The organism is Agromyces sp. CF514 (genome assembly GCF_900113185.1).
Taxonomy (GTDB): domain Bacteria; phylum Actinomycetota; class Actinomycetes; order Actinomycetales; family Microbacteriaceae; genus Agromyces.
In genome coordinates this window covers 399047-456717 of sequence record NZ_FOZD01000001.1, presented here as the reverse complement: position 1 = coordinate 456717, position 57671 = coordinate 399047, and the positions used below count along the sequence as shown (strand labels likewise).

General features: G+C 71.9%; 50 protein-coding genes (2 of these 50 running past the window's edge). 18 read left to right on the top strand and 32 right to left on the bottom strand.

Features of this window, described 5'->3' with window-relative positions; genetic code table 11:
* Together BM342_RS02035 and BM342_RS02030 are read right to left on the bottom strand one after the other, a co-directional pair.
* Positions 1–738, bottom strand: partial view of a carbon-nitrogen hydrolase family protein gene (locus tag BM342_RS02035; RefSeq protein ID WP_092963861.1) — the 5' portion only. 138 nt of this gene lie to the left of the window's left edge; 738 of the gene's 876 nt are visible here — the first part of the coding sequence; it begins with the start codon at positions 736–738; its stop codon lies beyond the left edge, outside the window.
* Positions 739–740: 2 nt separating this feature from the next.
* Positions 741–2321 (bottom strand): APC family permease, encoded by a 1581-nt coding sequence (locus BM342_RS02030; RefSeq protein WP_092963860.1) that lies wholly within the window; start codon positions 2319–2321, stop codon positions 741–743.
* A 156-nt stretch (positions 2322–2477) separates the two neighbouring features.
* Between BM342_RS02030 and BM342_RS02025 the strand changes: the two genes are divergently transcribed.
* Positions 2478–3074 (top strand): TetR/AcrR family transcriptional regulator, encoded by a 597-nt coding sequence (locus BM342_RS02025; RefSeq protein ID WP_177232018.1) that lies wholly within the window; start codon positions 2478–2480, stop codon positions 3072–3074.
* A 64-nt stretch (positions 3075–3138) separates the two neighbouring features.
* Here BM342_RS02025 and BM342_RS02020 read toward each other — a convergent pair whose 3' ends face one another.
* Together BM342_RS02020 and BM342_RS02015 are read right to left on the bottom strand one after the other, a co-directional pair.
* A complete protein-coding gene (locus BM342_RS02020) occupies positions 3139–4311 on the bottom strand; it encodes a WxL protein peptidoglycan domain-containing protein (protein ID WP_092963858.1) in 1173 nt (390 codons plus the stop codon).
* A gap of 124 nt (positions 4312–4435) precedes the next feature.
* On the bottom strand, positions 4436–6835 hold the full coding sequence (locus tag BM342_RS02015) for an adenylyl cyclase (RefSeq protein WP_177232017.1): 2400 nt from the start codon (positions 6833–6835) through the stop codon (positions 4436–4438).
* Positions 6836–7023: 188 nt separating this feature from the next.
* Here BM342_RS02015 and BM342_RS02010 point away from each other — a divergent pair, with 188 nt between their 5' ends.
* Positions 7024–8793, top strand: coding sequence for a phytoene desaturase family protein (locus BM342_RS02010; RefSeq protein ID WP_092963857.1), 1770 nt, complete (start codon positions 7024–7026; stop codon positions 8791–8793).
* A 25-nt stretch (positions 8794–8818) separates the two neighbouring features.
* Here the strand turns inward: BM342_RS02010 and BM342_RS02005 are convergent, their stop codons facing one another.
* Positions 8819–9178 carry a DoxX family protein gene (locus tag BM342_RS02005; RefSeq protein WP_092963856.1) on the bottom strand — a complete coding sequence of 120 codons (360 nt, stop codon included), beginning with the start codon at positions 9176–9178 and terminating at the stop codon, positions 8819–8821.
* A gap of 159 nt (positions 9179–9337) precedes the next feature.
* Between BM342_RS02005 and BM342_RS02000 the strand changes: the two genes are divergently transcribed.
* Positions 9338–9790 carry a winged helix-turn-helix transcriptional regulator gene (locus BM342_RS02000; protein WP_092963855.1) on the top strand — a complete coding sequence of 151 codons (453 nt, stop codon included), beginning with the start codon at positions 9338–9340 and terminating at the stop codon, positions 9788–9790.
* Between the two features lie 17 nt (positions 9791–9807).
* On the opposite strand, the gene BM342_RS01995 is transcribed toward BM342_RS02000, so the two are convergent.
* The 3 genes from BM342_RS01995 to BM342_RS01985 all read right to left on the bottom strand — a co-directional run bounded on the left by BM342_RS01995 (position 9808) and on the right by BM342_RS01985 (position 11636).
* Positions 9808–10461, bottom strand: a complete 654-nt coding sequence (locus tag BM342_RS01995; protein ID WP_092963854.1) for an NAD(P)-dependent oxidoreductase — start codon at positions 10459–10461, stop codon at positions 9808–9810.
* A gap of 72 nt (positions 10462–10533) precedes the next feature.
* Positions 10534–11151, bottom strand: a complete 618-nt coding sequence (locus BM342_RS01990; RefSeq protein ID WP_177232016.1) for a TetR/AcrR family transcriptional regulator — start codon at positions 11149–11151, stop codon at positions 10534–10536.
* 122 nt (positions 11152–11273) lie between these two features.
* The gene (locus BM342_RS01985) at positions 11274–11636 is read right to left on the bottom strand and encodes a hypothetical protein (protein WP_092963852.1); all 363 of its coding nucleotides are present in this window, start codon (positions 11634–11636) and stop codon (positions 11274–11276) included.
* A gap of 70 nt (positions 11637–11706) precedes the next feature.
* Between BM342_RS01985 and BM342_RS01980 the strand changes: the two genes are divergently transcribed.
* On the top strand, positions 11707–12330 hold the full coding sequence (locus BM342_RS01980) for an SRPBCC domain-containing protein (protein ID WP_092963851.1): 624 nt from the start codon (positions 11707–11709) through the stop codon (positions 12328–12330).
* Between the two features lie 59 nt (positions 12331–12389).
* Positions 12390–13484: an AI-2E family transporter gene (locus BM342_RS01975; protein WP_092963850.1), complete on the top strand. Its 1095-nt coding sequence runs from the start codon at positions 12390–12392 to the stop codon at positions 13482–13484.
* A gap of 30 nt (positions 13485–13514) precedes the next feature.
* Here the strand turns inward: BM342_RS01975 and BM342_RS01970 are convergent, their stop codons facing one another.
* The 4 genes from BM342_RS01970 to BM342_RS01955 form a co-directional block, all read right to left on the bottom strand.
* A complete protein-coding gene (locus BM342_RS01970) occupies positions 13515–14078 on the bottom strand; it encodes an acyl-CoA thioesterase (RefSeq protein WP_092963849.1) in 564 nt (187 codons plus the stop codon).
* Between the two features lie 122 nt (positions 14079–14200).
* The gene (locus BM342_RS01965) at positions 14201–15346 is read right to left on the bottom strand and encodes a bifunctional 2-methylcitrate synthase/citrate synthase (RefSeq protein ID WP_092963848.1); all 1146 of its coding nucleotides are present in this window, start codon (positions 15344–15346) and stop codon (positions 14201–14203) included.
* An 81-nt stretch (positions 15347–15427) separates the two neighbouring features.
* The gene (locus tag BM342_RS01960; protein ID WP_092963847.1) at positions 15428–16966 is read right to left on the bottom strand and encodes an MmgE/PrpD family protein; all 1539 of its coding nucleotides are present in this window, start codon (positions 16964–16966) and stop codon (positions 15428–15430) included.
* Between the two features lie 54 nt (positions 16967–17020).
* A complete protein-coding gene (locus BM342_RS01955) occupies positions 17021–18112 on the bottom strand; it encodes an enoyl-CoA hydratase/isomerase family protein (RefSeq protein ID WP_092963846.1) in 1092 nt (363 codons plus the stop codon).
* Positions 18113–18195: 83 nt separating this feature from the next.
* Here BM342_RS01955 and BM342_RS01950 point away from each other — a divergent pair, with 83 nt between their 5' ends.
* Together BM342_RS01950 and BM342_RS01945 are read left to right on the top strand one after the other, a co-directional pair.
* The gene (locus BM342_RS01950; protein ID WP_092963845.1) at positions 18196–18834 is read left to right on the top strand and encodes a LysE family translocator; all 639 of its coding nucleotides are present in this window, start codon (positions 18196–18198) and stop codon (positions 18832–18834) included.
* A gap of 46 nt (positions 18835–18880) precedes the next feature.
* Positions 18881–19786, top strand: coding sequence for an oxygen-dependent tRNA uridine(34) hydroxylase TrhO (locus BM342_RS01945; protein WP_092963844.1), 906 nt, complete (start codon positions 18881–18883; stop codon positions 19784–19786).
* Between the two features lie 45 nt (positions 19787–19831).
* On the opposite strand, the gene BM342_RS01940 is transcribed toward BM342_RS01945, so the two are convergent.
* Together BM342_RS01940 and BM342_RS01935 are read right to left on the bottom strand one after the other, a co-directional pair.
* Complete coding sequence (locus tag BM342_RS01940; RefSeq protein WP_092963843.1) at positions 19832–20932, bottom strand: serine hydrolase domain-containing protein; 1101 nt, start codon at positions 20930–20932, stop codon at positions 19832–19834.
* Positions 20933–20941: 9 nt separating this feature from the next.
* Positions 20942–21520 (bottom strand): TetR/AcrR family transcriptional regulator, encoded by a 579-nt coding sequence (locus BM342_RS01935; protein ID WP_092963842.1) that lies wholly within the window; start codon positions 21518–21520, stop codon positions 20942–20944.
* Positions 21521–21639: 119 nt separating this feature from the next.
* Here BM342_RS01935 and BM342_RS01930 point away from each other — a divergent pair, with 119 nt between their 5' ends.
* Entirely contained in the window at positions 21640–22977 is a 1338-nt protein-coding gene (locus BM342_RS01930) for an FAD-dependent monooxygenase (RefSeq protein WP_092963841.1), read from the top strand.
* Between the two features lie 155 nt (positions 22978–23132).
* Here the strand turns inward: BM342_RS01930 and BM342_RS01925 are convergent, their stop codons facing one another.
* From BM342_RS01925 to BM342_RS01915, 3 genes are all read right to left on the bottom strand, one after another.
* Positions 23133–24650 carry an aminobutyraldehyde dehydrogenase gene (locus BM342_RS01925; protein WP_092963840.1) on the bottom strand — a complete coding sequence of 506 codons (1518 nt, stop codon included), beginning with the start codon at positions 24648–24650 and terminating at the stop codon, positions 23133–23135.
* A gap of 136 nt (positions 24651–24786) precedes the next feature.
* On the bottom strand, positions 24787–26235 hold the full coding sequence (locus BM342_RS01920; protein WP_092963839.1) for an NAD(P)/FAD-dependent oxidoreductase: 1449 nt from the start codon (positions 26233–26235) through the stop codon (positions 24787–24789).
* On the bottom strand, positions 26232–27575 hold the full coding sequence (locus BM342_RS01915; protein WP_092963838.1) for a glycosyltransferase: 1344 nt from the start codon (positions 27573–27575) through the stop codon (positions 26232–26234). Before BM342_RS01915 ends, BM342_RS01920 begins: the two co-directional genes overlap by 4 nt.
* Positions 27576–27708: 133 nt before the next feature.
* Between BM342_RS01915 and BM342_RS01910 the strand changes: the two genes are divergently transcribed.
* A complete protein-coding gene (locus tag BM342_RS01910; protein ID WP_092963837.1) occupies positions 27709–28320 on the top strand; it encodes a TetR/AcrR family transcriptional regulator in 612 nt (203 codons plus the stop codon).
* Here BM342_RS01910 and BM342_RS01905 read toward each other — a convergent pair.
* Genes BM342_RS01905 through BM342_RS01890 form a run of 4 tightly spaced genes read right to left on the bottom strand, consistent with a single transcriptional unit; the run spans position 28299 to position 32358 of the window.
* Positions 28299–29480: an ABC transporter ATP-binding protein gene (locus BM342_RS01905; protein WP_092963836.1), complete on the bottom strand. Its 1182-nt coding sequence runs from the start codon at positions 29478–29480 to the stop codon at positions 28299–28301. The two genes, BM342_RS01910 and BM342_RS01905, sit on opposite strands and share 22 nt — an antisense overlap.
* Positions 29477–30349: an ABC transporter permease gene (locus BM342_RS01900; RefSeq protein ID WP_218154880.1), complete on the bottom strand. Its 873-nt coding sequence runs from the start codon at positions 30347–30349 to the stop codon at positions 29477–29479. The genes BM342_RS01905 and BM342_RS01900 overlap by 4 nt, the downstream gene beginning before the upstream one ends.
* Entirely contained in the window at positions 30342–31244 is a 903-nt protein-coding gene (locus BM342_RS01895; protein WP_218154879.1) for an ABC transporter permease, read from the bottom strand. Before BM342_RS01895 ends, BM342_RS01900 begins: the two co-directional genes overlap by 8 nt.
* A gap of 19 nt (positions 31245–31263) precedes the next feature.
* Positions 31264–32358, bottom strand: a complete 1095-nt coding sequence (locus BM342_RS01890; protein WP_092963835.1) for a polyamine ABC transporter substrate-binding protein — start codon at positions 32356–32358, stop codon at positions 31264–31266.
* Between the two features lie 116 nt (positions 32359–32474).
* On the opposite strand from BM342_RS01890, the gene BM342_RS01885 reads away from it, so the two are divergent.
* Both BM342_RS01885 and BM342_RS01880 read left to right on the top strand, forming a co-directional pair.
* Positions 32475–33662, top strand: a complete 1188-nt coding sequence (locus tag BM342_RS01885; RefSeq protein WP_092963834.1) for a hypothetical protein — start codon at positions 32475–32477, stop codon at positions 33660–33662.
* The gene (locus tag BM342_RS01880) at positions 33626–34612 is read left to right on the top strand and encodes an SIS domain-containing protein (protein WP_092963833.1); all 987 of its coding nucleotides are present in this window, start codon (positions 33626–33628) and stop codon (positions 34610–34612) included. Before BM342_RS01885 ends, BM342_RS01880 begins: the two co-directional genes overlap by 37 nt.
* On the opposite strand, the gene BM342_RS01875 is transcribed toward BM342_RS01880, so the two are convergent.
* The 3 genes from BM342_RS01875 to BM342_RS01865 are packed head-to-tail and all read right to left on the bottom strand — an operon-like array spanning position 34609 to position 37190.
* Positions 34609–35736, bottom strand: a complete 1128-nt coding sequence (locus BM342_RS01875) for a serine hydrolase domain-containing protein (RefSeq protein ID WP_092963832.1) — start codon at positions 35734–35736, stop codon at positions 34609–34611. The two genes, BM342_RS01880 and BM342_RS01875, sit on opposite strands and share 4 nt — an antisense overlap.
* A gap of 9 nt (positions 35737–35745) precedes the next feature.
* Entirely contained in the window at positions 35746–36297 is a 552-nt protein-coding gene (locus BM342_RS01870; RefSeq protein WP_092963831.1) for a hypothetical protein, read from the bottom strand.
* The gene (locus BM342_RS01865) at positions 36294–37190 is read right to left on the bottom strand and encodes an LssY C-terminal domain-containing protein (RefSeq protein ID WP_092963830.1); all 897 of its coding nucleotides are present in this window, start codon (positions 37188–37190) and stop codon (positions 36294–36296) included. The genes BM342_RS01870 and BM342_RS01865 overlap by 4 nt, the downstream gene beginning before the upstream one ends.
* 38 nt (positions 37191–37228) lie before the next feature.
* On the opposite strand from BM342_RS01865, the gene BM342_RS01860 reads away from it, so the two are divergent.
* The 7 genes from BM342_RS01860 (at position 37229) to BM342_RS01830 (ending at position 43021) form a co-directional block, all read left to right on the top strand.
* On the top strand, positions 37229–38485 hold the full coding sequence (locus tag BM342_RS01860; protein ID WP_092963829.1) for a cysteine desulfurase-like protein: 1257 nt from the start codon (positions 37229–37231) through the stop codon (positions 38483–38485).
* Between the two features lie 74 nt (positions 38486–38559).
* A complete protein-coding gene (locus BM342_RS01855; RefSeq protein ID WP_092963828.1) occupies positions 38560–39336 on the top strand; it encodes an isocitrate lyase/PEP mutase family protein in 777 nt (258 codons plus the stop codon).
* A 195-nt stretch (positions 39337–39531) separates the two neighbouring features.
* Entirely contained in the window at positions 39532–40575 is a 1044-nt protein-coding gene (locus tag BM342_RS01850; protein WP_092963827.1) for an ATP-binding cassette domain-containing protein, read from the top strand.
* A gap of 5 nt (positions 40576–40580) precedes the next feature.
* Entirely contained in the window at positions 40581–41396 is an 816-nt protein-coding gene (locus BM342_RS01845; protein ID WP_255368462.1) for an ABC transporter permease, read from the top strand.
* Positions 41397–41398: 2 nt separating this feature from the next.
* Entirely contained in the window at positions 41399–42421 is a 1023-nt protein-coding gene (locus BM342_RS01840) for a DNA glycosylase AlkZ-like family protein (protein ID WP_177232015.1), read from the top strand.
* Positions 42418–42591, top strand: a complete 174-nt coding sequence (locus tag BM342_RS19740) for a hypothetical protein (protein WP_177232014.1) — start codon at positions 42418–42420, stop codon at positions 42589–42591. The genes BM342_RS01840 and BM342_RS19740 overlap by 4 nt, the downstream gene beginning before the upstream one ends.
* A gap of 49 nt (positions 42592–42640) precedes the next feature.
* The gene (locus BM342_RS01830) at positions 42641–43021 is read left to right on the top strand and encodes a DUF1304 domain-containing protein (RefSeq protein WP_092963823.1); all 381 of its coding nucleotides are present in this window, start codon (positions 42641–42643) and stop codon (positions 43019–43021) included.
* Between the two features lie 118 nt (positions 43022–43139).
* Here BM342_RS01830 and BM342_RS01825 read toward each other — a convergent pair whose 3' ends face one another.
* The 8 genes from BM342_RS01825 to BM342_RS01790 form a co-directional block, all read right to left on the bottom strand.
* Positions 43140–43763, bottom strand: coding sequence for a hypothetical protein (locus tag BM342_RS01825; RefSeq protein WP_092963822.1), 624 nt, complete (start codon positions 43761–43763; stop codon positions 43140–43142).
* Positions 43760–44593: a PP2C family protein-serine/threonine phosphatase gene (locus BM342_RS01820; RefSeq protein WP_092963821.1), complete on the bottom strand. Its 834-nt coding sequence runs from the start codon at positions 44591–44593 to the stop codon at positions 43760–43762. Before BM342_RS01820 ends, BM342_RS01825 begins: the two co-directional genes overlap by 4 nt.
* A complete protein-coding gene (locus tag BM342_RS01815) occupies positions 44590–46077 on the bottom strand; it encodes a DUF5684 domain-containing protein (RefSeq protein WP_143109729.1) in 1488 nt (495 codons plus the stop codon). The genes BM342_RS01820 and BM342_RS01815 overlap by 4 nt, the downstream gene beginning before the upstream one ends.
* Entirely contained in the window at positions 46074–48617 is a 2544-nt protein-coding gene (locus BM342_RS01810; RefSeq protein ID WP_092963819.1) for a transglutaminase domain-containing protein, read from the bottom strand. Before BM342_RS01810 ends, BM342_RS01815 begins: the two co-directional genes overlap by 4 nt.
* Positions 48614–50014, bottom strand: a complete 1401-nt coding sequence (locus BM342_RS01805) for a DUF58 domain-containing protein (protein ID WP_255368461.1) — start codon at positions 50012–50014, stop codon at positions 48614–48616. Before BM342_RS01805 ends, BM342_RS01810 begins: the two co-directional genes overlap by 4 nt.
* Complete coding sequence (locus BM342_RS01800) at positions 50011–50976, bottom strand: AAA family ATPase (protein ID WP_092963818.1); 966 nt, start codon at positions 50974–50976, stop codon at positions 50011–50013. The genes BM342_RS01805 and BM342_RS01800 overlap by 4 nt, the downstream gene beginning before the upstream one ends.
* 67 nt (positions 50977–51043) lie before the next feature.
* On the bottom strand, positions 51044–57022 hold the full coding sequence (locus BM342_RS01795) for an Ig-like domain-containing protein (RefSeq protein WP_092963817.1): 5979 nt from the start codon (positions 57020–57022) through the stop codon (positions 51044–51046).
* Positions 57019–57671, bottom strand: partial view of a serine/threonine-protein kinase gene (locus tag BM342_RS01790; protein ID WP_092963816.1) — the 3' portion only. 493 nt of this gene lie beyond the right edge of the window; the window shows 653 of its 1146 coding nt (coding positions 494–1146); the start codon falls outside the window, past its right edge; it ends in the stop codon at positions 57019–57021. The genes BM342_RS01795 and BM342_RS01790 overlap by 4 nt, the downstream gene beginning before the upstream one ends.

The following is a 57671-nucleotide window of genomic DNA, read 5'->3' as shown; positions in this document are numbered from 1 at the left end:
GACCCGGTCGAGGTCGAGCACGGCGAACAGCACCTCCTCGCCGTCGGACGCGTGCTGGAGGATCGTGCCCTCCGGGTCGACCAGCACGCTCTCGCCGACGCCCGACGGAGCCGAGCCGTTGAGGTTGACCACGAAGACCTGGTTCGCGAAGGCGTTCGCCCTCGCCATGACCACCTCCATCTCGCGGTCGCGCGTGGTGGTCAGCGTGGGCTGGATGATCACCTCGGCGCCGAGCCAGGCGAGCTGGCGGGCGACCTCGGGAAAGCTCCCGTCGAAGCAGATCGCGAGTCCGACGCGTCCGACCCCCGGGATCTCGAAGGTCGTGAAGTCGCGCCCCGGGGTGAGCTCCTCGTACGGACGCCACGGGAACAGCTTGCGATAGCGCGCGACCACCTCGCCCTCAGGCGAGATCGCGACGGCCGTGTTGTACAGGCGCTCGTCGTCGCCGCGCTCGACGAGCGAGCCCGGCACGAGCCACACGCCGAGTTCGCGCGCGAGCGAGCCGAGTCGATCGGTCAGGGGCCCGGGGATCGTGGTGGCGGCCCGCTCGTCGAACCCGGGGTCGTCGGCCAGCAGCGGTCCGGGCGCGGCGAGGAGCAGTTCGGGCACGACGACGAGATCGACGTGGGGGCGGAGCTCGACGACCTTGCGCACCTGGGCTTCGAACCGCGCCCAGGTGGCGGCGAGGTCGAAGGCGACGGGCGAGGTCTGGATGGCGGCGATGGACAGGGTTCGCATGGTCAGTGCACCTCTCGGTCGTTCTGCACCGTGGCGGATGCAGCGGCGGGCGGGCTCTCGACAGGGTCGGCGATCACGAAGTCGTCGTCCGCGACGGTGCCGACGGGGATCGTCCGGCGGCCGAAGAAGTCGGGGAACACCGGTCGGACGGCGATGGTCACGACGACGCCGAGCGCCAGGGCGCCGACGCCGATCCAGAACACCGTGCCGACGCCGAGAACCGACTCACCCACGTACTCCGGCCGCGCCATGTCGAGCGCACTCGCGCCGAACGCGACGATCATGAGCAGCGCGCCGAGCGCGGGAAGGATGCCTGCGACGACGAGCTGCTTCGGGTTGCGGCGCAGCTGGGGCGCGAAGTAGACGACGGCCGCGAGCGCGGTGACCGCGTAGTAGGCCGCCACCATGAGTCCGATCGCGAGGATCGCGAGGCCGATGAAGTCGGCCGAGATCAGGGTCAGCAGCACGATCGTGGCCGCACTGATGCCCGCCCACCACCAGGTCGCCGCGTTCGGCGTGCGGTGCTCGGGGTGCACGCGCGTGATCGCCGCCGGGAGCGCCCGGTAGGTCGCCATGCTCAGCCACGACCGCGGGGTACTGACCGCGACCGTGAACAGGGCGGCGAGCGCGGAGAGCCCGATCGCGACGGTGATGACGCGCCCGAACACCTCGCCCGTTGCCTGCGGCCCGAGCACCGAGAGCACGTCGTCGATTGTTCCGTCGGCGGTGATGAGGTCGACGCCGCCGTAGCCGAGGGCCGCGACCGAGGCGCTGCAGTAGAGCACGAGCAGGATGACGGTCGAGATGACGACGGCGCGGCCGGGCGTCTTCGAGCGGTCCGTGGTCTCCTCGTTGACGGAGATGAGCGCGTCCCAGCCCCAGTAGATGAACAGGCAGAGGATGACGCCTGCGACGAGTCCGGCCGGATCGTCGAGCGAGAACGGGTTGAACCAGTCGAGGTTCGGCGCTTCGCCCGTCGAGGGCGTGGTGCCGGCGGCCACCGCCGCGAACGCCCCGATGCAGAACCCGCCGATCGCGACGATCTGCAGGGCGATGAGCGCGTACTGCACCCACGCGGCGAGTTCGATGCCGCGCACGGCCACTGCGGCGCTGAGGGCGATGAACCCGACGGCGATCGAGACCACGGCGACCGGGTTCTCGGCGACGGACTCGAGGCCGACCGCGGCGAGGAGGTAGACCGTGGCCACCTGGGCGAGGGCGGCGGTCGCGATGAACGTGGCGACCTGCGGCACCCAACCTCCGAAGAACCAGCCGGCGACGGGGCCGAGGGCTCGGGAGATCCAGACGAAGACGCCGCCGCAGTCGGGCATGGCGCGGTTCAGGTCGCGGAAGGCGAACGCCGTGAAGAGGATCGGCACGAAGCCGAGCAGGAACGCAGAGGGCGTGTGCACGCCGACCGCTCCGACCACGTAGCCGAGTGTGACCGCGAGGCTGTATGCAGGCGCGACGGCGGCGAGGCCGAGGGCGACGATGCGGCCGAGGCCGAGCGCGTTCGGGCGGAGGCCCTTGTCTGGAGCATCGGCGGCCGCCATGCGGGCGGTCTCTGCCGGGGTCTGGATCATCGGTCTCCTTCGACGCGAGTCATTGTTTGAATGGCGTTCATTATTTGAATGGCATTCAAACTCAATGCTCCCGGACTGTCAAGAGTTTTCTGCACGGCATTCAGATTTCGGTGCAGCGAGCTCGCCCGGCGCGGTCCGCTGCGGCAGAATGGGCGGATGCCACGTCCCAATCGCCGCGCCGAGCGCAGGCTCGCGATCCTCGAGGCGGCGCGCGACGTCGCCGTTCGCGAGGGCGCCGAGGGCACGACGCTGCGAGCCATCGCCACGGCATGCGGAATGGAGCCCTCCGCAGTGCTCTACTACTTCGACGGGCTCGGCGATCTCGTCCGCGAGCTCGTCTACGCCGCGAGCGACCGCTTCATCGAGACGATCCGCTCGGCGGTCGCCGGGGCGTCCGACCCGGTCGACCGACTCGTCGCGGCCATCGAGGCCGGCTCCACCGGAGGGCTCGCAGGAGACGAGTCCCGCATCCTCTACGAATTCTGGTCGCTCGGGTTGCGCGACCCCCTGCTCAACGATGCCGATCACGCGCTCGACCGGCGCCAGGTCGAGATCTACCGCGAGATCATCGACGAGGGAGTCGGCACCGGCGCATTCCGCCCGCGCCTCGACGTCGACCGCGTGGCTTGGGCGCTCGTCGCGCTCGAAGACGGCCTCGTCATGGACATCCTCGCCGGCACGAAGACGCGTGACGAGGTCACCGCGCTGATCCGCTCCGTCGCCTCGGCGATGCTCGACGCCGACCTCGGCTGACCTGACCCGGATCGAGGGCGAGCGGATGCGACATCCGCTCGCCCTTCGTCTCGTGCCCCGCCCGCTACGGGCGGCCTGCCGGCTCCGGCTCCGGCTCCGGCTCCGGCTCCGGCAGAGGCTCGGGAGCCGGCTCAGCCACCGCACCGGCCTGCGCCTCGCGCTCGCGCAGCGCCCGGTCGACGGCCTCCTGCACCCGGGCGTCCTCGCGCACCTTGCGCTGGGCTCGGCGACGGCGCGCGAGCCGCACCCAGACGACGATGCCCGCGGCGAGCAGCAGCACGAGCACGAGCAGCGTCCACGGCACCGCTGCGGTCGAGGCGGACTCCTCCACCGACTTCGGCGCGGGTTCGGATTCCGTCGGCGACACGGGATCGAGGGCCACGGCCGCCGTGAGCACGAACGCGGGGATGACGCCGTCGACGTGAACCTCGACGGGCCAGGTCTCGCCGGGCAGGAGCTCGGGAACATCGGCGACGTCGGCCGCGGCCACCGGCAGCATGCCGAACGGGCCGGTCAACGCGACATCCTGAGCCGCCGCGAGCCGCGTGTTGCCGGCGTTGCGCACCGTGTACGTCACGGTCGCGGCGCCGGTGCCGAACGGGTTGGGGGTGCCGGCGTACTCGACGTGCAGGTCGTCGACGGCGAGCGCAGGCGCGAGCTCGCCGCCGACGCGCAGGTGGATCCGGATGCCGAGTCGCCGGTCGACCTTGAGCCCGCTGTCGACCTCGGGGTCGGCCAGCGCGGTCAGGATGCCGCCGGCGTGGTCGCCGGGGGTCGCGTTCGCCGGAACCGTGATCGTGAAGGGCACCTCGACCGCCTCGCCCGGCTGCACGGTCACGCGGTCGGCAGCGGGAACGGCCCAGGCGCCGAGTTCGCGCGGGCGCACGTCACGGGTCGCGACGTCGAGCAGCCCGTCGGCCGTCGTGAAGGCATCGGCTGCGTAGACGTCGAGCTCGATCGGCACGACGTCGTGGTTGGCGATGATGAGCGCGTCTTCGACCGTCTCGCCGGCGTCGACGGCGTACGCGTAGTTCTCGCGACCGTCGCCCCACGAGGTGTCGGCGGTGCGCACGCCCCAGGTGACCTCGGGGCCGTCCTCGGCCGAGGCGGGTGCGGCCGGGGCGGCGACCGCGAGGGCTGCGGCGAGCGCGGCGGCCAGACCCGCGGCGAGCAGCACGGATCGGGCGACTCTCCGACGGTGAGGAGGACGGATGTCGGTGGCGGGCGCGGTGCGCATGGTGGTGCTCCTCGTCGTCGAGGGTGGAACGGAGGTGACCGGGGCGGGCGCCGCACACGCGCTCGCCCCGGTCGGGGTGGTCCGGACCGACCCTAGTCGGCCCGAACCGATCAACCGAGCCCGATCAACCGAGTCCGGTGATCGTGAGGGTGGCGCGGTAGGTGCCGTCGGTCGCGGCGACCGGGATCCGCAGATCCAGGTCGGCCCCGAGCTTGGCCGACCCGCGCTCGTGACCCGCGGGCGCGCTGCCGAGGGTCGACGCGTCGGCGAGGCCGGTGCCGCTGACGAAGCCGGACTGCACGGCCGCGCCCGCGACGGCGCCGCCGCCGGCCTCGACGATCTTCGGCGCCCATCCGAGGAACTTGCCCCCGAACGAGCCGGCCGGCGATTCGAAGTCGCCCACCTGTGCCGAGACCGACCAAGGGGTCGAGCCCCGACGCGTGTCGGTGACCCGCACGGGGTTGATCGTGCCCGCTGCCGCGAAGTGGTCGCCGTTCTCGACGGCCGTGCCGAGGTCGACGATGTCGTTCGTGCCGTCGATGCTCCAGACGAACTCGCCGGGTGCGCCCTCGGGCACGGTCACCTGCAGGTTCTGCGCGTTCGGGTCGGTGGCCGACTCGTAGACCGCGAGGAACTTCGAGATGCCACCGCCGGCGCCCTGAGCCGCATCGCCCTGGTCGTTGACGATGTGGTTGATACCACCGGTGCCGTTGAGCTTGACCGAGACGGCCGACTCGACGCGGACACCCGGTCGCTGCGGCACCTGGACGCCGCTCTCGACGAAGATGTCCTGGCTCTGGTTGTACTGGTTGTCGAAGAACGAGTACACACCGAGACCCTGCGCGAGGTGGTGCCGCACCTGGTCGCCGACCCGGTACGCCGCGTAGCCGAGGCGGTTGCCGTCCTTGTACGCACCCTGGGTCGGCGGGTCGTAGGGGATCTCGCTCTGGAAGAAGATCGTCCGACCGCGTTCGCCGTTCCAGATGACCTGGTTCTTCTGGTAGTGCTCGACGAACAGGCCGAGGGCGGTGACGTCGTCGCCGTTCACGACGACGCCGTGGTCGCCGATGTTCGACGTCCAGCCGACGCCCTCGCCGTGGTCCGCGCGCCAGGCCCAGATGTGGTCGAGCAGGGTGTCGGGGCTGTTGACCTCGATGCTCGTCGTCGCCTTGCCGGCCCACGGGCCGCCGACGCGGATGAACACGTCGCTGAGCGTGGTCGGGTCGGCGGGGTCGGACGTGCTCGCGCCGTCGGGGCCGACCTTCACGAGCACGTCGGACAGCACCTCGCCGGCGTCGACCGTGAGGCCTGCGATCTTGACGCCGGAGACGTCGCCGACCTCGATCGCCGCGTTGCCCGCGGTGGGCACGAGCGAGGCGTAGCCGAGGCCGAGCACGACGGTGCCGGCGTGATCGACCTCGAGCGGTGCGTCGAGGTAGTAGACGCCGGGCGTGATGAGCAGGTGCTTGCCCGACGCCAGCGCGGCGTTCAGCTGCGCGGCAGTGGCGCCCTCGTGCGCGATGAAGAAGTCGTCGATCGAGATCGACTGCCCGGCCGAGGCATCCGTCGACCAGTCGACCCCGCTCGTGTCCTGCTTCGCCTTCGGCACGAACACCTTGTAGTCGTCGCCGTCGAGGTAGAGGAACGGCGACTCGCGGTTGATCGGCGTGTCGCCGACGTTCGTCTTGTTGCCGTTGCCGCCGCCGGGCTGAGGCCCGAAGTCGGTCGCCGGCGCGCCGTCGACGCCCGAGAACACCATGTTCCAGACACCGCCGTTCCACGTGCCGACGGTGGAGTCGCGCGTGAACCACTGCTGCTGCGAACCGCTCAGGATCTCACCGGAGACCTTGGAGTTCGCGAGGTACCCGCCCGACGCGTACTCGCCGACGCGGCCCATCAGCGTGAGGTCGCCCTCGATGTTGATGCGTCGCAGCGGCGCGGCCTGCGAGACGGCGAAGCGCATCTGGTGCGCGTTCGTGATGCCGCTCGGGAACGGCCGGTTCGCGTCGATGCCGACCGGGCGCTGGATGGGGTTGAACGTGAGGTTCGACATCGACCGCCAGAACCGCGTGAGCGAACCGGGCTGCTGGCAGTCCCACGGGTTCGCCTCGCACTGGCGCACGGGCTCGACGTGGATCGCGCCGTTGATGCGAACGTCCTCGGGCGATGCGCCGAGTCCGGCGACGGCCTGGTAGTAGCCGAGCTCGGAGTTCACGATGCCGGTCGCGGTCGCGGGGTTGTTCTGCCCGGCAGCGGAACCGTAGGTGCCCGGCTTGAAGAAGAACTGGTGCCGATCGAGGCTGAACTCCTCTTCGGTCGACGCCGCCATGAGGGCGGCGCTGATCTGGTCGGCGGTCCAGGTGTCGTCGAAGATCGTCACGTTGGGACCGAAGTCGGGCTCGGCGGCGTACGCGGGTGCCGCGCCGAGCGCGGTGCCCGCGATGGCCATGACCGCGATGGTCGCGCCTGCGCCGATGAGTCGGCCGGATCGGGTGGGCGGATGATCCGCCCGCGTGCGTTGCATCACAAGGTTCTCCTTTGAACGTCGGCCGGCGGCAGATCGCGCCGCCGTTGTACCGGGTCAGTGCGAGGTGGTGCACGGCCGACGCCATCCTTGGCGCGGTCGCGAGGTCAGCATATGGGAACACTTACTGACTTGTCAGTAATTATTTTCCCGGATGTCGTCATGCGACCGCCGACTACGCTCGTGTGATGCCCCTCCCCCAGCCCGATGCCTCCCGCGCAGGCTCCACTCGCGCAGATCACGACGTCGTGATCGTCGGCGGCGGACACAACGGCCTCACCGCCGCCGCCTACCTCGCCCGCGCCGGTCGCAGCGTGCTGCTGCTCGAACGCGACGACCACCTCGGCGGCGCCGCAGTCTCGGCGCAGGCGTTCAACGGCGTCGACGCGCGCCTCTCGCGCTACTCGTACCTCGTGAGCCTGCTCCCCCAGCGCGTCATCGACGACCTCGGACTCGACATCCGACTCGTGCGCCGGCGCTTCTCGTCGTACACGCCCGATCCCCGCGACCCGTCGCGCGGCCTGCTCGTCGACGCCGAGGCCACGCCCCAGGCATCCGCCGCCGCCTTCGCACGCGTCGACGCCGAAGCGGATGCCGCGGCCTGGACCTCGTTCTACGCCGACACGGCCCGGCTGGCCGAACGCCTCTTCCCGACGCTCACCGAGCCGCTGCCGACGCGCGACGAGGCGCGGGCCCTCGTCGGCGACGACCGTATCTGGTCGGAGTTCGTCGAGCAGCCGCTCGCGAGCTCGGTCGACGCGCGCTTCGCCAGCGACCTCGTGCGCGGCGTCGTCGCGACCGACGGCCTCATCGGCACGTTCACCGAGCTCGACGACCCGTCGCTCGACGCGAACCGGTGCTTCCTGTACCACGTCGTCGGCGGCGGAACCGGCGACTGGGACGTGCCGGTCGGCGGCATGGGCGCCGTCACCGGCGAGCTCGCGCGCGCGGCCCGCGAGGCCGGGGCCGAGCTCGTGACGGGCGCCGAGGTGCTCGCCGTCGATCCCGACGGTCACGTGCGCTATCGGGCGACGGATGCCTCCGGCTCCGCCGTCGAGGTCGCGCTGACGGCGGGCACCGTGCTCGCGAACGTCGCCCCCGCGGTGCTCGAGCGCCTGCTCGACGCGGGCGCCGACGACGCCGCCGGTCGAGGAGCGCGCCGTCTCGAGACCGAAGCCCCCGCCGCCTCCACCCCCGACACCGTCGCCCCCCGCAGCCAGCCCGCGTTCGCCCGCGACGTGCCGATCGGCCTCCCGCCCGTCGTGCGCGAGCGCCTGCGGCACCTCGCCGAGCCCGAGGGCGCGCAGGTGAAGGTCAACCTGCTGCTGACGCGCCTGCCGCGCCTGCGCGACACGTCCGTGGCGCCCGAGGCCGCGTTCGCGGGCACGTTCCACATCAACGAGCTCGAGTCGCAGCTCGCAACGGCGTACCGCACGGCCGCGCGCGGCGAGGTGCCGTCACCGCTGCCGTGCGAGATCTACTGCCACACGCTGAGCGATCCGTCGATCCTCGCGCCCGAGCTCGTCGAGGCCGGATACCAGACCCTCACGGTCTTCGGGCTGCACGCGCCGCACCGCCTCGTCGAGCGGCTCGGCAACGACGCCCTGCGCGAGCGGTTGCGCGCCGAGGTGCTCGCATCGCTGAACTCGGTGCTCGCCGAGCCCATCGAAGACGTCATTGCGACGGATGCCGCGGGCGAGCCCTGCATCGAGGTGAAGACCACGCTCGACCTCGAGCACGCGCTCGCGATGCCCGGCGGCAACATCTTCCACGGCCCGCTGTCGTGGCCGTGGGCGGAGCCGGGCGCCCCGCTCGCGACGCCTGCAGAACGCTGGGGCGTCGCGACGCGGCATCCGCGCGTGCTCCTGTGCGGATCGGGCGCGGTGCGCGGCGGCGCGGTCAGCGGCATCGGCGGCCACAACGCGGCGATGGCCGTGCTCGAGGCATCCGGAGCCTGAGCGGTCAGGGCACGAGCCCCGCCGATCAGCCGAAGAACACCCAACCGAGTCCGACGAGCAGCGCGAACACGCCGAGCACGATGCTCGGCACGGCCGTCTCACGACGCTTGATGTGCAGGGCCGTGCCGACGGCCATGGTGAGGGCGAGCGCGAACGCGGCGACGGGCGTGAGCCACGGCAGGATCCCGGTCGCGGCCGGCAGGATCAGGCCGAGGGCGCCGAGGAACTCGAGGATGCCGACCGCACGGGCCTGCCCGTCGGAGAGGTCCTCCATGTAGCCCATCTTCTCGACGAGCTTCTCGCGAGGGGTGAGGCTCTTCATGGTGCCGGCGGCGAGGAAGACGAGGGCCAGCAGGCCAGTGGCGATCCAGAGGGCGATGATCATGTCGGGTTCTCCAAAGTAAGTGGGTTACGATCAGTGCGTGACGCACGATCGGTGACTCTAGCCCGTCACCGCCCCGCACTTCATCGTGCGTCACGCACCTCGAGGTGCGTGACCCCCTCGCGGACCGCCCGAACCGCACCCCTCGAACCGAAGGACGACATGACGATCACGGATGCCTCGGCACGCCGCCCCGCCACCCCCGCAGACCTCTCCGACACCGCCGCGGGCTTCGACGCCTGCGACGCGCCGCCGGCCTGCGATGTCGAGAACTCCGAGGCCCGCATCGTGCGCGACCTCCTCTCGCGCGTCGGCGACAAGTGGAGCCTGCTCGTCATCCGCATGCTGCACGAGCACGCGATGCGCTTCACCGAGCTGCACCGCAGCATCGACGGCATCTCGCACCGCATGCTCACGCAGACCCTGCGCAACCTCGAACGCGACGGCCTCGTCTCGCGCACGAGCTACCCCGAGATCCCGCCGCGCGTCGAGTACGCGGCGACCGACCTGGGGCGCTCGCTCGCGCTCCCCGTGCTCGGGCTCGTCGAGTGGGCCTCGGCCAACCACGCGAGCATCACGAGCGCGCGCGACGCGTTCGACGCCGCGCGCGACTGAGCGCGCGGCACCCGGGCCTATGCGGCCGTCCACCCCTTGGGCGAGGTGAGCAGCACCCGCGCACCGGCGTACGCCGGGTCGGCCGCGATGCGCGCGATCTCGGCGCCGGCGTTGCCGTAGGGCAGCGTCGGCATGCCCGGAACCCGGGCGACCCGCTCGAGCCGCTCGACCGTCGCCGCCGGCAGTGCCGCGGCATGCTTCAGGTTGACCGGGTAGACGATCGTGTACTCGAGCCCGGACTCGACGAGCAGCCGGTCGGCCGCCGCCTTGTCGGCGAGGAACCTCGCGAGCGCGGTGCGGTAGACGAGTCGCGCGAACCCCGAGGCCAGTTCCGCGGTGTCGCCGGCGCCGAAGACCGACACGAGCACGATGCGCCCGGCCTTCGCCTGCCTGGTCGCCGCGATGATCGACGGCAGCGCGCGCTGCATGAAGGTCGCGTCGCTCATCGAGCCCGTGATGCTCACGACGACGGAGTCCGCGCCGGCGGCGGCGGCCGCGAGCGCCTCGACCTCTTCGGCGCTGCCCCGCACGACGGTGAGCCCCGAGCGCGGGGCGACGGCCTCGGGGCGCCGAACGTACGCGACGACCTCGTCTCCGGCGGCGAGTGCCGCATCGACGACGCGCGAGCCGACGTTGCCGGCGGCTCCGATGATCAGGATCTTCTTCGTCACGTTCTGCTCCGGTTCGGGATGGTCGGGTTCGGCATGGTCGAGTTCGGGCTGGTGGAGATCGGATGGTGCCGGTCAGATGCCGGGCGCGGGCGTGGGCCGGTCGAGCTCGGCGGGCGAGACGCCGACGGCGACCTCGAGCACCTCGAGGCACATGCGCACGACCTCAGCACGATCGAGGTCGGATGCCGCGACCGCCGACCGACCCGCCTGCTCGACGAACGCGAGCCAGCCGCCGACCGCGACGCGCAGCCTCGGGGTGTCGGCACGACCGAGAGACGCGAGGATCCTGGCGACCTGCACCTCGTGGTTCGCGGCCGTGATCCCCCAGACGACCGACGGGCTCATCGGCTGGGGAGCGTACAGCTGCCGCACCGCACCGCTGCTCGCCGCGTAGCGATCGAGGAAGGCATGCACCGCCCGTTCGAGGTTCGCCCTGGCGGAGAGCTCCGGCGAGGGCTCGGTCTCGGCGAGCACCTCGGCCGCCTCGGCGCGCAGCACCCCTTCGAGGAGCGCCTCCTTGCCGGGGAAGTAGTGGTACATGAGGGCCCGCGTGACGCCGGCCTCCTTCGCGATGTCGCTGACCGAGGCGTCGTCGTAGCCACGTTCGCGGAAGTGGGCGCCCGCGACCTCGAGCAGGCGCCTGCGGCGCTCGTCGGGCGCGAGCCTCAGGCCCGCTCGCTCATTTGACACGTGTCTAATAATACACGTGTCAAACAGCACCGGTCGTCACGAGGCATCCGCTCATCGCCCGAGCACGACGAAGGCCGACCCGCACCATGCGGATCGGCCTTCGGAAGAAGTCGGGTCGTCGCTCAGACGACGAGGAAGAGCTGCCCCAGCACGAGCGTCGCGATGATGAACAGCGCGATGATCGCGCCGACGATCGTGAGCGACTTGCGCGAGAGGTTCGCGACGGCGTACCCCGCCAGGAACGGCAGCGCAGCCAGGAAGATCGTCGCGAGCCACCAGAATGCGGTGTACCCACCCTGGCTCGCCTCGTCGAGCCGGCCCGAGAACAGCTGCTGCGTGTTCGGGTGCGTCGCGAACGAGAACGCCGCCGAGAGCGGGATCGCGATGAACGCCGCGACGATGAGGCCGACGAGGAAGCCCCACAGTCCGGACTTGCCATCGGTGACGTTCATCGCCTCTTCGTGCTGCTGCGCCTTCGAACTCATGCGCCTCACTCTAGTAGGAACCATGCATGCGGGTTTAGCCTGAAATCACCGAACAAAACGGGGGGCGACGATGTCCGTGAAACCGACCGGCCACTACCAGCAGAGGGCAGACGGGCTCTACCTCGAGTTCGACCGCCTGTTCCATGCCCCGATCGAAGACGTCTGGTACAGCCTCACGAATCGCAATGCGATGAAGCAGTGGGTCGGCACCTACACGGGCAGTCCGGCGACCGGAGCCGTGAAGTTCCGCATGAACGCCGAAGAGGGCTACGCCGAAGACGAGGGCTGGGAGCCGGTCAGCATCCTCTTCTGCGACCCGCCCCACCACTTCGTGGTCGACACGGGCGGCGACGCGCAGCACATGCGCCTGCTCGCCAACCTCACCGAGCAGGGCGGCCTCACCGCGATGACGTTCGGGCAGCGCATCTACCCGCAGACGGACGTCGCGAGCATGGGCCCCGGCTGGGACTACTATCTCGACCGGCTCGTCGCGGCGCGCGCCCACGCGCCCATGCCCGAGTGGGACACGTACTTCCCGGCGTTCAAGCGCCACTACCAAGACCTCACGGTCCCGCCGCGCAAGCCGACGCCCTCCGAACGCGAGCTCGAGGAGACCGACGACGGCCCCGCCGCCGAAGGGCTCACCGCCATGGGCACGGTGGGCGAGGCATCCGCCCCGGCGACCCCGGCCTGACCCGCCGGGTTCGGCGCGGCAGGCGGCCGGCCGGAGCGCCCCCTCCCTAGACTGACGCCGTGAACACGGCAGAACGCATGCGGCGGCGCGAGCCCGCGCAGAGCAACGGAACCTTCTTCGCGAACCATCCGTTGCGCTGGGGCTTCATCGTCTCGCTCGGCGTGATGCTCGCGGCACTCCTCGGCGTCGCGGTGGTGAACCTGCAGAGCGTCATCCTCTCGGTCTTCATCGCGGCGTTCGTGGCGCTCGGCCTCGACCCGCTCATCCGCTGGTTCGAGCGGCGCGGCCTCAAGCGCGGCTCGGCCATCGTGGTCGTGATGCTGCTCTTCATCGGCGTCGTCGTCGCGATCGTCTGGATCGTGCTTCCGCCCGTGATCGAGCAGGCGACGAGCCTCATCACCAACATCCCCAAGATGGTCGCGAACGCCGAGGCCTCAGGCTGGTACGACAACGTCAACGACGCCACGAACGGCCTGCTCGCGGGCATCGTCGACGCGGTGCAGGGCGTGCTCACCGACCCGAACTTCTGGGCCACCGTCGGCGGTGGGGCGCTCGCGTTCGGCGCCTCGGTCATCTCCGCGATCTCGACCGGCTTCTTCGTGTTCGTGCTCTCGATCTACTTCATCGCCACGCTCGATGCCACGAAGCGCGCCTGCTACACGCTGATCCGCGCGTCGGAGCGGGCGCGGGTGAGCGACCTCGCCGAGCGCATCATGCTCTCGGTCGGCAAGTACCTCAGCGGCATGGTCGTGCTCGCGTTCATGAACGCGGTCTACTCGACCATCCTGCTCGCGGTCGTCGGCGTGCCCTACGCACTCGTCATCGGCGTCGTAGCGTTCTTCGTCACGCTGATCCCGCTCATCGGTACCGTGCTCACCACGATCCTCATGACGATCATCTCGTTGCTCGTCTCGCCCACGGCGGGCATCATCGTGCTGATCTTCATGCTCGTCTACATGCAGGTCGAGGCCTACATCCTCACGCCGAAGGTCATGGGCAAGGCCGTGCAGGTGCCTGGCACGATCGTGCTCATCTCGGCGCTCGCGGGCGGCACGCTGCTCGGCCTGCTCGGCGCGCTCGTCGCGATCCCGATCTCGGCGGGCATCCTGCTCATCATCCGCGAGGTCACGATCCCCAAGCAGGCGCGGCTCTAGGCCCGGCGAGCCGCCAGACGCGTCAGACCGTCAGGCCCAGACCGACGGAGCCTCGGCGCGCGTGGCCGGCAGCGCGACATCCGCACCCCAGCGCTCGATCCATTCGGGCAGCCCGCCATCGGTCGGCGCACCGAACACCTCGATGAGCTCGGAGACCGGCACGATCCCGCCCTCCTTGCGGAGGAATCGCGCGCGGATGAACCCCTGCGCGTAGATCTCGGGGGTGCCGTCGGCACCCGGACGCACGTAGCGCTGCTCGAGGTAGACGGCCTTGTCGTCGTAGCCCGTGATGCGCGACTCGATAGTGAACCGCTGCCAGAGCTGCAGCGACTTGCGGAACGTGATCGTCTCGCTCGCGACGACCGGGTACCAGCCCTTGTCGCGCATGGTGCGCCAGACCCCGTTGCGCACGAGCATGTCGAAGCGCGCGACATCCATGATCGAGAAGTACACGCCGTTGTTCATGTGCCGGTTGATGTCGAGGTCGGTCGGCAGGGTGATGAAGTTCGTGCGCGCGACATCCTCGTGCCCGAGGTCGGGCTTGCGGCGCGACAGGAACAACACGTGCAGCAGCGTGCGGAAGATCATGTGCATAGTCGACGACTGTACGACTGGATCGTGTGAGATGTCCGACATTTGCGGGTCGCCACAGTGAGCGAACGGATGCCGCGGGCTTCACTTGTGCGGAAGCACGGGCGGCGTGCCGCCGACCGTGGTCAGCGACCCTCGGGCACGTGCCGTTCGTCGGGACCGTTGTATACCGAGAGCGGGCGGATCAGCGCGTTCGAGGCGTTCTGCTCCATGATGTGCGCGGTCCACCCGGTGACCCGGCTCGCCACGAACAGCGGCGTGAAGGTCTCGGTGTCGAATCCCATGAGGTGGTACGTCGGGCCGGCGGGGTAGTCGAGGTTCGGCTGGATGTTCTTGCGCTCGCCCATCGCGGTCTCGAGGGCGACGTAGAGCTCGAGCAGGTCGGGGCGGTCGTAGTACTCGACCATGCGCTCGAGCGAGTCGCGCATGGTCGGCACGCGCGAGTCGCCGTGCTTGTAGACGCGGTGGCCGAAGCCCATGATCTTGCGCTTCGCGGCCAGTGCGGCGTCGAGCCACTCGACCGCGCGCTCGGCGCCGCCCTCGCCGGGTCCGATCTCGTCGAAGGCGTGCATGACGGCCTCGTTCGCGCCGCCGTGGAGCGGCCCCTTGAGGGCGCCGATGGCACCGGTGACTGCGGAGTACAGGTCGGCGAGCGTCGACGCGATGACGCGGGCGGTGAAGGTCGATGCGTTGAACGAGTGCTCGGCGTAGAGGATCATCGACACGTCGAACGCGCTCACGACCGGCAGCTCGGGCAGTTCGCCGAAGGTCTGCCAGAGGAAGTTCGCCGAGTAGCCCAGGTCGTCGCGCGGCTCGACGAAGTCGAGGTCGTGACGGCGGCGCTGGTCGTACGACACGATCGAGGGCAGCTTCGCGAACAGGCGGATCGACTTCGCGAGGTTCGCCTCGCGGGAGTCGTCGGGCGTCGCGGGGTCGATCGCGCCGATGACGCTCACGGCCGTGCGTACGACGTCCATCGGGTGAGCGGTGAGGGGGAGCTCGTCGATGATGCGCTTGATCTCGTGGTCGAGGCCGCGCAGCGACCGCTCGAGCTGCTCGAAGTCGGCCAGCTGGCGCTCGTCGGGCAGTTCGCCGTGCCAGAGCAGGTAGGCGACCTCTTCGAAGGTCGCGGATGCCGCGAGCTCCTGCACGGGGTACCCGCGGTAGAGCAGCGAGTTGGTCTCGGGGTTGACCTTCGAGACGGCCGTGTAATCGACGGGGACTCCGGCGAGACCCTTGTAGATCTCAGGTGCCTGCTGCTGGTCGCTCATCGTGCTCCTCGTGAGTGCTGACGTGGCGGCGCCACGATGCGACCGCTCCCCCAGCCTAGGGCCGAGGGAGCGGTGGAACACCTAGAAGAGCCCGGTCGGGATCTCCGCGCCGACGAGCGCACCGGGCGCCGCCGTGATGGTGAGGCCCCCGAGCTCGTCGGGCGTGAGCTCGGGCAGACGCTGGGCGAGGTCGAGGAAGCGCTCGATCTCGGCCTCCTCGAGCACCCACTCGGCGAGCGTGCGGAACTTCGTCACGTACTGCTCGCGTGCGAACGGCCGGGCGCCGAGCGGGTGCGCGTCGGCAACGGCGATCTCGTCGACGATCTCGCCGCCGTCGGCGAGCCGGATGACCACGCGGCCGCCGAACGCCTTCTCGGCGATGTCGTTCGAGTGGTACCGGCGGGTCCACTCCGCGTCTTCGACCGTCGAGACCTTCTTCCAGAGCTCCACCGTGTCGGCGCGGTGCGCACGCTCGGCCTCGTACGACGTCTCGTGGTTGAACGAGCCGTCCTGCAGCGCGACCGTGAAGATGTACGGGATCGAGTGGTCGAGCGTCTCGCGCGAGGCATCGGGGTCGTACTTCTGCGGGTCGTTCGCACCCGAGCCGATCACGTAGTGCGTGTGGTGGCTCGTGTGCAGGGTGATCGACTCGATGCGCGACGGCTCGTCGAGGATCAGCGGGTACTCCTCGTGCAGCTTGCGGGCCAGGTCGATCCACGCCTGCGCCTGGTACTCGGCCGAGTGCTCCTTCGTGTAGGAGTCGAGGATCGCGCGCTTGGCCTCGCCCGCCTCGGGCAGCGGCACCTCGTACGTGGCCTCCGGTCCGCCGAGGAGCCAGGCGATGACGCCGTCTTCGCCCTCGTAGATCGGCACGGGGCTGGTCTCGCCGCGCATGGCGCGGTCGACCGCCTCGACGGCCATCTTGCCGGCGAACGCCGGGGCGTGCGCCTTCCAGGTCGAGATCTCGCCCTTGCGCGACTGGCGGGTGGCCGTCGTCGTGTGCAGGGCCTGCCCGATCGCCTGGAAGATCGTCTCCTGGTCGAGCCCGAGCAGCGTGCCGATGCCGGCCGCGGCCGACGGGCCGAGGTGGGCGACGTGGTCGATCTTGTGCTGGTGCAGCGAGATCGCCTTCGCGAGGTCGATCTGGATCTCGTAGCCCGTCGCGATGCCCCGCACGAGGTCGCGCCCCGTGAGCCCGCGGCTCGCGGCGAGGTGCTGCGCGACTGCGGTGATCGGGGGGATGTTGTCGCCGGGGTGCGAGTACTCCGCCGCGAGGAACGTGTCGTGGAAGTCGAGTTCGCGCACGGCCACGCCGTTGGCCCACGCCGCCCACTCGGGGCTCGTGCGACGCGCGGCATCCGCACCGAAGACGGTGGCGCCGTCGCCGCCGATCGACACCGGGTGCGCGAGCGCCTGGCTGCGCGCCGAGACGACGGGCTTGCGGGCGAGAGACGCCGCGGCGACCGCCGCGTTGTCGATGACGCGGTTGACGACCATGTCCACGACGTCGTCGTCGAGCTCGACGGGGTCGATGGCGATTCCGGCGAGCTGCCACGCGAGCTGGCCCTCTCGTGCGAGGTTCTCATCGCTGCGGTGCATGCGCAGGTGGTGGGTCAGCATCGGTTCCCTTTCGTGGTGTGGTGCCTGTGCCTCAGGCTACGCGCCGAGCGGCGATCAGTCGAAGACGCCCCGGTCGACCGGTGCGGAGAGCGCCGACTCGAAGAGGTCCGCGGGCAACTCGGCCAGGGCCCCGGGGCGCCAGGCCGGAGTGCGGTCCTTGTCGATGACCTGTGCGCGGATGCCCTCGTGCAGGTCGGCCTGCCCGAGGAACCACGACACGAGCCGGAACTCCTGCTCGAGCGCGTCCTCGAGGCGCGGCAGCGTTCGGGCGCGTCGCACGGCACCGAGTGTCACGGCGAGCGCGGTCGGCGAGAGGGTCTCGAGTTCGTCGGCCGCTGCGGCGGCCTGCTCGCGGGCGGATGCCGCGGCATCCGCCCCGCCCTCGCCCGCCGGGGTGGCGGCGAACGCGCGCAGCCGCTCGATGATGCCGCTCACCGTCGGTGCGGAGTAGCAGGCGTCGACCCAGTCGCGGCTCGCGGCGAGCGGCGACGGGCCGGGCGTCTCGTCGAAGAGCATGACGATCTCGGCCGGGCTGCCGGGGTCGGCGCGCTCGGCGAGCGCCTGCAGCAGGTGGGGCAGGCTCTCGGACGGCACGAGGGCGTCGGCGAACCCGGCGTGGATCGCGTCGGCCGCGTCCATGGTGCGCGAGTTGAGGGCGAGGTGCACGCCGAGCTCCCCGGGGGCGCTCGCGAGCAGCCACGTTCCACCGACGTCGGGCGTGAAGCCGATGCGGGTTTCGGGCATCGCGAGGCGCGAGCGCTCGGTGACCACGCGCACCGACGCGTGCCCGGCGAGGCCGATGCCGCCGCCCATGGTGATGCCGTCCATGATCGCGACCACGGGCTTCGGATACCGGGCGATGGTGGCGTTGAGGCGGTACTCCGTGCGGAAGAAGGTCTGCGCCTCGGCCGCGCGCCCGCTCGTCGCGAACCCGTGCAGCTCGCGGATGTCGCCGCCGGCGCAGAAGCCCCGGTCGCCGGCGCCGTCGAGCACGACGACGGCGACCTCGCTGTCGTCGCGCCACGCGTCGAACACCTCGGCGAGCGCGACGATCATGTCGTAGCTCAGCGCGTTGAGCGCCTTCGGACGGTTCAGCGTGACATGGCCGACGCCGTCGGCGACGGTTGCGGAGATGTGGTCGCTCACGTCTGCAACCGTATCGCCGTCCGCCGGTCAGGCAGCGATGCGTCTCGAGACCGGCTGCACATCGCAGGGAGTAGCATCGCCGGATGGTCCCCCTCGAGTCCCTCGGCGCGTTCGTCGTCGCGTCGATCGTGCTGATCGTGATCCCCGGTCCGAGCGTGCTGTTCGTGATCGGGCGCTCGCTCGCGCTCGGGCGTCTCGGGGGCCTGCTCAGCGTCGTCGGCAATGCGCTCGGCATGGTGCCGCTCGTCGCGGCCGTGGCGCTCGGCGTGGGCGCGATCGTCGCCCAGTCCGTGGTGCTCTTCACGATCATCAAGTTCGCGGGCGCCGCGTACCTCGTCTACCTCGGCATCCAGGCGATCAGGCACCGAGCGGATGCCGCGGCATCCGTCGACCGTAAGACCGCGCCGCGCTCGCACTGGCGCCAGCTGGGCGAGGGATTCGTGGTCGGCGTCACGAACCCCAAGACGATCGCGTTCTTCGTCGCCGTGCTGCCGCAGTTCGTGTCGTTCACGGCCGGATCGATCCCCCTGCAGCTCTTCGAGCTCGGCCTCGTGTTCATCGTGCTCGCCATGCTCTGCGACTCGGTCTGGGCGTTGGCGGCGAGCGCCGCCCGCGGCTGGTTCGCCCGCTCGCCCAAGCGCATCGAGCACCTCTCGGCCACCGGAGGCGTCATGATGATCGGCCTCGGCGGCGTGCTCGCGCTCAGCGGCAACAAGCACTGACGCCTGCTCCCGGCATCCGCTCGGCATGCGCTCGTAGAATCTCGGGGTGGCCCTCGCCAAGATCCTCCTCTACTACGCCTTCGCTCCCATCGCCGACCCCGATTCCGTGCGCCTGTGGCAGCGCGACCTCGCGGAGTCGCTCGGGCTGCGCGGGCGCATCCTGCTCTCGAAGGACGGCATCAACGGCACGCTCGGCGGCGAGATGGGCGCGCTCAAGCGGTACGTGCGCAAGACGCGCGAGTACCCGGCGTTCAAGCACATCGACTTCAAGTGGAGCGAGGGCACGGGCCTCGACGACCACGGCACGACGCTCGACTTCCCGAAGCTCAGCGTGAAGGTGCGCGACGAGATCGTCTCGTTCGGCGCGCCGGGCGAACTTCGCGTCGACGGTTCGGGCGTGGTCGGCGGGGGCACGCGCCTGACCCCCGACGCCCTGCACGAGCTCGTGGCCGAGCGCGGCGACGACGTCGTCTTCTTCGACGGCCGCAATGCGCTCGAGGCCGCGATCGGCCGGTTCGCGGGCGCGGTCGTGCCCGACGTCGAGACCACGCGCGACTTCGTCGAACTGCTCGACTCGGGCGAGTACGACGAGCTCAAGGGGCGACCCGTCGTCACCTATTGCACGGGCGGCATCCGCTGCGAGGTGCTCTCGAGCCTCATGGCCAGCCGCGGCTTCGGCGAGGTCTACCAGCTCGAGGGCGGCATCGTGCGCTACGGCGAGCGCTTCGGCGACGACGGCCTCTGGAACGGCTCGCTCTACGTGTTCGACGGGCGCGGCTCGATCGACTTCAGCGACCACGCCGCCGTGATCGGCGAGTGCGCGGTCTGCGGCGAGGCGACCAAGCGCACCGTCAACTGCACGGATGCCTCGTGCCGCACGCAGCTCGTCGTGTGCGCGTCGTGCGACACCGCCGAGTGCGCGGTGCATGCCGCCCGTTCGCAGGTCGGGTAGCGCGCCGAGCGGAACCGGTCTGCCCGGTGCTAGCGAGCGCCCAGTTCAGTCGTGGACGTCGGCGTCGACGAGGAACCGCAACGTGAGCTCATCGACGTCGCGGGGCGAGTTGGCCAGCACGATCGAGGCGATTCCGGCATCACGATCGATCATGAGTCCGCTCCGGAACCCGTCGGTGACGCCACCGTTCCCGGTGATGGTCCGGGCGGGCGACTCCCCGATCCACCAGAGATACCCGATGCTCGTGTCTGAAGTCCGGGTGGGCGCGAGGGGCTCGAGTGCGGCGCTGTCCTCGAGCGGCCCGTCGAGCACCGCGATGGCGAGTGCCACGAGATCATCCAGCGTGGCATGCACGTTGGCGGCGGGGCCGAATCCCTCGCCCCACCACGGATCGACCGGCTCTCCCGCACCGCGGTGGCCGTCGGCGTGCTGTTCGGGCACCTGCTCAGGTGTCTCTGCGAGCACCGCGCCCTCCATGCCGAGCGGCACGAGGATGCGGTCCTCCAACAGCGTGCGGTAGTCGGTACCGGCGGCGGCGGCGAGCGCGTGTCCGAGCAGGGCCACTCCGAGGTTGCTGTAGACGAGGTCGTCCGAGGGCACCACCGGCTCGACGCGCGCGAGGTCGATGAGCTCCGCGAGGGAGGCCGTGTACGGACTGGTTCCGGCTTCGTTCGCGGCCTTCGCCTGGGCCACCCATGCCGCGTCCGTCGGCTCGAGCGGCAGCCCGCTGCGGTGGGTCGCGAGGGATTCGAGCGTGACGGATGCCGCCGGCGCGTCTCCGAGCGGCAGGTACGCGCCGAGCGGGTCGTCGAGTCCGACCTCGCCGCGGTCGATCGCGATGGCGAGCAGCTCACCCGTGAGCGACTTGGTGATCGAGCCGATCTCGAAGGCGGTGGCCGGCTCGGAGCGCACGAAGACCGTCGACACCTCGCCGTCCTCGATGACGGCGACCGCGGCTTGTTCGTAGTCGTTGGTGAAGGAGTCGCGAACGCTCTGCTCGAGCGCGGACTCCGTGGCAGTGGGCGTGTCGACGGCGTCGGGCGGGGAACCGCCGGGAGCGCAGCCGACGAGCGAGACCGCGATCATGCCCGCGAGGAGGGGCGAGACCCTCCGGGCGCCTCGGGACGAGACCTGCCGCGCGGGCATGGCCGGATGCTACTCCCTCGTCGGAGCTGCCGACAGGGTGCGGACCGCGTCGGCCAGGCGGTCGCCCGACGGGGTGCCCTCGGGGTTCAACAGCCAGAGGATGGCGAGGCCCTGCACGAGCGCGAAGCTGAACTCCGAGAGGGCCCGCGCCCGGTCGGCGTCGAGGTCGGGGTGCGCCTCGGCGAACTCCTCGGCGATGCCCTCGTAGGCCCCCTCGACGGCGGCCTGCATCTGCTCGCGTCCGACCGGGTTGCGCACGATGCGCAGCGTGTTCTCGAGGCTCGCGAGCAGCGCCTCGCGGTTGTCGGCGAAGACGGCCGGCATGCCGTTCCAGAGGCGGGCGAACCCGTCGAGCGGCGCGTCGTCTCGGCCGGCGAGGATGAGCTCGCCCATGCCGTCGCCGATGGCCGTGCCGAGCGCGTCGAGCAGCGCCTCGGTGATGAGCTGCTCCTTCGACCCGAAGTGGTACCCGATTGCGGCAAGGCTCACGCCGGCGGCGCCGGCGATGTCGCGCGCCGTGGCCTTGGCCACCCCCTGCTCCACGATCACCTTGCGTGCGCCGGCCAGGAGGTCTTCACGATTGCCCATGTCCACAGGTTAGCCGAACGTCTGAGACATATGTCCTAGACATTCCTCTTCGGCGGTGTTAGACATTCGTATAAGACATTTGTGCTAATCCGAACCGGCATCCATCGAAAGGCAGCATCATGAGCTCCGCACCCCGCATCCTGATCTCCGGCGGCGGCATCGCCGGCAACGCCCTCGCCCTGCAGCTCGTGCGGGCCGGCATCCCCACCACGATCGTCGAGCGCGCCGCGGCGCCCCGCCCCGGCGGTCAGGCCGTCGACCTGCGCGGGGCCAGCCGAGAGGCGGCCGAACGCCTGGGCCTCATGCCCGGCATCCGTCGCCACCAGCTCGACGAACGCGGCATGAGCTACGTCGACGGGCTCGGGCGCATCTACGGCCGCATGTCGATGGAGGACTTCGACGGCAAGGGCGCGGTCGCCGAGGTCGAGATCACGCGCGGCGACCTGAACGACGTGCTGCTCGACGCCCTGCGCGAGGCCGCGGCATCCGCTGCCGTGACGGGGGCCACCGGTCCGGTCGACGCGAACGGCCTCCTCGACCAGCGGTACGGCGACCACCTCGTCGCGCTCGAGCAGGACGCCGACGGGGTCGACGCGACCTTCGCCTCGGGCCGCCGCGAACGCTACGACCTCGTGGTCGGCGCCGACGGCGTGCACTCCGCGACCCGGCGACTCGCGTTCGGCCCCGAGGATCGGTTCGTCACGAACCTCGGCGGGTACGCGGCCTTCTTCACGATGCCGACGCCCGCCGACATCGAGCCTGGATGGTTCGCGATGCGACTCGTTCCGGGGGCGATGTTCGGCATCCGCCCAGATGCCGACCCGGCGACGTCGAAGGCGATCATCAACATCCGGACCACGCCGGATCCCGCACTCCGCGGCGACCGTGCGGCGCAGCAGGCGCTCATCCGCCGGGCGATCGAGGGCGGCGGATGGCACGCCGAACGCATCCTCGATGCGATGGAGCGCGCCGACGACTTCTACTTCGACGACCTCGCGCGCGTCGACATGCCGAGCCTCTCGAACGGGCGGGTCGTGCTCATCGGCGACGCCGCGACGTGCGGTTCGCCGCTCACGGGCATGGGCACCGCGATGGCGATCGTCGGCGCGTACCTGCTCGGCCTCGAACTCGTCGGGCTCGCGGATGCCGCAGGCCCGGCATCGTCGGCGGGCGACGACGGCCTCGGCGACCCGGTGGCCGTCGCGGCGGCGCTCGGCCGGTTCGAGGCGCAGCTCGCGCCGCACACCGAGAAGTCGCGGCAGATCCCCGGAGGCAGCCTCGCGGTCATGCTGCCGCGAACTCGCCTCATGTCGGCGTTCGCCAAGGTGAACGTGAAGCTCATGCTGTCGCGACCGATGCGACCGCTCGCGAAGAAGCTCTTCGTCGACGGAGGCGGCGAGGAGCTGACGCTGCCCGACGCGCGCGCGCCGAAGGCTGTCGTCTCGGCTGGCGAGTGACGCACGGGACGTGACGACGGGAGGAGATTCGCGCGAGCGGAGGGCGTTTCGACGTGGATCGTCCTCCGCTCGCGCGAGTCTCCTCCCGTCGACCCGCCGGGCGCACGGCTCCGGTTCGCAGGCGCCCGCCCGGGCGCGGCAGGCTTCGGGCCGGCTCAGGCCGGACGGAAGCCCGTGGTCTCGGGCGGCGCCGCGTGCCGGATCATGAGGTGCCGGGTGACCGAGTAGTCGAGCAGGGGCTCCATCGACATGTCCTTGCCGAAGCCGGATCCCTTCACTCCGCCGTGCGGCGCCTCGGAGGCGATGGGCAGGTGGTCGTTGACCCACGTCACCCCGACGTCGAGCGACTGGCTCACGCGCAGGGCCCTCGAGACATCCGAGGTCCAGACCGACGACGCGAGTCCGTAGGCGTTGTCGTTCGCGAGCGCGATGCCCTCGGCCTCGCCATCGAAGGGCAGCACGACGAGCACGGGCCCGAACACCTCGCCCTGCACGATCTCTGACGACTGCGCGGCCCCGACGAGCAGGGTCGGCGCGAAGTACGAGCCGACACGATCGATCGCGTGGCCGCCCACGAGCGCCTCCGCGCCTTCGACGAGCGCACGCGAGACGAAGCCCTCGACGCGCGTGCGGTGCGCGGGCGAGATGAGCGGGCCGATGTGCGTCTCGGCGTCCATCGGGTCGCCGGCCTTGATCTGCGAGATCGCGTGGCGCAGCGCCGCGACGCCGTCGTCGTAGACCGAGCGCTCGAGGTACACGCGGGTCGCGGCGGTGCAGTCCTGCCCGGTGTTGTAGGTCGCACCGAGCGCGACGGCGTGCGCCATGGCGCCGAGGTCGGCGTCCTTGAAGACGATGACGGGGGCCTTGCCGCCGAGCTCGAGGTGCACGCGCTTGACGCCCTCGACGGCGCCGCGCATGACGGCCTTGCCCGTCTGGGTCGAACCGGTGACGCTGACCATGTCGACCTCGCGATGCGTCACGAGCGCCTGGCCGACCTCGGCGTCGCCCGTGACGACGTTGAAGAGCCCTGCGGGCAACCCGGCCTCGAGCGCGAGCTCGGCGAACCGCAGGGTCGTGCGCGGGGTCGCGGGCGCGGGCTTCACGATCACGGCGTTGCCCGCGGCGAGCGCGGGACCGGCCTTCCAGATCGCCATGATGAGCGGGAAGTTCCACGGCGTGATGCCCGCGACCACGCCGACCGGGCGGCGCGTGAGGATCGACGTGTAGCCGTTCGAGAACGACCCCGCGCCCGTGCCGTCGAGCGACCGTGCGGCTCCGGCGAAGAAGCGCAGGTTGTCGACGCCGAAGGGCAGCTCGCCGTCGAACGCGGTGGTCCACGGCTTGCCGGAGTCCTCGACCTCGAGGCGCGCGAGGTTCTCGGCGTCGGCCTCGATCGCGTCGGCGAGCTTCAGCAGGGCGAGCGAGCGCTCCCCGGGCGTCTTCGCGGCCCACTCGGGCTGTGCCGCACGCGCGGCCGCCGCGGCCTCGTCGACGTCGGCGACGCCCGATGCGGTGAAGGCCGCGACCTCCTGCTCGGTCGCCGGGTTCGTGATGACGGCGTCGCCGCCCGAGCCGGCGCGGTACTCGCCGATGAAGGTGCCGGTGGTCGCCGTGGAGGCGGTGCTTCTGGTGCCCGTGGTGGCGGTGCTGCCGGTGATGCCCGTGGTGGTCATGGTGCGCCTTTCGAATGTATGGCTTGCGCACCATCGAGGTGCCGGTCGTTGTCGGTTCGTCGCGCGGAGACCCGACAACGAGTGGCATCTGGGTTGCGAAGCGTGAGGGAGGCTGAGCGAGCTGGGGCTGCGGGGGTCACGAGTTGAATCCGAGCCCGAAGCGGTCGAGGGTGCGCAACCACAGGTTGCGCCGGCCCTCGTGCGCGTCGGCGCTGAGGATCGAGTGCCGCGTGAACTGGATGATCGGGTTTCGGAACGGCTCGGGCGGCACGGGGAAGGGCCGCTTGCGCACGATGTCGTACCGCAGCCGCGACGTGGGTTCGCCGGCCAGCAGGTCGAGCGCGACATCCGCCGAGAACCTCGACGCGCCGACCCCGAGGCCCGTGTGCCCGACCGCGTAGGCGACGCGCCCGCCGAGCGCCGTGCCGTAGGCCGCCGTGAACCGGGTGGTCGAGTCGATCGGGCCGGCCCAGCGGTTGGTGAACCGCAGGCCCGCGAGCTGCGGGAACGTCTCGAAGAAGTGCCGCGCCAGCAGCTCGTGCGAGCTGTCGCGCTGCTCGAGGCTCGCGTCGACCTTGCCGCCGAAGTAGTAGACGGCGTCCCATCCGCCGAAGAGGATGCGCCCGTCGGCGGTGGGCCGGTAGTAGTGGAACTGGTTGCCCGCGTCGGTGAGCCCCTGGCCCTCGGCCCAGCCGATCGACGCGCGCTGCGCCTCGGTGAGCGGCTCGGTCATGAGCACGTGGTCGTAGAGCGGCATGATGTAGTTGCCGAGCCGCTTGAGCGGGCCGGGGTAGGCGGCCGTGGCGACGACGACCTCGCGCGTGTCGACATGACCGTGGGCAGTGCTCACTCGCACGCCGGTGCCGCCGGCGGCACCCGAACCGGCACCCGAGCCGGTGCGCGAGATCCCGGTCACGGCTGATGCCTCGAACACGCGCACCCCGCGGCGCTCGAGTTCGGCGGCCATGCCCCAGGCGAGCTTCGCGGGGTCGACGAGCACGGTGCCGGTGCGATCGCGGAGCCCGCCGAGGTAGGTCGGCGAGTGCACGTCGGCCTGCACCTCGTCGCGCGAGAGCAGCTCGAGGTCGACGCCGTACTTCTCGCCAAGGGCCTGCGCGTCGCGGAGACCGCCGACCTGCCAGGGTTCGATCGCGAGCGTGGTCTTGCCGACCCGTCGCAGGTCGCAATCGATGCCCGCGCCCTCGATCGCGGCGAGGAGCCCGGCGAGGTTGCGGTCGCCCTCCTCGTGCAGCGCGGCGACCTGCTTCGGCCAGATCGCCTCGCCGTGCGTGAGTCCGTGCGTGAGCGAGGCCGCGACGAAGCCGCCGTTGCGTCCGGTCGCGCCGTGCGCGATGCGTTCGGCCTCGAGGATCACGACCGATCGGCCCGGCTCCCGCTCGGTCGCCTGCCAGGCGGTCCAGAGTCCGGTGAAGCCTCCGCCGACGATGACGAGGTCGGCCTCGAGCGCGCCCTCGACGCGCGGACGGCCGCCGGGCGCCGACGCGCGGTCGAGCCAGTAGGCCGTGGGCGAGGCGTCGCGCAGGGCCTCGGCCGCGGCATCCGTCGCCGTCTGCGTGGTGGTCACCCGCGCTCCCCTGCGCCCGCGGCGGCACCCGCACCGATGCGGGCGCCGACCCGTTCGATGGCGTCGGCCGCGGCCGAGACGCCGTCCTTCGAGCGGATGTCGGCGCCGACGGCGGCGATGCGCTCGCGCAGGTCGGTGTCGGCGAGCAGGCCGGTCACGGCGCCCTGCAGCTCTTCGGCGGTGAAGCCGTAGGTGCTGAGGCGGATGCCGTAGCCCTGCTCGTGCACGCGCTGGGCGTTGTCGTACTGGTCCCAGAACAGCGGCAGCAGGATCATGGGCTTGCCGAAGTGCAGGGCCTCGGTGGTCGTGTTGTTGCCGCCGTGCGTGATGACGAGGTCGACGAGCGGCAGGATCTTCGTCTGCGGCAGGAACTCGGCGCCCCACATGTTGCCGGCGAGCTCGAACTCGTCGTGCAGCGGCCCCTTCGAGACGATGACGTTCACGGGCAGGTCGGCGAGCACCGAGATGACGCGGCGCATGAGGTCGACGTCGGCGCTGCCGAGCGAGCCGAGGCTGAAGTACACGAGCGGGCGACTGCCGTCGGTGAACGCGGCGGGCAGGTCGGCGGGGGCCTGCTCGGTCTCGCGCACCGACGAGTCGAGGCGGGTCCAGCTCTCGTCGAGCGGGCGCTCGGCGGTGTAGTCGAGCACCTCGGGGTAGACGTAGAGGTTCGCGTCGCCGGTGTGGATGAACTCGAGGTCGGGCAGCGCGGGCGCCCCCTGCTCCTGCACCCAGTCGTTGTACGACTCCCAGAGGGGGCGGTGGGTGCGCTCGTATTCGGCGCGGAACTCGGCCCAGCCGTCGCGGTCGTCCTTGCCGAGGCCGGAGAACACGGGCGCGATCTCGTCCCCCGGGACCTCGAGCGGGTTGCAGCTCGTGATGCGCACGAAGGGCACGCCCGCGGTGACGAGCGCGGGGAACGCGATGACGTTGTCCTCGATGATGACATCGGGCTGCACGCGCTCGATGATCGCCTTGAGCTGCGGCTCGCAGAACTTCGCGCCGTTCGCGAGCTCCTCCCAGATGGGGAGCGTGACGGTCTCGAGCTGCTCGGCCGTGCTCTTGCGGAACTCGGGCGAGATCGACTGGATGTACTCCTTCCAGAACGCACCGGCGTCCTGCTCGGCCTCGGCGCCCTCGGCGGGCTCCTCGACGGGCGCGAGGTCGACGAGGTCCTCCTCGAAGCCGAGTGCGACGAGCTTGCCCTGCCACGAGCGCTCGGCGGCGAAGACGACGCGATGCCCGCGCTTCAGCAGTTCGTTGCCGATGCCGATGCAGTTGTTGGTCGGGCCGTACGCGCTCTCTGGCATGAAGAGGTAGGTGCGCCGTTCCTCGGTCATCGGGTCTCCGTTCGTGGGTTTCTTGAATGCTGCTATAGAGAATCTGGTCGGTCAAGGCCTATATGGAAAGAGGTCAGAACGCCCTAAGATTGCGTGAAGATGCAGACAATCTGTCTGCTGCGAGAGGAGCCAGATGGCCAGGCCGAAGCGACAGGAGGAACGTCGCAGCCAGCTGGTCGCGGCGGCCCAGCGTGCGATCGCGGCGCACGGCCCCGACGGGGCGCGGTTGAACCGCGTGGCCGAAGAGGCGGGCCTCACCTCGGGTGCGGTGCTCTACTACTACCCCGACATCGACGAGCTCATGTTCGAGGCCAACCGCGCCGGCATGGAGCGCTTCTACGAGGGCCGCGTGCGCATGCTCGAGGGCCTGCCCGACGACCCCGTGGTGCGCCTGCTCGCGCTCGCGAAGTCCGGCCTGCCGAGCGGCGCCGGCGACACCGAGGTGCGCCTGCTCTGCGAGCTCGGCGGCTCCGCAGGGCGCAACCCGCTCATGGCGTCGCTCCTCACGACCCTCTACGACCGCCAGGTCGGCATGTACCAGGTCGTGCTCGAGCAGGGCGCGGCACGCGGCATCTTCACGCTCGCGCAGCCGTCGCTCGTCATCGCCCGCAACCTCGTGGCCCTCGAAGACGCCTACGGCTACCGCATCATCGCCGAGCACCCGACCATCGACCACGCCGCAGCCCTCGAGCTCATCGTGGCCAATGCGAGGCTCGCGACCGGTCATGCGCTGACGCCCTCCTGAGCGGATGACGCGGCCGAGGTCCCGGTGACGGATGCCGCGGCTGCGGCCCGGCCATCGGCCGGCGTCGCCTCGTGGTCGGCGTCGGCGTCGGCCGCCTCGACGTCCGCGTCGTCGGCTGCATCGCGCGCGACCACCGACGTGCGGCCGAAGCGCACGCCGACGGCTTCGCCTCGCGCCAGGCGGCTCGCCCCGTGCACCGTCGCGAGCAGTGGCGCGTGCAGGCCGTCGACCTCGATCGAGATGGTCGAAGCACCGCCCAGGAAGTACGTGTCGATGACCGTGCCGCGCAGGGCGGAGGTCGCGGCATCCGTCAGCTCGACGTCTTCGGGCCGCACGACCGCGGTCGCCGGTGCGCCCGCGACCAGTCCGTGCGGGGCGGGCACGAGTCCGATGCCCGGCACCTCGACGCCGGTCGTCGCGGCGACCCCGTCGAGCAGGTTCGCCGAGCCGATGAACGAGGCGACGAAGCGCGACGCGGGGTTCGCGTAGAGCTCCTGCGGGGTGGCGAGCTGCTCGAGGCGGCCGTCGCGGAGTACCGCGATGCGGTCGGCCATCGACATGGCCTCCTCCTGGTCGTGCGTGACGACGACGAACGTGAGGCCGACCTCGTGCTGCAGGCGCTTCAGCTCGAGCTGCATCGACGCGCGCACCTGGCGGTCGAGTGCCGAGAGCGGCTCGTCGAGCAGCAGCAGGCGCGGGCGCTTCACGATGGCGCGGGCGAGCGCGACGCGCTGGCGCTGGCCGCCCGAGAGCTGCGAGGGTCGGCGCTTGGCGAGGTGCCCGAGCCCGACGACCTCGACGACCTCGGCCACCCGACGGGCGATCTCCGCGCGGCCGAGCCCCTCGGACTCGAGCCCGTAGGCGATGTTCTTCTCGACGCTCATGTGCGGGAACAGCGCGTAGCTCTGGAACATCATGTTGACCGGGCGCTTGTGCGCTGGCATGCCGAGCAGGTCGCGGCCGTCGACCTCGATGCGGCCCGACTCGGGCGTCTCGAACCCGGCGATCGAACGGAGCAGGGTGGTCTTGCCGCAGCCCGACGGGCCGAGCAGCGCGAAGAACTCGTTGTCGCCGATGTCGAGCGAGACGTCGTGCAGTGCGACCGTGTCGCCGTAGACGGCGCGCACGCCGTCGACGCGGAGCAGGGGGGCAGTGGTCATTTCGAGGATCCAGTCGGTCGGGTCAGGCGCTGCGCCGCGATCACGGTCACGACGCTCACGAACAGCAGCAGGGTGGCGAGGGCGTTGACCTCGGGGGTCACCCCGAAGCGCACCATCGAGTAGATGACGATCGGCAGGGTCGGCTGCGTCGGCGCAGTGGTGAAGAACGCGATCACGAACTCGTCGAGCGAGAGCGTGAAGGCGAGCAGCGCGCCCGCGACGATGCCCGGCGCGAGCTGCGGCAGCGTGACCCGCACGAACGTGCGCACCGGCCCGGCGCCGAGGTCGCGCGAGGCCTCCTCGAGGCTCGGGTCGAGGCTCGCCATGCGGGCCAGCACGATCGCGGTCACGAACGCGGTCGCGAACACCCCGTGCGCGAGGATCACCGAGTGCAGGCCGAGCGTGATGCCGAGCAGCGAGAACAGCGTGAGCAGGCCGATGCCGAGCAGCAGGTCGGGCATGATCGCCGGCGCGATCGCGAACGCCCGCACGAACCCGCCGCGCGTGTAGTGCTGGATGCCGTACGCGAGCAGCGTGCCGAGCACCGTCGCGATCGCCGTCGCGCCCGTCGCCACGATGAGCGTGTTGCCGAGACCCTGCATGAGCGCCTCGTCGGCGAACACCTCGGGGTACCAGCGCAGCGAGAACCCGCGCCAGACGAAGAGGTTCTCGGAGTCGTTGAAGCTCATGATCACGACGACGAGGATCGGCAGGTAGAGGAACACGTACCCGATCCAGAGCGGAACGAGGATGCCGCGGGGCTTGCGCACGGCGCGAGGCTTCGCCGACGGCTCGAGCTCGCGCATCGCGGTCGTCGAGGGGTTCGCGGTGGCCGCGACATCCGCTCGGGTGGTCGTCGGCTCAGCCACGGCGGGGCCCTTCGGTGATGCGGCGGGAGACCGCGGACTGCAGCACGATGACGAGCACGAGGATGATCGTCAGGAGCAGCGCGAGCGTCGCGCCGAACGGCCAGTCGCGGGCCTCGAAGAACTGGTCGCGCACGAGGTTGCCGACCATGATCGTCTTGCCGCCGCCGATGAGCTCGGGGATCACGAAGTTCGACATGGCGGGCACGAACACGAAGACGCAGCCCGTGAGCGCGCCCGGCAGCGAGAGCGGCAGCGTCACGGTGCGGAACGCCCGCCAGGGGTTCGCCCCCAGGTTCGTGGCCGCCTCGCGGAGCGAGGGGTCGAGCTGCTGCAGCGAGGCGTAGAGCGGCAGCACCATGAGCGGCAGGTACATGTAGAGCAGGCCCACGACGATGGCCTGCGGCGTGTAGAGCATGCTGATCGGCTCGTCGGTGAGCCCGAGGCCCTGCAGCGCCTGGTTCACCCAGCCCGCATTGTTCAGGAGCAGGATCCAGGCGTAGGTGCGCACGAGGAAGTTCGTCCAGAACGGCAGTACGACCGCGATGAGGGCGATCGTGCGCCACTTCGGCGAGAGCCCGGCGATCGCGTAGGCCATCGGGTAGCCGATCGCGAGCGCGAGCAGGGTGACGACGAGCGCCATGCCGATCGACTGGAAGATCACGCCGAGGTAGAGGGGTTCGAGCAGCTTGATCCAGTTGTCGAACGTGAACTCGAACACGAGGCCGCCGAAGCGGCCGCGCTTGAAGAACGTGTAGAACGCGAGCAGCCCCACCGGGATCGCCATGAAGACGATGAGGAAGAGCATTCCCGGGGCGAGGAACGGAACAGGGGCGAGCCCCCGGCGCACGCGGTTCGCGCGCACGCCGGGGGTCGTCGGGTGGGGCGTCGAGGTCACGGTCTCAGGGTCGCTCGCGTCAGTTCGTCGCCAGGATTTCGGCGTTGAGGTCGACGTACTTCAGCGAGTCCTCGCCGAGGTCGACGATGACCTCCTGCTGGAAGAGCTCGTCGACCGTGATGCCGAGCGTCGGGTACGACTCGATGAGCGACGGGTCGAGGGCCTCCATTGCGGCCTGGTTGGGCACCTTGTAGAGGATGTTCTCGGCGACCCAGGTCTGCACCTCGGGGTCGAGGATGTAGTTGATGAAGGCCATCGCGGCCTCCTTGTTCTTCGACGACTCGAGCACCGTCATGGTGTCGACCCAGAGGTCGGCGCCCTCGTCGGGCACGACGAACTTGATCGTCGGGTCCTCGGCGATGCCGTAGTTGCACCAGCCGTCCCACGCCTCGACCATCGCGGCCTCGCCCGAGACGAGCTTCGAGTAGAAGGTCGTGTCGTCGTACGCGAGCAGCGTCGGCTTGGTCTTCAGGAGCTGGTCCTTCGCCTCGGCGAGCTCATCGTCGTCGGTCGTGTTCAGCGAGTTGCCGGCCGCCTTGAGCGCGGGCATCGCGAGCCAGCGGTCGGTCGAGAGCATGGTGGTCTTGCCCTCGAGCTCGGGCTTCGGGTTCAGCAGGTCGTTCCACGACGTGGGGTCGAAGCCCGTGAGGTCGGGGCGATAGCAGAGGCCCGTGGTGCCCCACGCGTACGGCTCGGAGTAGACGTTGCCCTCGTCGTAGTCGAGCTCGAGCGCCTCGGGGTAGAGGTTCGACTCGTTCGGGATGAGCGACTTGTCGAGTTCGGCGAGCAGGCCCTGCTCCCCGAGGGCCTGCGCGTACTGGCCGGACACGAAGGCCACGTCGATGCCCGAGTCGGCGCTCGCGGTGAGCTTGGCGACGATGTCCTCGTTCGTCGTGTGGTTCACGATCGTCGTCTTGACGCCGGTCGCCTCCTCGAACTGCGCGGCGAGGTCCTCGGGGTAGTAGTCCGCCCAGATCGAGACGGTGAGCGTCTGCTCGGAGATGTCGGCAGACGGGTCGACCTCGCCGCCGCCGCCGGTGGAGCACGAAGTTGCGGCGAGCGCGACGGCGATGGTGCCGGCCGCGACGGCGACGATGCGTCGTGTGGTGGGCATGAGTCCTCCTTGGGGGTGGAAAGGTTGAGCGATTGTTGCACCGGCGCTGAAGAAACCGCAATGGATGTGCGGACATACTGGCGAGGAGTTTGCACAATAGTTACAATCCGAATTCAATGAACTCATTCGACGGCCTCCACCCGGTCATCGGCGGGCGTGTGCTGTCCGTCGACGGCGACGGTCGCGTGCTCCTCGACGGCCGGCGACCGGCAGCCGGAGACGGCGTCGCGCGTGCGATCACCGCGCTCGTCGTGCACGGCCTCTCGCCCGATGCGCCCGAACGCGGCATCGCCGTCGACCAGACCAACACCTCGGTCATCGTCGACGACCGCTTCGTCGTGAAGATCGTCGGGCGCTGGGCCGCGGCCGATCGCGCCGGCCACCTGCTCGAACGGCTCGGCGACGCCGGCAGCGACGACGTGGCCCGCGTGCACGGGCGCGTGGCCTGGCGGCATCCCGAGCTCGGCGAGTCCACGCTCGCGATCGTGACCGAGTACCTGCCCGGCGCCGAAGACGGCTGGACCTGGGCCGTCGACGACGTCGTCGCGGCGGTGGAGCGCGGCCTCGACGGGCCCGGGGACCCCGCATGGCCCTCGACGCTCGGGGCGCAGGTCGCCCGCATCCACGACGTGCTGGGCGCCGACGCCTCCCCGAGCGGAGCGGATGCCGCATCCGCACGCCGCGACCGCGCCGCCGACGCGCTGGCCAGGGCCGTCGCCGCGGGCGAGGGAGCCGCCGGGGAGCGCCTGCGCAACCGTCGCGAGGCGCTCGCGCGCGACATCCGCTCGCTCGAAGGCACTGCACCGGGGCTCGAGTTCCCCATCCACGGCGACCTGCACCTCGGGCAGGTGCTCGCCTCGCCCGACCCGGGTGCCGCCGACGGCCGGCGCTACACGCTCATCGACTTCGACGGCGACCCCCAGCTCGACGCCGCAGACCGGGAGCGAGCGGATGCCGCGGCTCGCGACGTCGCGCACCTGCTCGTCTCGCTCGACCTCATCTCCGCGGTCGCGCAGAAGCGTCTGGGTCGACCCGACGACCGGGCGTGGAGCTGGGCCGACCGCGCGCGCGCCGAGCTGCTCGCGGCCTACCGCGCCGAGCTCTCGCGTGCCGAGCTCTTCGACGCCGCCCTGCTGCCCGGCTTCGAGGCCGAGCAGCTCGCGGCCGAACTGCACTACGCCGACCGGTTCCTGCCGCCGTGGCGCTACGCCCCCGACGCGGCGATCACGCACCGCTACGCTTCGACGAACGAGACCCCGGAGAGCCCATGGACACCGCCGCCTTTCGAGCCGACCTCGACCTGATCCCCTCGACGCTCGAGCGACTCGCCGACGCCCTCGACGACGGGCTGCCCGGACTCGAACGCCTCGCGATGCTCGGTTCGGCGCGCGTGCTCGTGCTCGGCATGGGGTCGAGCCGGTACGCCGCCGACGTGGTCGCGCGTCGCTACCGCAGCGTCGGCGCGAACGTCGTTGTCGAGCTCGCGAGCGCCGAGCTGCTACCGCCCGCAGCGCCCGACCTCGCGGTCGTCGCGGTCTCGGCGACCGGCGGCAGCGTCGAGGTGCTGCGCGCGATCGAGCGGTACCGCGGCACCGGACGGCTCGTGGCCGTCACGAACCGGCCCGACTCCGAGCTCGGGCGCCTGGCCGACGTCGTCGTGCCGCTGCTCGCGGGCGTCGAGGCGTCGGGCGTCGCGTGCCGCACGTTCCGCGCGACGTTCGCCGTGCTCGACGCGGTGCTCGAGGAACTGCTCGGCACGGCGCCCGCCGAACGGTTCGATGCCGAGGCCGTGCGCGCCGCGGCCATCGCCAACGCGGTGCTGCTCGCCACGGCCGACAGCTGGATGCCCCAGGTCGCCGATCTGCTCGCCGGTCCGATGGGCACGTGGGTGCTCGCCCCCGCCGAGCGCGGGTCGAGCGCGCAGCAGTCGGCCCTCATGCTCCGCGAGGTGCCGCGCCGCAGCGCCTTCGCGTCGGAGACCGGCGACTGGTCGCACGTCGACGTCTACCTCACGAAGACGCAGGACTACCGCGCGCTCGTGTTCGCCGGCTCGGCATGGGACGCGCAGGCGCTCGACTGGATGGCGCAGCGCGGCTCGCGGTTCGCCTCGATCGGGCGCGACCTGCCGGGCGCCGAGCAGGTGATCCGGTTCGCGGGCGACACCGACGACTCGGTCGCCGCGCTCACCGAGCTCCTCGTCGCCGAGCTCGTGGCCGACCACTGGCTGCGCACGTTCGGCGAGGGCGCGCCCTAACGCCCGGTTGCGGCGATCAACGTCTCGGCGACCCCCTCGAGCCCCAGGTTGCGGTTCACGAGCACGATCGAGGCGGTGCCGGCGGTCGTGTCGATGAAGAGCATGCTCGAGAAGCCGTTCGTCATGCCGCCGTGCTCGACGACGGCGTGGCCGCCCACCTGCTGGAGGCCCCAGAAGTAGCCGGTGTCGGCGACCTCGCCGTGCGCCTGCTGGGCCGCGCTCCCGGTGAGCGGGCCGTCGATCACCGCCTCGGCGTACGCGACGAGGTCGCCGAGGGTCGCGTGGATGCCGCCCGCGGGCGCGTAGGCGGCGAGCGTCGTCGGCTCGGCGGGGTCGCCCGCCTCGCCGGCACCGTCGAGGTGCCCGGTCGGCACCTCGGAGTCGACGAGCGGAAGGCTTGCGGCGTCCAGGCCCAGCGGCCCGAACAACCGGTCCTCGAGCAGGGTCTGGTAGTCGGTGCCCGCGGCCGCGGCGAGCGCCTGCCCGACGAGCGCGGCCCCGAGGTTCGAGTACTGCCGCTCGGCGCTGATCGACGAAGCCGGCACCGAGCGGGCCTCGGCGAGGAGCTCGTCGAGCGTCTCGTCGATGCCGTCCTCTCCCGCCTCGTAGGCGGCCCGCAGCCGATCGAGCCAGGCGGGATCGGGATCGGGGAACGTCGGAAGGCCCGAGCTGTGGGTCACGAGGTCGGCGATCGCCAGCTCGCCCACGGGCGTGCCCGCCAGGTCGAGGTGCTCGTCGAGCGTGTCGTCGAGCTCGACCTCGCCGCGTGCGATCGCCTCGGCGACCAACTCCCCCGTGAACGTCTTCGTGATGGAGCCGATCTCGAACACCGACGATTCGTCGGCGCCGTGGAACACCGTTCGCACGGTGCCGTCAGCCTCGATGACGGCTGCGGCCACGGCCGGCGCCGGATCGACCGAGGCGAAGCTCGGTCGCAGGAGCTCGGCGAGCGCGGCATCCCCCGTGTACCCGCCGGGAGGGGTCTCGGTCGAGGCGACGGGGTTGGTCGCGACCGGGGGCGCGCACGCCGAGAGGCACAGCACGAGGCATCCGGTCGCGACCGCCGCGGTGACGGCGAGCGCCGGTCGGAGCACGGCTCGGGAGGGGGCGGATGTCACGGGCATCACGCCAGACTAGGAACCGCCGTGCTCGGTCGAACCAGTGGCACCCCTGATCGTGCGGGTTTTCGGCCGCCGCGCATAGTCGCGCGCCGCGCGGCTCGACAGGGCGAGCATCACGAGGATGTCGAGCGAGAGCGTCACGAGCGTGAAGTCGAGGTGCAGCTCCTGGTCGCCGACCCACCAGGCGACGAACGACGCGCTGATGCTGAGCGTGGCGAAGAGCATGACGACGATCCGCGCCCAGTTCACGCCGAGGAAGATCAGCCAGGCCAGCACGAGCTCGACGAGGAGGATGACGGCGCCGGGCACGACGATGATCGCGAGCGAGGCGTTCAAGGTGTCGGGGTCGACCGTCGTGACGTCGAGTTCCTCCGCAATGACGGTGCGCCAGTTCGTGCCGAGCAGGAGCAGCCAGATCGCACCGCCGAGCACCCGCAGCACGACGAGCACCGCGCCCATGGTCACCGCAGCCGGACGCTTCATGGGCGGCGCGGCATCCGTTCGCCCGACGAGCGACTCGAACGGCTCGGTCGCCGACCGCTTGCGCTCCTCGAGGCCGCTCACGTCGTCACCGCCACGCCGCTCACGTCGATCACGGGCAGGTCGCCGTCGGTGCGGATGGTGTCGCCTCCGCCGTTGCGCGAGTGATACCCGGTCGAGAAGTCCGCGAGCACGCTGACCTCGATGGCCGCATCGGCGTCCCGCATGGTGCGCACGATGTGGTCCCGCTCGACGTCGGTGTCGGCGTCGATCTTGTGCGTGACCTGGAGCGTGAACATCGAGAATCCCACGGCGCGGTCGAACGTGCCGGCCGCGAGCCAGTCGACCCGGGCGCCGCCCGGCAGCAGCCATCCCTCCGGCGTTCGCCAGAACCGCACGTGGTGCCGCTTGGCCGGGTTGCCCTCGACCTCCTGCTGGAACGCGAAGTCCTGCTTGCGGCCGAACAGGAACAGCGGGCTGACCGGGGCCTCGTCGTAGCTTCGCCGGGTGATGGTCGACGTGATGATGCGCCAGCTCGATGCCGCGGTCACCTCGTCGGCACGGGTCCACCCGGCATCCTGCATGGACTGGAGCAGCCGCGCCTCGTCGCCCAGCACGGCCAGGTTGACGGGGTCGCCGAACAGCCCGTCGCTCGTGCGCGTGCGCCCCATGAAGTAGTCGGGCACGTAGATCGTCGTGAGCACGCGGTGCAGGCGCGGCAGCACCAGGTAGGCGAGCAGCACCCAGAACGCGATCATCACGACGATGCCCCACCACCCCAGCGTGAACGACTCGCTGAAGAGCACGTAGGCCAGCCACAGCGACGCGAGCCCGGCGAACACGAAGAAGAACTCGTCGAGCACGGCGTTCACCGAGAAGCGCCGCCTGCGCTTCTCGCCCGCCCGTGCCGGACCCGCCGACGCCTGCGACTGCACCTGCACCGATGCGCCGGAAGCCGCGGTCCCCTCCCCGCTCATGAGTGCATGCTATCCGGGCCCGCGCCTATGCTCACGGCATGGCCTACGACGTCGCGCGCATCAGATCCGGATTCCCGTCGCTCGAGAGCGGGTGGGCGCACTTCGACGGGCCGGGCGGCACGCAGACGCCGCTCGCGGTCGGCGAGGCCATCGCCTCGGTGCTCACGGGCCCGCTGTCGAACCGCGGCACGTCGTCGGTCTCGGAGCAGCGCGCCGAAGACGCGGTGCACGGGTTCCGGCTCGCGATGGCCGACTTCGCGAACACGCACCCGCGGGGCATCGTGCAGGGTCGCTCCGCCACCCAGCTCACGTACGACTTCTCGCGGCACCTGTCGAAGGGGTGGGGTCCCGGCGACGAGGTGATCGTCACGAGCCTCGACCACGACTCGAACGTGCGCCCGTGGGTGCAGGCCGCCGAGCGCGTCGGCGCGACGGTGCGCTGGGCCGAGTTCGACCCGGCGACGGGCGAACTCCCGGTCGAGGCGGTCACCTCGCTCCTCGGCGATCGCACGCGGCTCGTCGCGGTCACGGGCGCGTCGAACCTCATCGGCACGATGCCGGATGTCGCGGCCATCGCCTCGGCCGCGCACGCCGTCGGCGCGCTGGTCTGGGTCGACGGCGTGCACTACAGCGCCCACGAACTGCCCGACCTCGACGCGCTCGGCGCGGACTTCTTCACGTGCTCGCCGTACAAGTTCCTCGGCCCGCACTGCGGCGTGCTCGTCTCGCGACCCGAGCTGCTCGAGACGATCACGCCCGACAAGCTGCTGCCGGCGACGGATGTCGTGCCCGAGCGCTTCGAGTTCGGCACGCTGCCCTACGAGCTGCTCGCCGGGGTCACGGCCGCGGTCGACGTGCTGGCAGGGCTCGCCACGTCGGGTTCCGACGGTGTCGGCGGCGACGACCACGGGGCGACGGATGCCGCGGCCTCGCGCCGCGCGCGGTTGCAGGCCTCGTACGCGGCACTCCATGAGCACGAGTCGGGCCTGCTGGCACGCCTCGAGGCCGCCCTCGGCGGACTGCCCGGTGTGACGGTGCACTCGCGGGCGGCTCGCCGCACCCCGACGCTGCTGCTCACGTTCGCCGGCCACGAGGCATCCGCCGTCTCGGAGCGGCTCGCCGCGGCGAAGGTGCTCGCGCCGAGCAGCAACTTCTACGCGCTCGAGGCGTCGCGGCGGCTCGGTCTCGGCGACGAGGGCGGCCTGCGCGTCGGCCTCGCGCCGTACACAGACGACGCCGACATCGACCGCCTGATCGCGGGACTCTCTGCGGCGCTGGGCTCGCCGGCCGAGTAGCGGGTTCCGGACGCGATCGGATCGAAGTCGCGCATCCCGGCGAGGGGCGCCCTGCGCGACCATACGCTGGAGACATGACCACGATCGTCGAACACGCCACCGAACTCCGCCGCCTGCACACCGCACCCGAACTGCTCCAGGTGGTGAACGTCTGGGACGTCGTCTCGGCGCGCGCCGTCGCCGCCCTGCCCGGCACGAAGGCCCTCGCGACCGCGAGCCACTCGATCGCCGCGACCTTCGGCTACGAGGACGGCGAGCAGATCCCCGTCGAGCTCATGCTCGACATGGTCGGCCGTATCGCCCGCGCCGTCGACGTGCCCGTGAGCGCCGATCTCGAGGCCGGGTACGGCGACGCCGGCGAGACGATCCGCCGCGCGATCGGCGAGGGCATCGTCGGCGCCAACCTCGAGGACCAGCTGAAGCCGCTCGACGAGTCGGTCGCGGCCGTTCGGGCATCGGTCGCCGCGGCCGACGCCGAGGGCGTGCCGTTCGCACTGAACGCACGCACCGACGCCTTCCTCCGTGGCCGCGACCGCACGCTCGAGGTGAACGTCGCCGACGCGATCGAGCGCGGGCGCGCGTACCTCGACGCGGGTGCGACGAGCGTGTTCGTGCCCGGCATCTTCGGTGAAGACGTCGTGCGCGAGCTCGTCTCCGGCATCGGCGAGCTCAAGGTCACGCTCATCGGCCTGCCCGGCGTTCCTGCGCCCGAGCGCCTGCAGGAGCTCGGCGTCGCGCGCGTCTCGTACGGCCCCACGATCCAGCGCGTCGCGCTCGGCGCACTCCAGGACCTCGCGACCGACCTCTACCTCGGCGGCGTGCTGCCCGAAGGGATCCGCCCGCTCAACTGACGCAGGGGCCACAGAAACGCCCCCCATCAGCCCGAACGGCCCGCCCGCGGCATCCGTCGATCTCGCGAATCCCCCGCGTGACGGATGCCGCGGCGCGCCCGCGCTCGCTAGGGTGAGCGGGAGGCGACCGGTCGCCGGGCCGTGCGGGGGCGCGGTCATGTGCGGCCCGCTCGCCCCCGGCCACGAGGAGAGCGCATGGACAGCGGCATCCCCATCGAGATCACGGGGCTCAGCAAGCACTTCGGCAGCGTGACTGCCGTCGAGGACCTGAGCTTCACGGTGCAACCGGGCCGGGTGACCGGATTCCTCGGCCCGAACGGCGCCGGCAAGACGACCACCCTGCGAGTGCTCCTCGGCCTCGTGAAGGCCTCGAGCGGCACGGCCACGTTCGGCGGCACGCCGTATCACGCACTGAAGCGCCCACTCGAGACGGTCGGCGCCGCGCTCGACGCGAACTTCCACCCGGGGCGAACCGCACGCAACCATTTGAAGGTGACCGCCACCGCCGCAGGCATCCCCTCGTCTCGGGTACCCGTCGTGCTCGAGCAGGTCGGGCTCACCGAGTTCGCCGACCGCCGGGTGGGCGGCTATTCGCTCGGCATGCGGCAGCGTCTGGCCCTCGCGTTCACGCTGCTCGGCGATCCGTCGGTGTTCGTGCTCGACGAGCCGATCAACGGCCTCGACCCCGAGGGCATCAAGTGGATCCGCATGTTCCTCCAGCGCCTCGCCCAAGACGGCCGCACGGTGCTCGTGAGCTCGCACCTGCTGAGCGAGGTGCAGCAGAGCGTCGACGACGTCGTGATCATCTCGCGCGGCCGGCTCGCGAAGACCGGCACGCTCGCGAGCCTCGAGCTCGAGTCGGCGCCGCGCACCATCGCCGACTCGCCCGACCGGGCCAGGCTCTCCGCGGCGCTCACGCAGGCCGGCCTCGAGTTCACCGAGGGCCGCAACGGCTTCATCGTCGCCGAGCCCGACCCCGGGCTCGTCGGCCACGCGGCCTTCGTCGGCGGTGTCGAGCTCAAGTCGCTGTACCGCCTGAAGTCCGGGCTCGAGGAGTCCTTCCTCACGCTCGTGAGCGGCGAGGTCGAAGCGCACGGCGACGGCGCGGCCGACGAGCCCGAGCCCGACGAACCTTCGCCTGCCCCCGACGGGCCCGCACCCGACGAGGAACCGCCGGCCGCGGCATCCGGAACCGCCGACGAAGACCCCGGCGCCCCCGCCGGCGGGGCGAAGGAGTGATGGGCATGCGCGCGCTCGGCTCCGAGTTCCAGAAGATCTTCACCACCCGCATGTGGTGGCTGCTCACGTTGCTCCTCGTGCTCTACGTGGCGTTCCTCGCTGGAGGCTTCGGCGCGTTCCTCGGTTGGGCGACCGACAACCCCGACGCCGCGGCGGGTGCGAGCTCGACCCCGCTGCCGACCGACGGGCTCGCCCCGCTGGTGTACAGCTTCGCGTCGTCGATCGGCTACGTGTTCCCGGTGCTGTTCGGCGCGCTCGCGGTGACCACGGAGTTCCGCCACAAGACGCTGACCCCGACGTTCCTCGTGCAGCCGCACCGCAATACGGTGCTGTGGGCGAAGTACGTGTCGCAGTTGCTGTTCGGCGCCGCGCTCGGCGTGGTCGCCTTCGCGACGTCGGTCGGCACGGGCGCGGGGGCACTGGCGGCGTTCGGCATCGACACCGCACTCGACTCCTCCGACACCTGGGCGCTCATCGGGCGCGGCGTGCTCGCGATGGCGCTCTGGGGCACCATCGGCGTCGGCCTCGGCGCGCTCGTCACGAACCAGGTCGCGGCCATCGTCATCGTGATCGCATTCACCCAGTTCGTCGAGCCGATCCTGCGGCTCGCCGCCTCGCTGAACGACGTCACCGCGAGCATCGGCAAGTTCCTGCCTGGCGCCGCGAGCGACGCGCTCGTCGGCGCCTCGTTCTACAGCGTGGCCGCGATCGGGTCGTCCGACGCGCTCGAATGGTGGCAGGGCGGCCTCGTGCTGCTCGGCATCGGCCTCGTCACGACGCTCATCGGCGGTCTCACGACCTGGCGGAGGGACGTGTCGTAGGCGTGGACCTCGCAGGCCTCCGCGCGCTGCGCCTGCACGTGCAGGGGCTGCGGCATCCGTCCGACCTATCGGCGCCCGAGTCGGTGCGCAGGTTCGGCGCGGTGCAGGCGCAGGAGTTCCTGCCCGCGCAGTGGGGGCTCGCCCAGCGCGTGCCTCCGGCGTCCAGGCCCGACGCCGCGAGCATCGCCGCCGACCTCGACGAGGGTCGCATCCTGCGCACGCACGTGCTTCGCCCCACCTGGCACTTCCTGCATCCCGACGACGCCCGCTGGGTGCTCGAGCTCTCGGCTGAGCGCGTGCACCGGGCGAACGCCACGTACTACCGCAGGACCGGCGTCGACGGAGAGGTCGCCGTGCAGGCGATCGACGTCGTCGCGGCGCACGCGGCCGGCGGGCACCGCACGCGATCCGAGTTCGCGACCGCACTGGCCGACGCCGGCCTGCCCTCGACCGGCATGGCGCTCTCGTACGTGCTCATGCGCGCCGAGCTCGAACGAGTCCTCATCAGCGGCGCGAACGCCGGCAGGCAGCGCACGCATGCGGCGTTCGACGAGCGCGTGCCGCCAGCGGCGCCGAGGCCCCGCGACGAGGCCCTCGCCGACCTCGCGACCCGGTTCATCGACGCCCGCGGGCCGGTGACCGACCGCGACTTCGCGGCGTGGTCGGGCTTCACGCTGACGGACGCGCGGCACGCGTTCGCGGCGGTCGTCGAGCGAGCGGATGCCGCGGGCGACCCGATCGAGACGCTCGACGTCGACGGGGTCGCCCACCAGGTGCGCGCAGCGCAGCTCGAGAGGTTCGCGGGCGTCGGAGCCGGGGACGGAGCTGGCGGCGCCGGTGGCGGTGGCGGTGGCGGTGGCGGTGGCGGCCGCACAGCCGGGAACGGGCCGAGGATCGACCTGCTGCAGGCCTACGACGAGTACATCATGGGCTACGCACCGCCTCGGGCCTACCTGCAGGCACCGGGCGATCGCGCCGTGCACGCCGAGTTCCCCTCCACGCGCTCATGTGCGACGGCGTCATGATCGGACGCTGGGCGCCGCCCACCGGGTCGGCGCCCACGACCGTGCGCATCGTGCCGTGGCGCCTGCTCGACGCCGACGAGGAACGCGCACTCGCGGCATCCGTCGCCGAGCTGGGCGCGTTCCTCGACACCGGACTCCGCATCGACCTCGAGCCGGCTTCCGCGGGCTGACAGGCGCGCCCAGCCGACGGGCGCCGGGCCGCCCGGATACGATCGCGACATGCTCGTCATCGCCAGCGTCTTCGTCGCCCTCGCCGCGCTGCTGCACGGCTACATCTTCCTGCTGGAGAGCGTGCTGTGGACCAGGCCCAAGACCTGGAAGACCTTCGGCGTCGCCGACCAGGCCGCCGCCGACATCACGAAGCCCATGGCGTACAACCAGGGCTTCTACAACCTGTTCCTCGGCATCGGCGCCGCGCTCGGGCTCATCCTCGTCTGGTCGGGCGTCGACGAGGCCGGGCGCGCGCTCGTGTTGTTCTCCACGGCGTGCATGGCGCTCGCGGCTGCCGTGCTCACGACGACCGGGCGCGGCTATCTCAGGCCGGCGCTCATCCAGGGCACGCTGCCGCTCATCGGCTTCGTGCTCTTCCTGTTCTCCTGAGGCGAGCGGAGGCGCGGCGGAGTCGAGCCTCCGCGAGCCGAGCCGCGGCGGGCCATCCCCGCGCGAACATCGCGGGCGGCGCGGACGGCGCGCGTCGGGGCTTCCCCGACGAGACTGCTCAGCCGGCGAACGCGAGCACCGCGACGACGACGAGACCGGCCGCGGCGACCGCGCACGAGCCGGCGAACGCGATGATCACGAGCAGCGCCGACCGACGCGACCGACGCGCGACCGACGGCAGCGCCGCGGCCGGGTCGCGAGTGGGCGCAGCACCCCCGGCCGAGAACGGCATCGGCGGAACTGGTCGTGCAACGGGTCCGCCGCGGACGGCGTAGTGCTCGAGGAGCCCCGGTCCGGCACCGACCGCAGCGGAGTCGAGCACCTCGACGGGCACCGGAGCCGCGCCCGGACGCCGTTCGCGCCGGGCCGGCTCGTGCATGACCTCGTCGGGCGCGCCGACCGGCAGCGCGATCGGGCGGACGACGGTCCGCTCGACCACGACCGTGTCTCCGGCGTCTGCACGTGCGGCACGCCCCCCGGGTGCGACGACGATCGTGTCATCGACCTCGCCCCCAACCCCGGCATCGGCCCCGGGCTCGGCGCGCTCGGCCTCCGCCCGAGGACGTCGATCGACCACGACCGTCTCGTCGACGAGCCGGCTGTCGGGCTCCGCTCCGGGTCGGCGCCCGACCACGACCGTCTCGTCGAGGTCGACCGTCCCGCCGTGGTTCGCCGCGGTCACGTGCGGCCCCGCAGGGGTATCGTCGTGCGATCGTCATCGGATGCCGCGGCATCCGCGCCTCGATCGGTCCCCGTGGCGGCATCCGCCGACTCGTCGTGCCCGCCCGCGATGACGTCGACGACCACGACCGTGATGTTGTCGCGACCGCCAGCCTGACGGGCTCGCTGCACGAGCGCGGCCGCGACCGACTCGGCGCGACCGCCCATGGTGAGGGTTGCCCGGATGCCCTCGTCGCTGACCTCGCCCGTCAGGCCGTCGCTGCAGATCAGCAGCCGCTCGCCGTTCACGACCGGCAGCAGCCAGCTGTCTGCCGTGCTGTCGGGGCCGCCGATCGCGCGCGTGATCACGTTGCGCTGGGCGAAGCCGTTGCGCTCCTCGGGTCGAAGCTCGCCCGCGTCGACGAGCTCCTGCGCGAGGGAGTGATCGACGGTCACCTGCTCGAGCTCGGTGCCGCGGTGCCGGTAGACGCGCGAATCGCCCACGTTGAAGACGAGCCATGCCGGTTCGCCCTCGTCGTCGACGAGCGCGACCCCCGCGATGGTCGAGCCGGCGCCGCGCTCGGTCGTCGCCGCCACGGTCGCGACGGCGGATGCCGCGTCGGCCAGCGCGGCACGCACCCCGGCGATGCTCGCCACCGGCCCGCCGACCACATGCGTGCGGAACGCGTCGATGACCGCGGCACTGGCCCGGTCGCCCGCCTCGTAGCCGCCCATGCCGTCGGCGACGGCGTAGACCGGCCATTCCGCGAGCGCGGAATCCTCGTTCGCCCGGCGGACGAGTCCGACGTCGGTCGCCGCAGCAGCGGCGAGGCGCACCTCGTGCGCGATCATCGGCCGTGGATCCCGGTGTGCGGCGGGTTCCGTTCGATGCGAACGGCGAGCGTGCCGAGCACGAACCGGTCGGGCACCGGCGTCGGAACCCCCGCGTCGAGGAGCCGGTCGACGCCCATCTCGTCGGCGACGAGCACCCCGTTCGTGGAGGCGAGGTCGGTGATGCTCCACGCCTCGCCCTCGAGCCGGAGCACGGCGTGGGTCTTCGACAGCGTCCGACTCGGATCGGGCACGACGAGGCGGGACTCCCCCACCCCGGCAGTTCGCGGACTGCGGCCGAGCAGCACCACGTCACCCAGCAGCACGAGCGGCTCGCCGCTCTCGGGCACGAGGCGCCAGGTCACGAGCGGCTTGCGCGCGACCACGACGGTGCGGTCGAGCGGATCCTCGTCGAGGTCGTCTGGGCCGGCCTGCGCCTCCCCGATCTGCACCGCACCGGTAACGACGGGCACGGCGAGTGCGGTCACCGGCGGAGCGGCGTGCACGGCAGCTGCCGCAGCGGATGCCGCAGGCTCGAACGTGGGCGCCGCCGCCACGGGCGGCAGGCTCGGCAGTGCAGGGCCGGCGAGCACCGCGGAATCGGGCAGGGGCGGAGCAGCGTTCAGGTGGGCGGCGGAAGCCACCGGCGCGGCCGGCAGCGGCTCGATCCGGCCGGGAATCCTCGGCACCGGTTCCGAGACGGCCGACCCGACGGGCGCGCCGGTCGGCGCCGGCGCAGCAGCCACGGCAGGGGCGACGGGAGCGGCAGAGGCGACGGGTCCGGCGAAGGCCGACGGTGCCGCTGGCATCGCGGCCTGCCACGCAGCGGGCACCGGCGCGGCAGCGGTCGGTGCGGCAGCTGCTGGTGCGGCCTCGGCCGGCGCGATCCCACGGGGATGCAGGTCGGCCCACGCCGGGAGGATCGGCGCGGAGTCGCCCGCCGGCCACGTGCCCGCGTGCCTCGCCCCGGGATCGGTGACCGGCACGCGTGGGGCTGCGACCGGTGCGGCGCACGGCGCGTTCCAGCCCGAGGCGATCGTCGCGACGGGGTCGGAGAGCGGTCCGCCAGGCGCCACGGGCGGGATCGACCCCGCCGAGGCGCCGCGCACCGGCATCCGCCCCCGTTCGGGATCGGGCGAGGGTCCGAGCGCGATCACGGTCGCCCAGACGGGCGGCAGGAGCACGCCGAGCACGGTCGTGCCGACCCCTCGCCAGTACTGCCCGCTGATGCGGTGCAATGCCATGACCAGGAACACGAGGCCGACGACCTGCGCGATCGGGACGTAGAGCAGCAGCGCGAGCAACGGATGCTGCCCGCCGAGCCGGAACACCTGCATCTGGTTGTACACGGGCACCCACGCCGACCATGACCGGAGCCCGGCGTGCGCGAACACCTTGGACAGCATCACGGCGTACCAGACGTACAGTCCGAGGCCGATCGCGCACGAGATCGCGACGAACGCCATGGTGACGGCGGCGAGCTGCTGGGCGTCTGCTGGGGTCATCGGGCGGGCTCCTCGAGTGCGGCGCGGACGGGGGTGACGCGCACGGGCGTGCGGGCTGTGGATCGAGCAGGGGCGGCGGCTCGGGCGAGCGAGGCGAACGAGAGACGCGCGGCGAGCGTTCGCCGCACCCGGGACTCGGCCGCGAGTGCGGTGCGCTCCGCGTCGACGATCGCCCATGCGGCATCCGCATCGGCGACCCCGGGCGGGTCGCCGGCGAACACCGCTCGCCCGACGATACCGGCGAGCACGCCAGCTGCGGCGCGACCCGATGCGCGCGCCGTGGCCGACCGTGAGCCCGACTCGGCGGCGAGCACCCCGAAGTCGGCGTAGAGGTCGAGCAACTCGTCCCACGCTCCGACGATCCGGACCTCGGGCAGCGGCTCCCGCCGGCGGCGGCGCGAACGCCCGCCCTTGGCCGCGAGAAGCACGATCGCGGGCAGCAGGGCGAGCAGCAGCGCCGCGGTCGAAAGCGCCGTCCACCTCGCCCACGCGGGCATCGCGAAAGGTGCCGGCTCGGCATCGCGAGCGGTCTCGGCCTCGGCCTCGCTCGACTCGCTCCGGGCCGACGGCGGGTCGATCGTCGCGGTGTCGGGCCGGTCGGGCGTCGTCGGGTGCTCGGGCAGCTGCTCGCCCTCGTGGATCAGGCTCGGCGCGACCTCGAACTGCGGCGTCGCGTCGATCGGGGTCCACACCCCGGCCGCCCCGGTCGAAGCGTCGCCGGGCGACACCTCCGCCCAGATCGAGAGCGCGCCGCCGGTGCACGTGTCCGCGCAGGTCGCGATGCCGGCCACCTCGTCGCCGCCCGCGAGCCGGAAGCCCAGCACGACCCGCGAGTCGTACCCGAGCGCCCTGGCGAGCAGCGCGACCGCGACGGCGAACTGCTCGTCGTCGCCGACGCCCGCGACGAGGTCGGCATCGGATGCCTCGGGGCCGGCCGACCGCTGCTGGTCGACGAGTTGCGTGAACAGCGCCTCGATGCGCGCCTTCGAGTGGCCCGAGTAGCTCGGGATGAACGTGTATCCGCCGCCGAGCGCGCCGATCCACGTGGCGGCGTCGGCACCGTCGGAGGCCGCGTGGCTGAGGTACCCGCGCTCGCGCAGGCGGCGCACGAGCTCGAGGAATCCGGCCGACGAGTCCGGCTGGGCCTGCAGCCCGATCCACGTCGCGAGGGCGGGGTGGTCTTCGGGGTCGAGCAGCGGCGAGTCGCCTGGCTCCTCGAGCGGCGCGGCCCGGTCGGGGGCGGCGACCAGTCGGTACTCGTCGCCCGCGACGAGCCCGCGGTCGTTCGAGCCGGCCGGCTCCCGGTCGACCGGTGCGATGTCGATCGAGGTCGCCCCGTCGCCCGCACGGTGGAAGCCGTCGTCGAGCAGACCCGCCCGGGCGCCGGTGAAGTCGGGAGCCGTACGCAGCCCGAGCGGCGCAGGGACCCAGATGCCCGAGTAGCCCTCGCGGACCGTCACGGTGAATGCTGCATCGCCCGCCGACCGCACCGCCGCCCCGGGCAACCGGCTGAACCGCGACGCAGGACCCGCCGCGGCATCGGACCCGGCCGCCACGTGGAAGGTCTCCCCGTCATAGGCGTCGAGCGTCGCGAGTCGCAGCCGTTCGACGCCCGTCGTGTCGCCCTCGATGTCGAGCCATGCCTCGTCGATGCGATCCGTCGCGAACGCGGCCCGGTAGGCCGCGAGCGGGGTCGCCGTCTGTCGGAGCACGACCTCGGGCTCGACCCGGTCACGCAACGCCTCGCGCTGTGCGGATCCCGCCGCGACCGGGGTGACCACCGCGCCCGCAACCAGTCCGACGAGCACGAGGGCCGCGGCGAGGGCACGGCGCCGAACGGCCGGCCATCCGGCGACGCTCGACTGCTGCACGGTGTCCGCGCTCGCCCGACGCAGGGCGACCGCGCGGATCGCCCGTGAGCGCAGTAGCAGCCAGGCCACCGCGGCAAGCAGCCCGCCGACCGCGACCACGAGCTCGCGCGGTGCCGGAACGAGGGCGGGTCCGATCGCGACAGGCTCGCTCACGGCGCTCGAACCGAACGCCAGCCCGAAGCCCGACATGCCGAAGGCGACGAGGACCGCGAACGGCGAGCTCCGGCGGTCGGGCGCGACGAGCATCGCGGCGACGAGAGTGCCGACGAGCATCACGAGCAGGAACGGCACGAGCACCGCCTGGTACTCGCCGAGCGGCAGCGCGAGCGTGAGCAACTGCCTCCACCCGACGACGACGCCCACGAACCCGTCGCGGATGCCGGTCACCCACGTCGAGGGCCCGCCCGCCGCTGCTGGGATCGTGACCGGCACGACGACGAGGGCGAACACCACGGCCGTCGCCGGAACGAGCAGCAGTGCCCGCGCGAGACCGTCGACCGGCAGACGTCGGGCAGCCCACGCCAGCCCCAGGCCCGCGGCCATGCCGACGGCGGCGACCACCGTCATCCGAGCCGACTCGTAGACCGGCCAGGCCGAGAGGGTCGCGAGGATCCCGGCCACGACGACGTAGCCCAGGCCGAGCGCGCCACGTCCGCGGGTCGCGCTCATCGGGCCGCTCCCCTGGCGAGCATCTGCGCGAGGTCGTCGAGGCGGCCGAGCGTGAGCACGATGAGCTCCCGCGACCGGCGTGCGCGCGGCTCGGCCTCGGGGTCGCAGCGCACCGCGACGACGGCGATGCCCTGCGGCAGCGAGATCGCCGCACGCCGCAACCGCTCCAGCGGCACGTGCGAGCCGGTCACGAGGAACGCGATCGAGAGATCGCCGAACGACTGCGCCACGAGCGTCGCAACCGATTCGAGACGGATGACGCGGGCCCCCGCGCCGGAGGCCGACGCGCCGTGCAGGGCGGCGACGCCGTCGAGCAGCGAACGGGGAGTCGCGGTCTGCAGCGAGCGCATCGCCTGCACGGCTCCGCGGTCTGCCGTGTCGAGCTCGGAGCTGACGCCCACGAGCACGTCGCGGCCCTCGCGAACGCCCTGCACGCCGAGCGACGCGGCCGCGCTGACGGCGACCTCGAACTCGTCGTCGCTCGAGTAGCCGTCGAGGTCGAGGTCGAGCAGCACGGCGATGCGGGCGTGCCTGGACTCCTCGTACTGGCGCACCATGAGGCGGCCCGTGCGGGCCGTCGACTTCCAGTGCACGTGCCGCTGGGAGTCGCCGGGCACGTACTGGCGCACTGCGTGGAACGACAGGTCGGCGTCGACGAGGTCGGTGGACGGCGCCCCCTCGAGGTCGCGCACGAGGCCGGCGCTCGATGGCGGCAGCGCGACGGTCACGGGGTGCACGTGCACGCGCTGCACCTCGGGCCAGCGCATCTCGCGACGCAGCACCCGCAGCGGGTCGCCGCGCGACACGGTCATCGGGCCGACGTCGATGACGCCGCGGCGCTGCGCGGCGATCACCAGTCGTTCCTCATGATGCGCCCCGCCGCGGAGCAACGGGATGTGCGCCTCGACCAGGCCTCGCCCGACGGGGATGTCGACGACGCTCGGCATCGACACGCGCGATCCGCGGTTCACGAGATCGAGCGTGCCTCGGATCTCGGAGCCCGCGACGACCCGATCGCGATCGAGGTCGAGGCGCACGCGGTAGTCGTGCGCACCGAGCAGGAACGGCACGCACGCGAGCAGCAGGCTCGCCGCCATGACCGCCACGACCCAGGCCTCGAACCAGCCGAACGCGACACCGGCCGCGGCGCCCGCGACCGCGACCGCGACGAGCACCAGCCCGGCGGGCGACACGGTGTCGCGCACCCAGTCGCGCGCCCGCACGACCGCGCCGACGACCGAGCGGATGCCACGGCGCGCCCACGCGGCGCCGGCGGCGACCCGGCCGCGGCGCGTCTGGGCGAACCTCGTGACCGTGACGCCCCTGGTCGAGGTGACCGTATCGATGGCGGGGTCGGCGGCCGCGGGTTCGCGGAGGAAGGGGCTGCGTGCGGTCACGCCACCCCGTTCTCCCGAGGCGCGACGACGTCGAGCAGGATCTGGTTGATCACGGCGACCGCCGTGACGCCGTCGAACTCCGCCTCTGGTTCGAGCACGAGCCGGTGCGCGAGAGCGGCGACGGCGAGGCTGCGCACGTCGTCGGGCGTCGCGTAGGTGCGCCCGGCGACCGCAGCCCAGGTCATGGCGAGGCGCGACAGTGCGATCGCCCCGCGCACGCTGACGCCGAGCTGCACCTCGCTCGCGCGCCGGGTCGCGTCGACGATGCGCATGACGTAGTCGGACACGATCGGATTGACGTAGACCCCGCGCGAGAGCTCCGTCATCGCGACGACGGTGTCGGTGCCGACGATCGCCTCGAGCCTCGGCTTCGGGGCGCCGACCGATTGCAGGATCCGCATGGTCGACGCCTCGTCGGGGTAGCCGATCGAGGTCTTCACGGTGAAGCGATCGAGCTGAGCCTCGGGCAGGCGATAGGTGCCGCCCTGCTCGATCGGGTTCTGCGTCGCGAGCACGAGGAAGGGGTTGCCGACGGGCCGGGTGACGCCGTCGACCGTGACGTTGCCCTCCTCCATGACCTCGAGCAGTGCCGACTGGGTCTTGGGGCTCGCCCGGTTGATCTCGTCGGCGAGCACGACGTTCGCGAACACCGGGCCGGCGTGGAACTCGAACCGGCCCGACTTCTGGTCGTAGACCGTGATGCCCGTGATATCGCCGGGCAGCAGGTCGGGCGTGAACTGCACGCGCGTCGACGTGCCGTGGATCGTCTCGGCGATCGCGCGCGCGAGGGCCGTCTTGCCCGTGCCCGGTGCATCCTCGAGCAACACGTGGCCGCCGCTGACGGCCGTCGCGAGCACGAGCTCGACGACGTGCCGCTTGCCGAGCACCGCCTGCTCGACGTTGTCGGCGATGAGCGAGAAGGTCTCGGCGAACCAGGCGGCCTGCTCGGGTGCGATCGTCACGGTCGGGATCCTCTCGGGTGGTGCGGGGACTTGTGGTGCGGGGCCTGATGGGGCGTGGCCGGGTGGGTCATGGGGTGGTCGGCGTCGCCGGCTCGGTCGGCGGGTCGGGCTCGCACACCGTCGCCGTGCGCGGGATCTTCGCGAGGCCCGCGTACGCGCCGGTGAACACGAGTTCGTACGTGACGGCGAGCGGGGCCGCCGGGTCGGGCACCGTCCAGTTGCGGATCACCGCGGATCCCGCGGCGGCACCGGACACGGTCGCGCCGACCTCGAACAGCGTGACGGCCGACGTATCGGCCGGCGCCGCGAGGCATCCGGAACCGAACGAGACCGAGGCGGGGGCCGGTGCGGTGCGTGCGGCGACCGGCAGTTCGTTCGAGCAGTACGCCCGGCCCCGGTCGTGGCACTGCCTGACGAAGACCGAGCCCGGGTTCGCCCACTCGCCGACGGCGGAGTTGAAGTCGGTGGTCCAGTCGGTGAGGTCGGAGCGGTACTCGAGGTGGAACCCCTCGAGGGCCGCGAGGGTCGGACCGGTGAGGGCGTAGATGTAGGTGCCGCCCTCGGTCGCCGCCGTGGTCGCGACCGAGTAGCTCGCGTCGCCGGTCGGGGTGGCCACCATCGTGTACAGGAACACCTCGGCCGTGCCGGATGCCGCGACGCCGAACCCGTTCGAGACGCAGGCCTTGACCCGGTACTGCTGGTACTGCGAGAGCCCGGCGATGGCCGTGGACTGCGAGACGACCGCCGAACGCGCGTCGTAGGCGAGCCCGCCGTCGCCGTCGGCCCAGCACTGAGGTTCGCCGCCGGAGCGCCACGCGAAGTACACGACCTCGCTCGGACGGCCGCTGTGGTTCGCCTCGGGGTCGATGCCCGAGATCGCGAGGGAGTCGTTCGTCGTCGCGGTCGCCTGGATCCGGTCGGGGTCGAAGTACGGTGCCCCGGCGGCGGTCACGGACTTCGCGACCGCGCCGCCCTCGTTGCCGCCGCGGCCCGTCGGCGGCTCGAAGACGCTCAGGGGAACGAGCGTGATCGTCTGCGGCCCGGGCACGAGCTGGAGATCGACGACCGTGGTCGCGCCGCGCCGATCGATGACCTGACCGGTCTCCTGCACCCGGAACGAACGGGCGTCGCCGGCGGCGGCGATGCGCACCTCGGCCACTGCCGTGGTCGGAGAGGTCTGGCCCTGCCGGTAGACGGGCTCGATCGTGACGTCGGTGATGGCGGGCGCGCGGTAGCTCCAGGTGGTCACGGCACTCGTGGCCGACGACGCACCCACGCCGTTGACGACACGCGCGGCGTACTCGTGACGCTCGCCGGCGACGAGGTTCGCGATGCGGCACCACCAGGTGCCCGGCGCGCTCGGCGCGCAGTCGGCCGCGACCACGCGACCCCCTTCGAGGATCTCGATGCCCGACATCGCCGGGTGGGCGCGCATGGCCTCGCCGAGCGAGACCTCGAGCGTCACGCTCGACTCGGAGTAGTCGGCGGTCGACACCGAGGCGGGTGGCTGAGGCAACCCGAGCAGGTCGACCGTCAGGCGCCCGGCGCCGGTGCGGCCCTGCGCGTCGGCGACCGTGTACGGGACGACGCATTCCCCACCGAAGGCGTTCTGGCCCGACGGCCAGGTGAGCGTGATCGACCGGTCGTCGGCGGCGCGCACGGTCGCGACCTGGCAGTTCGCGGCGCCGGTGGCGAGCCCCAGGAGCTTCAGGCCCGCACCCGTCTTGCCCGCGAACGGATCGTATTCGCCGGCCACGCCGACGACCTGCACAGTACATGAGGCGCCCTGGCCCACCGAGCACTGCGAGCCGAACACGGCTCCCCGCGGCGCGTCGGCGGGCGCCTGGCCGACGACGAGCGTGATCGCCGACGTCAGCCCTCCGAACGCGCCGACGCTCACCGTCACGGTCTCCCGCGTGCCGGGCCGTGCATCGGCGCGGGCCTCGACCGTCACCGCGTCACCGGCCTGCGTCACGAGGAACGCGCTGCCCGTCGCGGACACCGCGTAGTCGAGCTTCGACCGGTCGCCCTCGCGGCCGCCCTCCCACGAGGTCATCTCGTCGTAGAGCCGGACGGTCTCGGCTGCACCGGGCGCGACGGTTCGGCTGACGGCCGAGAGGATCGCCTGCGGGTCCTTCGGCACGATCGCGATCGGCACGGCGACTCGCGACCAGGCGGTCTGCCCGACCAGACGGACCGGAATCAGGCAGAGGTCGCTCCACGGGGCCTGCGCCCCGGCCGCGTACTCGACGGATCCCGCTGCACCGGCTGCGCGGCACGAGGCGACGGCGCGCTGCGCGCGGTAGTCGCCGCCTTCGACCTCGACGCGGTCCCGGGCCGGCAGGTCGAGCAGGTCGCGCACGTCGAACACGGCGCTCTGCTCCTCTTTCACCTGGATCGCGTCGAGGCCCGCGCGCACCTGGACGCGCAGATCGTCGCCCGCTGGCACCACGAGGAACCCGAAGGCCTCCACGTCGCGGCCCGACCGGTCTTCGCCGTGCACGCGGAAGGGCACCAGCGCCCCGTCGTCGGCGAGCGGGCCGACGATGCGATGGCCCTCCACCCGATACGAACCGTGGCCGCCGCCCCAGATCTCGACGTCGAGCGCCCCGAGGTCGCCGGAGGCCCAGACCACATGCCCGGAGACGACGTCGATGCCCGCCTCGGGCAGGTCGCCGCGCGTGCGCGCCGTGACGACCGTGTCCGTCACCAGTGGCGCATCGGTCGCCTCCGCCTCGGTGACGCTGACCACGACGAGCCCCTCGGCCGTGCTCGACGTGCGGGCCGACCTCACGGTGTACCGGTAGGAGTTCGTGCCGGCCACCGCGCCGGGGTGCAGCACGACCCGGTCGGCGGCGAGCGACGTGGACTCGTCGACGAGCGACGCGAGCCGCTCGTGCTCGGCGCTTCCCTCTGGCGCGTTCGGCACGAGGCTCACGAGTTCGAGCGCTCCCTGCGCGGGATCGAGGTCGTTGCCGGTCGGCTGCACGGTGACGGGCGAGTCCGCCCCCTGCTGCACGCGCACGTAGTCGCTGAAGGTCACGGGCGCGGCATCCGTCACCGCCGCGGTGAGCACGCCGATGCGCACGGTGCCCGTGCCGACCGCACCCGAGGCGTCGCGAACGGAGTACTCGAAGGCGGGCTGCGAGGCGCCCGTGCCCGCCGCAGGCGCCGAGTAGACGATCGCATCGCCCTCGGCCGAGATCGTCGCGATGCCCTGGCCCGCGCCGGGCTGGGTCACGTCGGCGAGCACGGTGCGGTCGCCGTCGGGGTCCATGCCCGCCGAAGGCACGGCGATGCGCACGCTCTGGCCGCTCAGCACCCGTGCGACGAGCGGATGCGGCTGCGGCTGGCGGTTGGCGCCGTCGGGCAGCACGGTGACGGTGATCGTCGAGTGGTCGAGCCGTTCGGGTGCCTGCTCGAGGCCGACCGCGTAGCCGAGCTCGTACGTTCCGGGCTCCGTGGGCGCGAGGTAGCGCACCTGGTCGTCCGACGCGAAGGCGAGCTCGCCGTCGGCGCCCGACGAGGTCACCTCCGGGTGCACGACGAGGCGCTCGGCGCGAGGGCTCACGTCGTTCGCCGTGACGGGGATCGAGACGAGTTCGCCGGCACGCATCGTGACGGTGTCGGGCATCGCGATCGGGCTGAGCCCGACCGAGGGCCCGACGAGGAACACGCTGAGGTCACCGACCGCGGTCGCCGCGTCGCCGTCGGCGACACTCACCCGGGCCCGCCCGACGAGGCCGGGCTGTCCGTTGCTCGTCGTGCCGGTCGCGCGCACCTGCGACTGCGCGACCACGCCGACGTCGAGTCCGGGGGTCGTCGAGACCGCCCCCGTCACGACGAGCACCCGGCCGCTCGTGTTCTGCGCCGCACCGAGCACGTCGACCATGGCGTCCTCGCCGACCCGCACGAACGCGGTCATGGGTGCGAGGGCGAGCGGCGCACCGGCCGCGGCCACGGTGACGCGGATCGTCGCGGTCTGCTCGGCTCGGGTCGACACGTCCTGCACCGTGAAGGTGGCGAGGTAGGCGCCGGGTTCGGCTGCGCTCAGCTCGACCTCGCCGACCGCGGCGTTCGGCACGACGACGAGGCCACCGCTCGCGGCCGTCGCCGTGGGCACGGCGTCGAGCAGGCGCATCGATCCGGATCCGCCGGTGACATGGTCGGCGACCTGCACGATCGCGGTCTCGCCCGCACCGGTGGTGACGGCGACGGGCGCGACCTCGAGCGCGGCGGTCGCGGTCACCTGCAGGTCGAGCGTCGCCTCGGCCTCGGCGCCGAACGCGTCGACGACGGTGAGCCGCACCTGCACCCGGTCGGTCGCCGCATTCGGGTCGGTGTGACGGATCGCGACCCGGCCGTCGGACATCGGCACGACCGAGACGGGCGCCGAGGGGTCGACGGGCTGCGCGTCGGCGAGCACGAACGGGTCGCCCTCTCGGTCGACCCAGCCGGACAGCACCGACACGAGCGCCGTGCCTCCTGGCATGAGTTGCGGCGTCGGCCACTGCTGGGCGCACGCGTCGACACCGCACCACACGGGCGCGCTGTTCACGTCGTCGGGCACGACGGTCAGGGTCGCGACGACGGGAGCGGATGCCGCCGAGCCGTCGCTCGCGGCGTAGGTGAAGGTCGTCGAGCCCGACGTGGCGCGCACCCGCGCCGCGGGGGTCTGGTCGTTCGAGGTGAGCGCGAGCTCGCCGAACGCCGGGTCGGCGAGGCCGCCGGCGATGGAGGTCGGGTCGACCGTGAGCACGTCCTTGGCATTGGGGTCGTGGTCGTTCAGCAGCACCGGAAGCTCGACCTGTGCGCCTGCGCGCACGCCGAACGCGTCGGCGACGGCCACCGGCGGTTCCTGCCGGGCGAGATCCTGGACCACCTCGGTGCCGACGCGGTCCTCGATGTCGTCGTCGAGCGACCACTGGTCGAGCGGCACGAGCCGGCCGTCGGGCACGGTCCAGACGAGGCCGGTCGAGGTCTCGTTGAGCACCGCGCGGTCGCCGTTGCCGCGCAGCACCGGCGTGACGGACCGAGGTCCGTCGGAGCCGGCCTCGGCCGCGGGCGGTTCGATCGGCGTGGTCTCGCCCGTCGCGCTCGACCAGATCGCTCCGCCGTCGGCCGAGAGCCACGCGGCGACCACCGCGCCGTCGACGACGATCGGCTGCGCGGGCGTGCCGACGGCGTCGACGCTGCGCCGGGCCTTCGAACCGTCGAGCGGCAGCTCGACGAGTCCGGTCGAGTCGGCGATGACGACGGATGCCGCGGCGTCGCCGCCCTGCTGCAGTTCGGCGTCGGGCTCGACGTCGAGTCGGGCGGCTTCGGGCAGGTCGGCGATCCACGCGCGGCCCCCTGCGGCGTCGAGCATGACCCATCGGTCGCCCGCGAAGGTGAGCTGGATCCGCGCGTCGGCCACGGGCGGATCGATGATCGCGACCTCGTCGCCCGTGAACCGCCCGGAGGCCGCGTCGTAGACGCGCACGGCGGCCTCGCGCGTGGAGAAGAGCGCGACGAGCCCGGCCGGCGACAGCCCGATCGCGGTCGCCGAGTAGGTCTCGTCGTCGCCGTCGGCACGTCGCTCGGCGTAGGGGTCGACGGGCACGGCGTCGTCGTCGCCGCGGGCGACCTGCACGGTGCCCGTGTCGGTGCGGTACGCGATCCACTCGCCGGCCGCGACCACGTCGCGCGTGCCGGTCGGGGTCGGGGTCGAGCCTCCGCCGTCTTCGGCGACGAGGTCGACGGGGTTCGACTCGTCGACGGACCAGCGCTGGCGCAGCCCCTGGTTGAAGACCGACGCCTCGGCGCCGACCTGCACGATCGTGCTCGGGTCGTCGACGTCGCGCACGAGGTCGATCTCGGCGAGGTCGGTGTTGACCCGTGCGTACTGGCCGGTGTCGCGGGTGACCCAGACCGAGGTCTCGAGGCGGGGCACCTCCTGCGACTCGTAGCCGTTCGCCGTGACGGCGAGTGCGACGACCGTCGCGATCGCGGCGACGCCGGCGATCGCGGTGACGAGTCCCCGACGCGTGGGGCGACGGGGCGTCACATCACCCCTGACGCGAGCACCGCGGCGGCCGCCGCGACCAGCACGACGAGGGCGGAGCCGACGCCGATCGCCGCGGGCTTCAGCCAGGCGCCGCGCGGTCGAACGGATGCGGGAGCCAGGCCGCCCGCGTCGATCACGCGCCCGGCGGGGCGGGCGGTCGCGACGGCGGCCGCCCGGCCGGCCCTGCGGGAGTCGGGGTCGACGGTCGTGACGACGGGGCCGCGGCGCGCGGGGTCGGAGAAGTCGACCGGGGCTGCGGCCGCCCACTCGGGCGAGGCGACCTCGAGGGTCGTCGGCGGGGCGCCGAGCTCGTACTGCGCCCAGCGCAGCTGTTCGCCGAACTCGGCCATCGACCGGTAGCGACGGGCGGGGTCGCGCTGCATCGCCGACGACAGCACCGTGTCGATGCGAGCGGGCACGCCCCTCGGTGCGAGCGGCGTGTACTTCGCGCCGAGCACGCGCCGCGACAGCTGATCGACGGTGTTGCGGCTCCGGTCGGCCAGTTCGAACGGACTGTGCCCGGCGAGCAGCGTGTAGAGCGTGGCGCCGAGGCTCCAGACCTCGCTGGCCACGGTGCCGTTGGTTCGTTCGCCGAGCACTTCGGGCGCGCTCCACGGCACCGACATCGCAAGGGTGTCGCCGGCCGCGT

Coding starts and splice junctions, on each gene's coding strand:
- BM342_RS01965 (WP_092963848.1), bottom strand. CDS start 15,346: ATGAGCGACCAGCAGCAGGCACCTGAGATCTACAAGGGTCTCGCCGGA.
- BM342_RS01940 (WP_092963843.1), bottom strand. CDS start 20,932: ATGCCCGCGCGGCAGGTCTCGTCCCGAGGCGCCCGGAGGGTCTCGCCC.
- BM342_RS01815 (WP_143109729.1), bottom strand. CDS start 46,077: ATGACCCCAGCAGACGCCCAGCAGCTCGCCGCCGTCACCATGGCGTTC.
- BM342_RS02000 (WP_092963855.1), top strand. CDS start 9,338: ATGACGATCACGGATGCCTCGGCACGCCGCCCCGCCACCCCCGCAGAC.
- BM342_RS01875 (WP_092963832.1), bottom strand. CDS start 35,736: ATGCCCGTGACATCCGCCCCCTCCCGAGCCGTGCTCCGACCGGCGCTC.
- BM342_RS01890 (WP_092963835.1), bottom strand. CDS start 32,358: ATGCCCACCACACGACGCATCGTCGCCGTCGCGGCCGGCACCATCGCC.
- BM342_RS01810 (WP_092963819.1), bottom strand. CDS start 48,617: ATGAGCGCGACCCGCGGACGTGGCGCGCTCGGCCTGGGCTACGTCGTC.
- BM342_RS01845 (WP_255368462.1), top strand. CDS start 40,581: ATGCGCGCGCTCGGCTCCGAGTTCCAGAAGATCTTCACCACCCGCATG.
- BM342_RS01960 (WP_092963847.1), bottom strand. CDS start 16,966: ATGCTGACCCACCACCTGCGCATGCACCGCAGCGATGAGAACCTCGCA.
- BM342_RS01885 (WP_092963834.1), top strand. CDS start 32,475: ATGAACTCATTCGACGGCCTCCACCCGGTCATCGGCGGGCGTGTGCTG.
- BM342_RS01970 (WP_092963849.1), bottom strand. CDS start 14,078: ATGCACATGATCTTCCGCACGCTGCTGCACGTGTTGTTCCTGTCGCGC.
- BM342_RS01905 (WP_092963836.1), bottom strand. CDS start 29,480: ATGACCACTGCCCCCCTGCTCCGCGTCGACGGCGTGCGCGCCGTCTAC.
- BM342_RS01820 (WP_092963821.1), bottom strand. CDS start 44,593: ATGATCGCGCACGAGGTGCGCCTCGCCGCTGCTGCGGCGACCGACGTC.
- BM342_RS01935 (WP_092963842.1), bottom strand. CDS start 21,520: ATGGGCAATCGTGAAGACCTCCTGGCCGGCGCACGCAAGGTGATCGTG.
- BM342_RS01980 (WP_092963851.1), top strand. CDS start 11,707: ATGTCCGTGAAACCGACCGGCCACTACCAGCAGAGGGCAGACGGGCTC.
- BM342_RS02030 (WP_092963860.1), bottom strand. CDS start 2,321: ATGATCCAGACCCCGGCAGAGACCGCCCGCATGGCGGCCGCCGATGCT.
- BM342_RS01830 (WP_092963823.1), top strand. CDS start 42,641: ATGCTCGTCATCGCCAGCGTCTTCGTCGCCCTCGCCGCGCTGCTGCAC.
- BM342_RS01930 (WP_092963841.1), top strand. CDS start 21,640: ATGAGCTCCGCACCCCGCATCCTGATCTCCGGCGGCGGCATCGCCGGC.
- BM342_RS01985 (WP_092963852.1), bottom strand. CDS start 11,636: ATGAGTTCGAAGGCGCAGCAGCACGAAGAGGCGATGAACGTCACCGAT.
- BM342_RS02015 (WP_177232017.1), bottom strand. CDS start 6,835: ATGCAACGCACGCGGGCGGATCATCCGCCCACCCGATCCGGCCGACTC.
- BM342_RS01860 (WP_092963829.1), top strand. CDS start 37,229: ATGGCCTACGACGTCGCGCGCATCAGATCCGGATTCCCGTCGCTCGAG.
- BM342_RS19740 (WP_177232014.1), top strand. CDS start 42,418: ATGATCGGACGCTGGGCGCCGCCCACCGGGTCGGCGCCCACGACCGTG.
- BM342_RS01880 (WP_092963833.1), top strand. CDS start 33,626: ATGGACACCGCCGCCTTTCGAGCCGACCTCGACCTGATCCCCTCGACG.
- BM342_RS02005 (WP_092963856.1), bottom strand. CDS start 9,178: ATGATCATCGCCCTCTGGATCGCCACTGGCCTGCTGGCCCTCGTCTTC.
- BM342_RS01855 (WP_092963828.1), top strand. CDS start 38,560: ATGACCACGATCGTCGAACACGCCACCGAACTCCGCCGCCTGCACACC.
- BM342_RS01925 (WP_092963840.1), bottom strand. CDS start 24,650: ATGACCACCACGGGCATCACCGGCAGCACCGCCACCACGGGCACCAGA.
- BM342_RS01950 (WP_092963845.1), top strand. CDS start 18,196: ATGGTCCCCCTCGAGTCCCTCGGCGCGTTCGTCGTCGCGTCGATCGTG.
- BM342_RS01915 (WP_092963838.1), bottom strand. CDS start 27,575: ATGACCGAGGAACGGCGCACCTACCTCTTCATGCCAGAGAGCGCGTAC.
- BM342_RS02010 (WP_092963857.1), top strand. CDS start 7,024: ATGCCCCTCCCCCAGCCCGATGCCTCCCGCGCAGGCTCCACTCGCGCA.
- BM342_RS01910 (WP_092963837.1), top strand. CDS start 27,709: ATGGCCAGGCCGAAGCGACAGGAGGAACGTCGCAGCCAGCTGGTCGCG.
- BM342_RS02020 (WP_092963858.1), bottom strand. CDS start 4,311: ATGCGCACCGCGCCCGCCACCGACATCCGTCCTCCTCACCGTCGGAGA.
- BM342_RS02025 (WP_177232018.1), top strand. CDS start 2,478: ATGCCACGTCCCAATCGCCGCGCCGAGCGCAGGCTCGCGATCCTCGAG.
- BM342_RS01850 (WP_092963827.1), top strand. CDS start 39,532: ATGGACAGCGGCATCCCCATCGAGATCACGGGGCTCAGCAAGCACTTC.
- BM342_RS01865 (WP_092963830.1), bottom strand. CDS start 37,190: ATGAGCGGGGAGGGGACCGCGGCTTCCGGCGCATCGGTGCAGGTGCAG.